General features: G+C 67.5%; 55 protein-coding genes (1 of these 55 running past the window's edge). 27 read left to right on the top strand and 28 right to left on the bottom strand.

The features are described from left to right. Positions 1 to 243: the beginning of a dienelactone hydrolase family protein gene (locus ACFVWG_RS14975; RefSeq protein WP_391543811.1), read on the bottom strand. Its footprint begins 342 nt before the window's first position; the window shows 243 of its 585 coding nt (coding positions 1-243); its start codon is at positions 241 to 243; its stop codon lies beyond the left edge, outside the window. A 57-nt stretch (positions 244 to 300) separates the two neighbouring features. On the opposite strand from ACFVWG_RS14975, the gene ACFVWG_RS14970 reads away from it, so the two are divergent. The 3 genes from ACFVWG_RS14970 to ACFVWG_RS14960 are packed head-to-tail and all read left to right on the top strand — an operon-like array spanning position 301 to position 2,343. After that, a complete protein-coding gene (locus tag ACFVWG_RS14970; protein ID WP_391543810.1) occupies positions 301 to 870 on the top strand; it encodes an ArsR/SmtB family transcription factor in 570 nt (189 codons plus the stop codon). Positions 871 to 880: 10 nt separating this feature from the next. Further along, positions 881 to 1,807: an aldo/keto reductase family oxidoreductase gene (locus ACFVWG_RS14965; RefSeq protein ID WP_391543809.1), complete on the top strand. Its 927-nt coding sequence runs from the start codon at positions 881 to 883 to the stop codon at positions 1,805 to 1,807. Positions 1,808 to 1,863: 56 nt separating this feature from the next. Then, the gene (locus tag ACFVWG_RS14960) at positions 1,864 to 2,343 is read left to right on the top strand and encodes a hypothetical protein (RefSeq protein ID WP_391543808.1); all 480 of its coding nucleotides are present in this window, start codon (positions 1,864 to 1,866) and stop codon (positions 2,341 to 2,343) included. Here the strand turns inward: ACFVWG_RS14960 and ACFVWG_RS14955 are convergent. The 3 genes from ACFVWG_RS14955 to ACFVWG_RS14945 form a co-directional block, all read right to left on the bottom strand. Beyond that, positions 2,300 to 2,908, bottom strand: coding sequence for a hypothetical protein (locus tag ACFVWG_RS14955; RefSeq protein ID WP_391543807.1), 609 nt, complete (start codon positions 2,906 to 2,908; stop codon positions 2,300 to 2,302). The two genes, ACFVWG_RS14960 and ACFVWG_RS14955, sit on opposite strands and share 44 nt — an antisense overlap. A 72-nt stretch (positions 2,909 to 2,980) precedes the next feature. Next, complete coding sequence (locus tag ACFVWG_RS14950; RefSeq protein WP_391543806.1) at positions 2,981 to 3,397, bottom strand: SRPBCC domain-containing protein; 417 nt, start codon at positions 3,395 to 3,397, stop codon at positions 2,981 to 2,983. Next, complete coding sequence (locus ACFVWG_RS14945; RefSeq protein ID WP_391543805.1) at positions 3,390 to 3,707, bottom strand: ArsR/SmtB family transcription factor; 318 nt, start codon at positions 3,705 to 3,707, stop codon at positions 3,390 to 3,392. The genes ACFVWG_RS14950 and ACFVWG_RS14945 overlap by 8 nt, the downstream gene beginning before the upstream one ends. A gap of 162 nt (positions 3,708 to 3,869) precedes the next feature. Here ACFVWG_RS14945 and ACFVWG_RS14940 point away from each other — a divergent pair, with 162 nt between their 5' ends. Continuing rightward, positions 3,870 to 4,247, top strand: coding sequence for an MmpS family transport accessory protein (locus ACFVWG_RS14940; protein WP_391543804.1), 378 nt, complete (start codon positions 3,870 to 3,872; stop codon positions 4,245 to 4,247). Positions 4,248 to 4,304: 57 nt separating this feature from the next. On the opposite strand, the gene ACFVWG_RS14935 is transcribed toward ACFVWG_RS14940, so the two are convergent. Then, entirely contained in the window at positions 4,305 to 4,766 is a 462-nt protein-coding gene (locus ACFVWG_RS14935; RefSeq protein WP_391543803.1) for a MarR family winged helix-turn-helix transcriptional regulator, read from the bottom strand. Between the two features lie 56 nt (positions 4,767 to 4,822). Between ACFVWG_RS14935 and ACFVWG_RS14930 the strand changes: the two genes are divergently transcribed. From ACFVWG_RS14930 to ACFVWG_RS14920, 3 genes are read left to right on the top strand one after another with little or no spacing between them, the layout of a single operon-like run. Further along, positions 4,823 to 5,746: a glutamate-cysteine ligase family protein gene (locus tag ACFVWG_RS14930; RefSeq protein WP_391543802.1), complete on the top strand. Its 924-nt coding sequence runs from the start codon at positions 4,823 to 4,825 to the stop codon at positions 5,744 to 5,746. After that, positions 5,743 to 6,693, top strand: a complete 951-nt coding sequence (locus tag ACFVWG_RS14925; protein ID WP_391543801.1) for a hypothetical protein — start codon at positions 5,743 to 5,745, stop codon at positions 6,691 to 6,693. Before ACFVWG_RS14930 ends, ACFVWG_RS14925 begins: the two co-directional genes overlap by 4 nt. Continuing rightward, entirely contained in the window at positions 6,690 to 7,082 is a 393-nt protein-coding gene (locus tag ACFVWG_RS14920) for an MAPEG family protein (protein WP_391543800.1), read from the top strand. Before ACFVWG_RS14925 ends, ACFVWG_RS14920 begins: the two co-directional genes overlap by 4 nt. Before the next feature lie 479 nt (positions 7,083 to 7,561). Here ACFVWG_RS14920 and ACFVWG_RS14915 read toward each other — a convergent pair whose 3' ends face one another. From ACFVWG_RS14915 to pcaH, 6 genes are read right to left on the bottom strand one after another with little or no spacing between them, the layout of a single operon-like run. After that, positions 7,562 to 8,755, bottom strand: a complete 1,194-nt coding sequence (locus ACFVWG_RS14915; protein WP_391543799.1) for a 4-hydroxybenzoate 3-monooxygenase — start codon at positions 8,753 to 8,755, stop codon at positions 7,562 to 7,564. Continuing rightward, positions 8,748 to 9,116, bottom strand: coding sequence for a 4-carboxymuconolactone decarboxylase (pcaC, locus tag ACFVWG_RS14910; protein WP_391543798.1), 369 nt, complete (start codon positions 9,114 to 9,116; stop codon positions 8,748 to 8,750). Before pcaC ends, ACFVWG_RS14915 begins: the two co-directional genes overlap by 8 nt. Next, on the bottom strand, positions 9,113 to 9,877 hold the full coding sequence (locus ACFVWG_RS14905) for an alpha/beta fold hydrolase (RefSeq protein WP_391543797.1): 765 nt from the start codon (positions 9,875 to 9,877) through the stop codon (positions 9,113 to 9,115). Before ACFVWG_RS14905 ends, pcaC begins: the two co-directional genes overlap by 4 nt. After that, entirely contained in the window at positions 9,870 to 11,036 is a 1,167-nt protein-coding gene (locus ACFVWG_RS14900; protein ID WP_391543796.1) for a lyase family protein, read from the bottom strand. Before ACFVWG_RS14900 ends, ACFVWG_RS14905 begins: the two co-directional genes overlap by 8 nt. Further along, positions 11,033 to 11,569 (bottom strand): protocatechuate 3,4-dioxygenase subunit alpha, encoded by a 537-nt coding sequence (gene pcaG, locus ACFVWG_RS14895; RefSeq protein WP_391543795.1) that lies wholly within the window; start codon positions 11,567 to 11,569, stop codon positions 11,033 to 11,035. The genes ACFVWG_RS14900 and pcaG overlap by 4 nt, the downstream gene beginning before the upstream one ends. Continuing rightward, on the bottom strand, positions 11,562 to 12,314 hold the full coding sequence (gene pcaH / locus ACFVWG_RS14890; RefSeq protein WP_391543794.1) for a protocatechuate 3,4-dioxygenase subunit beta: 753 nt from the start codon (positions 12,312 to 12,314) through the stop codon (positions 11,562 to 11,564). The genes pcaG and pcaH overlap by 8 nt, the downstream gene beginning before the upstream one ends. A gap of 69 nt (positions 12,315 to 12,383) precedes the next feature. Here pcaH and ACFVWG_RS14885 point away from each other — a divergent pair, with 69 nt between their 5' ends. Continuing rightward, a complete protein-coding gene (locus ACFVWG_RS14885) occupies positions 12,384 to 13,142 on the top strand; it encodes an IclR family transcriptional regulator (protein ID WP_391543793.1) in 759 nt (252 codons plus the stop codon). 68 nt (positions 13,143 to 13,210) lie between these two features. Here the strand turns inward: ACFVWG_RS14885 and ACFVWG_RS14880 are convergent, their stop codons facing one another. Beyond that, on the bottom strand, positions 13,211 to 14,674 hold the full coding sequence (locus ACFVWG_RS14880; RefSeq protein WP_391543792.1) for an aldehyde dehydrogenase family protein: 1,464 nt from the start codon (positions 14,672 to 14,674) through the stop codon (positions 13,211 to 13,213). A gap of 68 nt (positions 14,675 to 14,742) precedes the next feature. Further along, a complete protein-coding gene (locus tag ACFVWG_RS14875) occupies positions 14,743 to 15,651 on the bottom strand; it encodes a LysR family transcriptional regulator (protein ID WP_391543791.1) in 909 nt (302 codons plus the stop codon). Between the two features lie 54 nt (positions 15,652 to 15,705). On the opposite strand from ACFVWG_RS14875, the gene ACFVWG_RS14870 reads away from it, so the two are divergent. From ACFVWG_RS14870 to ACFVWG_RS14850, 5 genes are all read left to right on the top strand, one after another. Beyond that, positions 15,706 to 16,659, top strand: a complete 954-nt coding sequence (locus ACFVWG_RS14870; protein WP_391543790.1) for a DMT family transporter — start codon at positions 15,706 to 15,708, stop codon at positions 16,657 to 16,659. Continuing rightward, positions 16,656 to 17,750, top strand: a complete 1,095-nt coding sequence (locus ACFVWG_RS14865) for a hypothetical protein (RefSeq protein WP_391543789.1) — start codon at positions 16,656 to 16,658, stop codon at positions 17,748 to 17,750. Before ACFVWG_RS14870 ends, ACFVWG_RS14865 begins: the two co-directional genes overlap by 4 nt. A 363-nt stretch (positions 17,751 to 18,113) precedes the next feature. Then, entirely contained in the window at positions 18,114 to 18,593 is a 480-nt protein-coding gene (locus ACFVWG_RS14860) for a pyridoxamine 5'-phosphate oxidase (protein ID WP_391543788.1), read from the top strand. Further along, positions 18,590 to 19,237, top strand: a complete 648-nt coding sequence (locus ACFVWG_RS14855; protein ID WP_391543787.1) for a DsbA family protein — start codon at positions 18,590 to 18,592, stop codon at positions 19,235 to 19,237. Before ACFVWG_RS14860 ends, ACFVWG_RS14855 begins: the two co-directional genes overlap by 4 nt. Next, a complete protein-coding gene (locus tag ACFVWG_RS14850) occupies positions 19,234 to 19,938 on the top strand; it encodes an MBL fold metallo-hydrolase (protein WP_391543786.1) in 705 nt (234 codons plus the stop codon). Before ACFVWG_RS14855 ends, ACFVWG_RS14850 begins: the two co-directional genes overlap by 4 nt. Before the next feature lie 125 nt (positions 19,939 to 20,063). Here the strand turns inward: ACFVWG_RS14850 and ACFVWG_RS14845 are convergent, their stop codons facing one another. Together ACFVWG_RS14845 and ACFVWG_RS14840 are read right to left on the bottom strand one after the other, a co-directional pair. Continuing rightward, positions 20,064 to 20,360, bottom strand: coding sequence for a hypothetical protein (locus ACFVWG_RS14845; RefSeq protein WP_391543785.1), 297 nt, complete (start codon positions 20,358 to 20,360; stop codon positions 20,064 to 20,066). A 10-nt stretch (positions 20,361 to 20,370) separates the two neighbouring features. After that, the gene (locus tag ACFVWG_RS14840) at positions 20,371 to 26,664 is read right to left on the bottom strand and encodes an RHS repeat-associated core domain-containing protein (protein ID WP_391543784.1); all 6,294 of its coding nucleotides are present in this window, start codon (positions 26,662 to 26,664) and stop codon (positions 20,371 to 20,373) included. A 182-nt stretch (positions 26,665 to 26,846) separates the two neighbouring features. Between ACFVWG_RS14840 and ACFVWG_RS14835 the strand changes: the two genes are divergently transcribed. Further along, on the top strand, positions 26,847 to 30,893 hold the full coding sequence (locus tag ACFVWG_RS14835) for an RICIN domain-containing protein (protein WP_391543783.1): 4,047 nt from the start codon (positions 26,847 to 26,849) through the stop codon (positions 30,891 to 30,893). A gap of 61 nt (positions 30,894 to 30,954) precedes the next feature. On the opposite strand, the gene ACFVWG_RS14830 is transcribed toward ACFVWG_RS14835, so the two are convergent. Beyond that, positions 30,955 to 31,302: a MerR family transcriptional regulator gene (locus ACFVWG_RS14830; RefSeq protein WP_391543782.1), complete on the bottom strand. Its 348-nt coding sequence runs from the start codon at positions 31,300 to 31,302 to the stop codon at positions 30,955 to 30,957. 477 nt (positions 31,303 to 31,779) lie between these two features. After that, positions 31,780 to 32,388 carry a TetR/AcrR family transcriptional regulator gene (locus ACFVWG_RS14825; protein ID WP_391543781.1) on the bottom strand — a complete coding sequence of 203 codons (609 nt, stop codon included), beginning with the start codon at positions 32,386 to 32,388 and terminating at the stop codon, positions 31,780 to 31,782. 53 nt (positions 32,389 to 32,441) lie between these two features. On the opposite strand from ACFVWG_RS14825, the gene ACFVWG_RS14820 reads away from it, so the two are divergent. Beyond that, positions 32,442 to 33,890, top strand: a complete 1,449-nt coding sequence (locus tag ACFVWG_RS14820; RefSeq protein WP_391543780.1) for an MFS transporter — start codon at positions 32,442 to 32,444, stop codon at positions 33,888 to 33,890. A gap of 47 nt (positions 33,891 to 33,937) precedes the next feature. After that, the gene (locus tag ACFVWG_RS14815; protein WP_391543779.1) at positions 33,938 to 34,630 is read left to right on the top strand and encodes a Type 1 glutamine amidotransferase-like domain-containing protein; all 693 of its coding nucleotides are present in this window, start codon (positions 33,938 to 33,940) and stop codon (positions 34,628 to 34,630) included. A gap of 4 nt (positions 34,631 to 34,634) precedes the next feature. On the opposite strand, the gene ACFVWG_RS14810 is transcribed toward ACFVWG_RS14815, so the two are convergent. Beyond that, positions 34,635 to 35,480: a VC0807 family protein gene (locus tag ACFVWG_RS14810; protein ID WP_391543778.1), complete on the bottom strand. Its 846-nt coding sequence runs from the start codon at positions 35,478 to 35,480 to the stop codon at positions 34,635 to 34,637. After that, positions 35,473 to 36,516 (bottom strand): FAD-dependent oxidoreductase, encoded by a 1,044-nt coding sequence (locus ACFVWG_RS14805; RefSeq protein WP_391543777.1) that lies wholly within the window; start codon positions 36,514 to 36,516, stop codon positions 35,473 to 35,475. The genes ACFVWG_RS14810 and ACFVWG_RS14805 overlap by 8 nt, the downstream gene beginning before the upstream one ends. A 73-nt stretch (positions 36,517 to 36,589) precedes the next feature. On the opposite strand from ACFVWG_RS14805, the gene ACFVWG_RS14800 reads away from it, so the two are divergent. Both ACFVWG_RS14800 and ACFVWG_RS14795 read left to right on the top strand, forming a co-directional pair. Continuing rightward, entirely contained in the window at positions 36,590 to 37,075 is a 486-nt protein-coding gene (locus ACFVWG_RS14800) for a MarR family winged helix-turn-helix transcriptional regulator (RefSeq protein ID WP_391543776.1), read from the top strand. Between the two features lie 666 nt (positions 37,076 to 37,741). Next, a complete protein-coding gene (locus ACFVWG_RS14795) occupies positions 37,742 to 38,800 on the top strand; it encodes an ABC transporter substrate-binding protein (RefSeq protein WP_391543775.1) in 1,059 nt (352 codons plus the stop codon). Here ACFVWG_RS14795 and ACFVWG_RS14790 read toward each other — a convergent pair. Beyond that, on the bottom strand, positions 38,766 to 39,146 hold the full coding sequence (locus tag ACFVWG_RS14790; RefSeq protein WP_391543774.1) for a DUF2809 domain-containing protein: 381 nt from the start codon (positions 39,144 to 39,146) through the stop codon (positions 38,766 to 38,768). The genes ACFVWG_RS14795 and ACFVWG_RS14790 overlap by 35 nt on opposite strands. A gap of 38 nt (positions 39,147 to 39,184) precedes the next feature. On the opposite strand from ACFVWG_RS14790, the gene ACFVWG_RS14785 reads away from it, so the two are divergent. Genes ACFVWG_RS14785 through ACFVWG_RS14775 form a run of 3 tightly spaced genes read left to right on the top strand, consistent with a single transcriptional unit; the run spans position 39,185 to position 41,759 of the window. Beyond that, positions 39,185 to 40,303 carry a hypothetical protein gene (locus ACFVWG_RS14785; protein WP_391543773.1) on the top strand — a complete coding sequence of 373 codons (1,119 nt, stop codon included), beginning with the start codon at positions 39,185 to 39,187 and terminating at the stop codon, positions 40,301 to 40,303. Further along, positions 40,300 to 41,364 carry a hypothetical protein gene (locus ACFVWG_RS14780; protein ID WP_391543772.1) on the top strand — a complete coding sequence of 355 codons (1,065 nt, stop codon included), beginning with the start codon at positions 40,300 to 40,302 and terminating at the stop codon, positions 41,362 to 41,364. The genes ACFVWG_RS14785 and ACFVWG_RS14780 overlap by 4 nt, the downstream gene beginning before the upstream one ends. Before the next feature lie 41 nt (positions 41,365 to 41,405). Then, positions 41,406 to 41,759 carry a hypothetical protein gene (locus ACFVWG_RS14775; RefSeq protein WP_391543771.1) on the top strand — a complete coding sequence of 118 codons (354 nt, stop codon included), beginning with the start codon at positions 41,406 to 41,408 and terminating at the stop codon, positions 41,757 to 41,759. On the opposite strand, the gene ACFVWG_RS14770 is transcribed toward ACFVWG_RS14775, so the two are convergent. From ACFVWG_RS14770 to ACFVWG_RS14760, 3 genes are read right to left on the bottom strand one after another with little or no spacing between them, the layout of a single operon-like run. Continuing rightward, positions 41,756 to 42,631, bottom strand: a complete 876-nt coding sequence (locus ACFVWG_RS14770; protein WP_391543770.1) for an alpha/beta fold hydrolase — start codon at positions 42,629 to 42,631, stop codon at positions 41,756 to 41,758. The two genes, ACFVWG_RS14775 and ACFVWG_RS14770, sit on opposite strands and share 4 nt — an antisense overlap. 4 nt (positions 42,632 to 42,635) lie before the next feature. Further along, positions 42,636 to 43,022 carry a VOC family protein gene (locus ACFVWG_RS14765; protein ID WP_391543769.1) on the bottom strand — a complete coding sequence of 129 codons (387 nt, stop codon included), beginning with the start codon at positions 43,020 to 43,022 and terminating at the stop codon, positions 42,636 to 42,638. Beyond that, positions 43,019 to 44,299 carry a cytochrome P450 gene (locus tag ACFVWG_RS14760; RefSeq protein WP_391543768.1) on the bottom strand — a complete coding sequence of 427 codons (1,281 nt, stop codon included), beginning with the start codon at positions 44,297 to 44,299 and terminating at the stop codon, positions 43,019 to 43,021. Before ACFVWG_RS14760 ends, ACFVWG_RS14765 begins: the two co-directional genes overlap by 4 nt. 73 nt (positions 44,300 to 44,372) lie before the next feature. On the opposite strand from ACFVWG_RS14760, the gene ACFVWG_RS14755 reads away from it, so the two are divergent. Next, a complete protein-coding gene (locus ACFVWG_RS14755; RefSeq protein WP_391543767.1) occupies positions 44,373 to 45,329 on the top strand; it encodes a TIGR03557 family F420-dependent LLM class oxidoreductase in 957 nt (318 codons plus the stop codon). Positions 45,330 to 45,334: 5 nt separating this feature from the next. Here the strand turns inward: ACFVWG_RS14755 and ACFVWG_RS14750 are convergent, their stop codons facing one another. After that, positions 45,335 to 45,571 carry a hypothetical protein gene (locus ACFVWG_RS14750; protein ID WP_391543766.1) on the bottom strand — a complete coding sequence of 79 codons (237 nt, stop codon included), beginning with the start codon at positions 45,569 to 45,571 and terminating at the stop codon, positions 45,335 to 45,337. 83 nt (positions 45,572 to 45,654) lie between these two features. Between ACFVWG_RS14750 and ACFVWG_RS14745 the strand changes: the two genes are divergently transcribed. Further along, complete coding sequence (locus ACFVWG_RS14745; protein WP_391543765.1) at positions 45,655 to 46,044, top strand: hypothetical protein; 390 nt, start codon at positions 45,655 to 45,657, stop codon at positions 46,042 to 46,044. A gap of 6 nt (positions 46,045 to 46,050) precedes the next feature. On the opposite strand, the gene ACFVWG_RS14740 is transcribed toward ACFVWG_RS14745, so the two are convergent. Beyond that, the gene (locus ACFVWG_RS14740) at positions 46,051 to 46,422 is read right to left on the bottom strand and encodes a MerR family transcriptional regulator (protein ID WP_391543764.1); all 372 of its coding nucleotides are present in this window, start codon (positions 46,420 to 46,422) and stop codon (positions 46,051 to 46,053) included. Positions 46,423 to 46,511: 89 nt separating this feature from the next. On the opposite strand from ACFVWG_RS14740, the gene ACFVWG_RS14735 reads away from it, so the two are divergent. After that, on the top strand, positions 46,512 to 46,925 hold the full coding sequence (locus tag ACFVWG_RS14735; protein WP_391543763.1) for a hypothetical protein: 414 nt from the start codon (positions 46,512 to 46,514) through the stop codon (positions 46,923 to 46,925). Positions 46,926 to 47,106: 181 nt separating this feature from the next. Here ACFVWG_RS14735 and ACFVWG_RS14730 read toward each other — a convergent pair whose 3' ends face one another. Together ACFVWG_RS14730 and ACFVWG_RS14725 are read right to left on the bottom strand one after the other, a co-directional pair. Further along, on the bottom strand, positions 47,107 to 49,476 hold the full coding sequence (locus tag ACFVWG_RS14730) for an FtsX-like permease family protein (RefSeq protein WP_391543762.1): 2,370 nt from the start codon (positions 49,474 to 49,476) through the stop codon (positions 47,107 to 47,109). Then, complete coding sequence (locus tag ACFVWG_RS14725; protein ID WP_391543761.1) at positions 49,473 to 50,162, bottom strand: ABC transporter ATP-binding protein; 690 nt, start codon at positions 50,160 to 50,162, stop codon at positions 49,473 to 49,475. The genes ACFVWG_RS14730 and ACFVWG_RS14725 overlap by 4 nt, the downstream gene beginning before the upstream one ends. A gap of 204 nt (positions 50,163 to 50,366) precedes the next feature. On the opposite strand from ACFVWG_RS14725, the gene ACFVWG_RS14720 reads away from it, so the two are divergent. Together ACFVWG_RS14720 and ACFVWG_RS14715 are read left to right on the top strand one after the other, a co-directional pair. After that, positions 50,367 to 51,674 carry a sensor histidine kinase gene (locus ACFVWG_RS14720; RefSeq protein WP_391543760.1) on the top strand — a complete coding sequence of 436 codons (1,308 nt, stop codon included), beginning with the start codon at positions 50,367 to 50,369 and terminating at the stop codon, positions 51,672 to 51,674. Then, on the top strand, positions 51,671 to 52,354 hold the full coding sequence (locus tag ACFVWG_RS14715) for a response regulator (protein WP_391543759.1): 684 nt from the start codon (positions 51,671 to 51,673) through the stop codon (positions 52,352 to 52,354). Before ACFVWG_RS14720 ends, ACFVWG_RS14715 begins: the two co-directional genes overlap by 4 nt. A gap of 178 nt (positions 52,355 to 52,532) precedes the next feature. On the opposite strand, the gene ACFVWG_RS14710 is transcribed toward ACFVWG_RS14715, so the two are convergent. Beyond that, positions 52,533 to 53,696 (bottom strand): acyl-CoA dehydrogenase family protein, encoded by a 1,164-nt coding sequence (locus ACFVWG_RS14710; protein ID WP_391543758.1) that lies wholly within the window; start codon positions 53,694 to 53,696, stop codon positions 52,533 to 52,535. Between the two features lie 135 nt (positions 53,697 to 53,831). On the opposite strand from ACFVWG_RS14710, the gene ACFVWG_RS14705 reads away from it, so the two are divergent. Continuing rightward, positions 53,832 to 55,169: a UDP-glucose dehydrogenase family protein gene (locus ACFVWG_RS14705; protein ID WP_391543757.1), complete on the top strand. Its 1,338-nt coding sequence runs from the start codon at positions 53,832 to 53,834 to the stop codon at positions 55,167 to 55,169. The last annotated feature ends 153 nt before the right edge of the window (positions 55,170 to 55,322 follow it).

Raw genomic sequence — 55,322 nt, 5'->3', positions numbered from 1 at the left:
CGAGAAGCCTGCGTACACGACGTTTTCGGGCAGGTCCTGGGCGTAGGCGACGCCCGCCTCGAGCAGGTTGCCGAAGCCGACGCTCTTGCCGTACGCCATGCCGTCGTCGAGGTTGTCGAACGTGTTCCCGTCGTAGAGGTCGGGCAGGTGGACGGTGTGCCCGGCCTGGCGGAGTTCCTCGGCGAAGGCCTTCACCCCGTCGGTGAGCCCCTGCGCGTGGTGGTACAGGACAACCTCGGTCATGATCCGCTCCAATGATCCAAATATCTCGAACAATCGACGATGCTAGTATGTTCGATCGTGACAGGCAACAGTCAAGTGCCGGACTACGAGCTCGCGGAGACCATCGAGCTGACCACCGCGGAGCAGGTGCGCGCGATCGCCGACCCCCTCCGGACGACGATCCTCGGCCTCCTGCACGAGCGGGCCGCGACCGTCACCGAGCTGGCCACCGCGGTCAAACGTCCGAAGAGCACGGTTGCCCACCACGTGAAGGTGCTCACCGAAGCCGGCATCTTGCGCGTCGTCCGGACCCGCAAGGTGCGCGCGATCGAGGAGCGCTTCTACGGCCGCGCCGCGCGGGCGTTCTACGTCGGGCTCGGCCGACAGGGCCTACCGGAGGACTTCAACGACTTCGAGGTCGCCGCCGAGGAGTCCAGATCCGCGTACGACGAGGGCCGGCTCCGCTCGTTCATCCGGCACGCCCGGATTCCCGAGGAACGCGCCGCCGAGTTCTGGGCCGGCGTCCACGACCTCATCCTCGAGTTCGACAAACTCCCGCGCGCCGGCGACACGACGTACGGGTTCACCGTCGGTCTCTACCCGATCGTCGACTACCCGACGCTGCCGCCGACGCCGGATGAGGACTAGGGTCAAGTTTGTGACGACAATTGACTTGGGTGCTTCCGGAACCGCTGCGTCGCAGGTCGTGCTCGGACTGATGCGGATCAAGGACAAGACCGACGAGGAGATCCGCACGCTCGTCGGGACCGCGCGCGAGGCCGGCGTGACGATGTTCGACCATGCCGACATCTACGGCGGGCCGCACGGCTGCGAGCAGCGGTACGGCGAGGCGCAGCCGGTACCGGAGTCCGAGCGGGACCAGATCCTGCTGCAGTCGAAGGTCGGGATCCGGTCCGGCTTCTTCGACTCGTCCCGCGAGCACATCCTGTCGAGTGTCGAGCAGTCGCTGACCGCGTTGCGGACCGAGTACCTCGACGTACTGCTGATCCACCGTCCGGACGCGTTGGTCGAGCCGGACGAGGTCGCGGCCGCGTTCGACGAACTGCACAGCGCGGGCAAGGTGCGCGCGTTCGGCGTCTCGAACCACACGCCTGGTCAGATCGAGCTGCTGCGTAAGTCGGTGCAGCAGCCACTGGTCGCCAACCAGCTCCAGTTCAGCATCACGAACGCCGCGCTGGTCGCGCAGGGCCTGGCCGCGAACATCATGGGCCTTGAGCAGTCGGCCGATCGCGATCTCGGCATCCTCGACTACAGCCGGCTGCACGACATGACCATCCAGACCTGGGGCTCCGTGCAGTCACCCAAGAACGGTGGCGTGTTCATCGGCGACCGGGAGAACTACCCGGCGCTGAACGACGCCCTCGACGAACTCGCGAGCGCACACAACACGTCACCGGACGCGATCGCCATCGCCTGGCTGGCTCGGCACCCCGCCAACCTGCAGATCGTCATCGGCACCACGACACCGAGCCGAGTCCAGGACGCCGCCGCCGGCGCCGCGATCCGACTCACCCGCGAAGAGTGGTACCGCCTTTACACCTCCGCCGGCAACACGCTGCCCTGACGACCGGTTGCTGCCACACCTCGCCAGCTTCCCGGTGCGGGTGAGACCCTCAGCGAATGGATGTACGACGTACCGCCAAGCGGCTACTGATCGGCGGAGCCCTGGCAGCGGTGATCGGATTGGTCGGTGCGATGGTGACCGACTCGGCGACCAAGCTGAGCTATCAGATCATGGTCGCCGAACCCGGTGCGTCCGGCCGACTGCCGGCGTGCAAACCGACGGTGCTGTTCGTGGATCGCACGAGCGGCAAGGAGCTTCCCTGCTCCGGTACGCCGGAAGGCGGCTATACCAACGCCGAACGTCAGGAGATCCTGCAGCTCGCAGCGACCATGGCGGCCGACGGCACCGTCGACGCCGTGGACGGGTTCAAGCTCAGTGAACTCGGCACCGAAATCGGCCTGCGCCACCACGACGCCACGAACACCGCAACCACCTGGGCCTTCGGAACCGTCGGCATCCTGGGCGCTGCGGCGTTCGTGACCGGGATCGTCCTCAGGCTTGTCGCGAACGCGCGACGTAAAGTCCCAGGACGTTGAGCGCGACGCCCCAGATCGCCACCATCACGAGGAACGGCAACACGTCCGAACCACTGAACGTGCCCTTCCACCACAACTGAGCCGACCCGTACGGCGTCAGTCGCCGTACCCCGGGTCCAATCGCGGCCAGTACGGCGTACACGGCCAGCGGCGGCACGATCGTGAGGATCGACGCGATCACCCCACGCCCGATCAGCAACCCTAACCCGGTACCGAGCGACTGCGCGACAAGCTGCGTCACGAAGGAGCCGATGACGATCATCGGCGCATGCTGCCACAGGTCGTTCGAGGTCGACGGCACCAGCAGGGCAACAAGAATCGACGCGATCAGCCCGACCGCCGCCAGCCCCACGGCGTACCCGAAGGCCAGCTTGTACAACGACTTCTCCCGCCGAGCTCCCGCGACCGCACCGATGAACGGCACCCCGATCGAGATCAGGCTCTGCGCAACAGTCGAGGTCGTCGCGAACGTCCGGTCCGCACTCACCGTCGCGACCTGACTTCCCACCGCCCCGAGCACTCCGACAACCCCAGTAACACCGGCTATGACGCGATAAGTTCGCATCGAGCACCCCCAGCTCTAGTCGATGCCCGAATTGTCCCAGCCCGAAGGGTCAGGCGGTCGTTGCCGACAGCTTCAGGCCAGCTTCTCCGGTGTGAGCTCGGTCGCAACCTTGGCCAGCCTCGGCAGTACGTCGTCCCGCCAGCCCGGACCCATGCGCTCGAACGCATTGCGGTGCTGGGGTTTGTCGAGGTCGAAGCCTGAATGCTCGAGGAACAGCCGAGTCCCCTGGCCTTCCGGGCTGAGCCGCCAATCCAGCGTCCAGTCTCCGTTGAAGGTGTAGGTGAAGCGGGTCGGCGCGTCGACGTGCGTGACCTCGCAGGCGACCTCGCCCCACTTCGGCATCTGCAGGTGAAACTGATGGCCGACAACCGGCGCGACATCGCCCGGGGCCCACCACTGGCCCAGCAGCTCCGGCTCGGTCAGCACCCGCCACACCCGCTCCGGCGCCGCCGCCACGAATTGATCCACCACGATGGCCGTCTCACTCATCCGAACTCTCCAATTCTTCGGCAATCTCAGCCAACGCCCGCAGTCGCGGCCGCCAGTACTGCTCGAACGGATGCAGCCACTCATTGACCTCCGCCAGCGGCGCCCCATCCAGGGAGTAGTGCCGCTCGCGCCCCTCGGCCCGGTCCCGCACCAACTCCGCATCGCGCAGGATCTTGAGGTGCTCCGCCACTGCCGGCCGACTCAACTCGAACTGCGCCGCCAGATCCCCAGCGGTCCGTGGTCCATTCACCAGCAACTCGAGCAGCCGCCGCCGTACCGGGTGGGCGAGCGCTGCGAACGCATCCGTCATGCCTCGACAATACGTCGGAGATTTCCGACATGTCAACTATTCCCGACACGTTGGTTTAGACCACTGCACAACGGAGTGGTAACTCCGAGGATCGGCGGGATCCGTTGCCTGCAAGGGCCCGTCCGAGGTTTCGACAAGGTCCCCTGACCCGAAGGAACCAGCATGAAGCTCACCACCAAGCACCTGATCGTGGCGACCGCCGGAATTGTTGCCGTCGGCATCACCGGCTGCAGCGCGGCCGCGACGGGCGGCACCGAACACACGGTCGTCTACAAGATCAGCGGTACGTCGAAGAAGGCCGATCTGACCTACACGACAGACGGCTCGACGACCACCGAGCAGTCGACCGGCTCCGCCGTACCGTGGACGAAGACCCTGAAGATCAAGACGGACTTCCCCGTCTACCAGGTGTCGGCGCAGAACAGCATCGGCCAGAAGGGCACGCTGACCTGCGTGATCGAGGTCGACGGCAAGCAGGTCAAGACCGCCACCGCCAAGGGCGAGGCAGCGATCGCGGCCTGCGACTACAGCAAGAGCTGAAACCCGCACCATCCGAGGGGGCTGTCGGCAGCGGACGCGTTGCCGGCAGTCGAATCTTCACTCGTCGGCCCAGCGATCCAGTACGTCGGCCACGCGGGCGAGCACGTCGCGAGCGACGGCATATTCCTCCGGACCGAACTCTTCGGCGAAGCGGTCCTCCAGTTCCCGGAGGCGCAGAAACCCGTCGGCCACCACCTTCTGACCGAGCTCGCTGTAGGTGACCAGCTTGGCCCGGCCGTCCTGCGGATCCGGGCGCATCTCAAGGATGCCCAGGGCAACCATCTCGCGGACCAGCTCACCCATCGACTGCCGGGTCATCCCGGCCCGGGTCGCCATGTCCGCCGAGCGCGAGCCCTCCCACCGCAGGGTGGCGAAGACCGCGTTGTGCGCCTGTTTCGCCTTCGGGAAGCCACGCCGGCTCATCTCGCGCACCATGTCCACCTGGAGCGCCCGGTTCGCACGGTCGACCAGGGCGATGAACGGCTTGCGGTCGGGTCGGGGCAGTTCAGGGCTTGACACTCGTAAGGATTCCTTCCATTATTTCGACAGGAATCCTTACAGTATCAGGAGCGACCATGAATCCGAAGGATCTGCACCCGCTGGTGGCGGAGCTGTTTGCGCGCGGCCGGCGCCGGAGTGTCCGGGTCGCCGTCGAGCAGGAGTTCCTGGTCGCCGACGCCACCACGGGCGCCGCCGTACCGATCGATCGGGTACGACGTGCCGCGGCCGGCGCGATCGCGGCGCCGTACCTGGGATTCGAGCCGGGTGGGCAGCTCGAGCTGAGCCTGCCGTGCACCCTCGACCCGGTCGGCCAGGTCCGCACGATGGTCGACGACCTCACCACTCACCTCACCGCGGCCCACCTCACCATCTACGCGCTCCCGGTCGACCCACGGCCGGAGCACGAGGTCCCGCTGCAGCTCACCAGCCCGCGGTACGTCGCGATGCACCGTCACTTCGACTCGATCGGCCCTGCCGGTCGCCGGATGATGCGCCGTACCGCATCCACGCAGGTCTGCCTCGACTGGTGGCCGGGGCGGGCCGGGCTCGAACAGTGGCGAGTCCTCAACCTCGCCGGGCCGTATCTCGCCGCTCGGTTCGCCCGGAGCTCGGGCTCGCACGGCCGGCTCAGCACCTGGCTGGATGCCGACCCGGCGCGCACCGGCTTCGACGATCGGCTGCTCGTGGGCGACGACCCGGTCGCCGCCTACACCGCCTTCGCCGCGGGTGCTGCGGTCTTCACGACCGGCGGCCCGGGTGAGCACCTCACCACGATGTTCCCGCCGGTGCGGCCGCGATCGACGTACCTGGAAGTCCGCTTCCTCGACGCGCAGGAACCCTTCGCCATCGGCCGCGTCATCAACGCCCTGACAAGCCTGATGTACGACGACGCTCACCGCCGCAGCGTGTTGCGGGCGCTCGAACCGGGTCGGGGCGAGCTCGCCTCCCAATGGCGGGCCGCCGCAGCCGGCGAACTCGACCTGGAGCTGGTCGCATGAACGGCATCCTCTTCATCACCGACCCGCTCGTCGGGCTGCAGGCCGACATCGACGCGACCATCGGCCTGATGGCCGCCTCACAGGACCTCGGCCATGACGTCTGGTGCTGCCAGCCGGAAGAGCTCGCCGTCATCGACGGCCGCCTGCAGGTCCGCGCGCACCGGATCCGTCTGCGCCCACGCCGGCCTGGGCACGATCACCGGTGGATCGTCGACCCCACCTGGTACGACGAACTGGAGGTCGGCCTGGTCGACGTCGCCGACTTCATGGTGGCGCATCTACGCATCGATCCGCCGGTCGACGATCGGTACCTGCACACGACGTACCTGCTGGATCTGGCGGGCACTCGGGTGATCAACCGGCCGGACGGGATCCGCGCGGTCCACGAGAAGCTGATCGCACTACGGTTCCCTTCGCTGTGCCCGTCCACCTATGTCGGAACGTCCGTCGCCGCGCTGCGCGCCTTCGTCGCTCGCGTCGGTACCGCGATCGTCAAGCCGGTCGACGGATTCGCCGGTCTGGATGTTTGGCTGGTGCACGACGATCACTCCGCGGTGTCGTTGCTGGAATCCGCGACTCGTGGTGGGCGGCGGCAGGTGATCGCTCAGGAGTATCTGCCTGCTGTTGCGCACGGCAACAAACGACTGTTCCTGCTCGACGGGGAGATCGTCGGCGCGGTCCTGCGCCGGCCGGATGCCAGCGACTTCCGGATCGGTCCGCCGGTCGCCATCGCGCCGATCGACGCCGCTGACGAGGCGATCGCCGCTGCGCTCCGGCCGATCCTCGTCCAGCACGGCCTGACCATCGCCGGCGCCGACGTGATCGGCGGCCGCCTGATCGAGGTCAACGTCACCTGCCCCGGCGGCATGCACAAAACCGACGCCCTCCTCGGTACCACCCTCAGCCAGTCCATCGTCCAGCACCTCACCACAGGAGTCTTCGCATGACCACCATCACGATCGTCTGCATGGGCCTGCTCGGCGTCCTACTGTTCCTGCTCGGTGCCAACGTCACCCGCCAACGAGCCCTGCGCGGCGGCGGCAACCAGGCCCCATCAGACCCTGCAGATCCGCTACTGATCGCCGTACGGGCTCATGGCAACGCTGCCGAGTACATCCCCACGATGCTCGTCCTGCTGCTGGTCTGCTCGATGCTGTCCGACAGCTGGCTCGTAGACGCCCTGGCCGTCGCCGCCCTGGTAGTCCGAACCACCCACGCCATCGGCATGCTCACGTCGAAGACCCTTGCCAGCCACGGTCCCCTCCGCGACATAGGCGCCCTAGGCACCTACGCAGTAGGCCTAGCCATCAGCATCACCGCCATCGCAACCCTCTAACGTCCGAAGCCCCGGAGAGCCCGCCTCCGATCTTTCGGACGTTACGGCAGGAGGGTCGTTAACGTCCGAAGGACCGGAGAGCCCGCCTCCGACCTTTCGGACGTTACGGCAGGAGGGTGGCTAACGTCCGAAGGACCGGAGAGCCCGCCTCCGACCTTTCGGACGTTACGGCAGGAGGGTCGTTAACGTCCGAAGGACCGGAGAGGGGCCCTCCGATCGTTCGGACGTTAGCGGGGGCCGGGTGGGGCGTCGCGGAGCGGACTGGGGAGCACCTCTTGGGGCGCCATGTGGTGGGTTCACCCATGAGGTTGTGGGTTCTGCACTCTCATGCGGGTGCAGAACCCACAACGGGATGGGTTAACCCATCAGATGGTCCAGCTCATCCGGTACGACGCCCGCTCACCACCGCGTGGGTTAACCCATCAGATGGTGGAGCTCATCCGGTACGACGCCCGCTCACCACCGCGTGGGTTGACCCATCAGATGGTGGAGGGGTGGGTGGGCCAGCCGGTGTAGGACGCGGCTAGGTAGGTGGAGCCGGCGGTGGAGGTGGTGACGGCGTCGAGTTCGCCTAGTTGGCGGCGGAGGTCGAAGGCGTTGGCGCCGGGGATGGTGTGGAGCATGCTGGTCATCCAGTAGGAGAAGTGCTGGGCTTTCCAGACGCGGGCCAGGGCGCGGGGGCCGTATTCGTCCAGGGCATCGTCGTCGCCGTCGAAGGTTCGAGCGAGGAGTTCGGCGAGGATCCGGACGTCGGCCAGGGCGAGGTTGAGGCCTTTGGCTCCGGTGGGTGGGACGGTGTGGGCGGCGTCGCCGGCGAGCAGGAGGCGTCCGTACCGCATGGGTTCGGCGACGAAACTGCGGAAGCGGAGGACCGTCTTGCTGGTGATCGCACCCTCGTGCAGGGTCAGACCGTCGGGGCCGGCCACGCGGGCCTGGAGTTCGGACCAGATCCGGTCGTCGGACCAGGAGTCGGCGTCTTCTTCGGGATCGCACTGGAAGTACATCCGCTGCAAGCTGTCCGTGCGCTGACTGATCAGCGCGAACCCGCGCGGCGAGTGCGTGTAGATCAGCTCCGGCGCGCTCTTCGGCGCTTCGGCCAGAATCCCGAACCAGGCAAAGGGATACTCGCGCACATAGTGCTGCCGCAGCGTCTCCGGAACCTCCAGCCGGCACATCGAATGCGACCCGTCCGCCCCGACGAGATACTCACATCGAACCTCGTGCTCGACCCCGTCGGCGGTGAACAGAATCCCGGGCCGATCCGAGGTGACATCGACAACGCGAGTGTCCGCAACGCCGAACCGCACATCACCGCCGTCCCGGGCCCGGGCGTTCGCGAGATCGATGAACACATCGGTCTGCGGATACAACCACGACGCCGCCCCGACCAGTCCCTTGAAGTCGATCCGGTGACTCGCGCCGCCGTACCGGAGCACGATGCCGTCGTGCGCGATCCCTTCGCGATGGACCCGATCGGATACCCCGGTCTCGACGAGCAGCCGGACACTGTCGTCCTCGAGAATCCCGGCGCGGACCGTGTTCTCGATCTCCAAGCGGGTACGACGATCAACCACGACCGAATCGATCCCAGCTAACGCGAGCAGGTGCGAGAGCATCAGCCCCGCCGGCCCACCGCCCACGATCCCGACCTGCGTGCGCGTCAGTTCAGTCATTCAGCACCTCCTGCGCGATCGCGAAGGCGTGGTTGGCGGCGGGCACCCCGCAGTACACGGCCGACTGCAACAGCACCTCAGTGATCTCCTCGACGCTCAGCCCGTTCCGGCGCGCGGCCCGCAGATGCATCGGCAGCTCGGTCCAGTGCCCGTGCGCGATCAGCGCGGTGATGGTGATCGCGCTCCGCATCCGGCGGTCCAGCCCGGGCCGCGTCCAGATGGAACCCCAGGCATACTTCGTGATCAGCTCCTGAAAGTCCTTGGTCAGCTCGGTCTTCTGCGACTCGGCGCGGTCGACGTGCTCGTCGCCCAGCACCTCGCGGCGCACCTGCATCCCGGCGTCGTACGTCGGATCGCTCATCGCCCACCTCGCTGGAAGTACTCGGTCAGGACGTAGGCCACCGCGGCCGGCTCCTCGGCCGGCGGCAGGTGCGCACTACCTTCGAACACGTAGGACGTTGCCGCGGGCAACCGTTCTGCCGACTCCCGAGCCAGCTCGGGCGGTACGACGCGATCGTGGCGACCGGCCGTCACCAGGACCGGCACCGTCGCGGCACCCAGCCGATCCCGTACGTCGAACCGGGCGAGCGCCTCACAAGTCGCGGCATACGACCGGGCATCCGCATCGGTGAGGCTGTCGAGCAATCGCCCGGCGGTCCGCGGATCGCGATCGGTGAACCCGGGACCGAACCAGCGCTCGACCGAACCCGCGATCACCGCGGACGTCGACGCCGCCCGGACCAGATCGGCGCGCTCATACCAAGGACCCGGCTCGCCGATCTTCCCCGCGGCCGCCAGGGTCGCGATCGCGGTGAACGGCCCAGGGTCGACAGCGAGTGCGAATCCGACCGCGCCGGCCACGGATACCCCGGCGTACCGGGCGTTGCCAGTAGTGAGCTCAGCCCCGACCTTGCGGACGCTGTCGGCGAGGTCCGCGAGATCGAACCCGGTCGCCGGTGCACTGCGACCGTGTCCGGGAAGGTCCCAGCCGACGACGCGGAAGGACTTCGTCAGCCCCGAGACACACGCGCTCCACAGGGCTTCGACCGAGGTCCCCAACGACGGGCCGACGATCAGCAGGTCGCCGGATCCGCCGAAATCGGTGCAGGTCAGCTCAACCACGGTCCCACCTCGCCAGCACCTGATCGACGAAGGAGGTCGCCGACCCGAGGTAGTCCGCAGGTTCGCCCCCTCCGCCACGCTCGGCGAGGAGCTCAGCGGCCGCCTGCTGCGCCCGTGCAGTCATCGCCGCCGCGTCGATCTCCAGTCCCCCGACCAGATCCGCTGTCTGGGACAGCGCGGTGACGGTGAGCGTCAGAACCCTAGTAAAAGAAGGCCATTCCGCATGCCAGGCCCCATCCGGCCGCTCATCGGTCGCCAACGCGCTGCAGCTGTGCAGGTGGCCGACCAGCGGGGGCACCTGCAACGCAGCACTGCGGATCAACACGCTGAGCACTGGGTTCGCCTTCTGCGGCATCGTGGACGACGTTCCCTTCCCGGCGGACCGCCCTTCCCGAACCTCTCCGACCTCCGGACGCCCCAGAAACAAGACGTTCCCCGCGATGACGCCAGCTGCCGCACAAGCTTCAGCCAGTACGTCGGCCACCCGCGTGATGGGTGTACGACGGGTGTGCCACGGCAGAGCGTTGAGCAGCCCAAGCTCCGTCGCGAACGCGTCGACAACGGCATCCGGTGAGTCGGTCAGCTCACCCAGGAGCGACCTGGTCCCGGCTGCTCCCCCGACCTGCACAGGAAGCTGAGCACCACGGATCGCGTCGCGCGCATCCAGTACGCCGACCAGCCACTGCGCCGCCTTCAGCCCGAAAGTCACGGGTACGGCGTATTGCGTGAGCGTCCGCCCGGCCATCACCGTCTCCCGGTGATTTCGGGCGAGCTCGGCCAGCGAAGCAGCTGTCAGGGTGAGATAGGTGTCGGCCCGGCCGAGCGCATCCTTGGCCAGCAACATCAACGCAGTGTCGAGGACATCCTGGCTGGTGAGCCCGCGGTGGACGTGTTGGGCGGTGCCTTCGTCGACTGCCGAACGGAGGATCCGGACGAACTCGACAACCGGGCTTCCCGCGTTCTCGATGGTCTCCGGGGCTGGGCGAGGGAGGTCAGTGGCGATCGCCGCACTGAGGGTGCGCAGGTGGAGATCGGTGGCCTTGCCGTGAGCAACCAAGGCGGCGAGCCAGGCGCGCTCGACCTCGAGCATCGCGCGCCAGAGCCCGTCGTCACCGAGCCCGACGGCGCGGTGACGGCCTGGTTCCAGCAGTTCGCTCACTCGTGCCCCGGGTAGGTCAGGAAGACCGATTGGTTGTCACCTTGGAGATGCAGGTCGAGGCGCAATGAACCGTCCGGCTCGCGGGTCGCAATCATGCGGGCCTGCTCCTCGGGATCAAGGCTGGCCAGGAGCCGGTCTTCGCCGGAGGGGTCGGGCAGGTAGATCCGGGTGAACAGCCGGTCGAGCAGACCGCGGGCGAACACGGTCACCGCGAAGAACGGCGTACCGCCGTCGACCGGGCCGGGCTCGACGGTGGAGAACCAGTACTCGCCGCCCAGGTCGGTGCTGCAGCGACCCCAGCCGGTGAAAACGCCGTTACGTATCAACGATCCAGAAACGGCCGGGACCACACCGGCGGCGTCTGCCTGGCGGATCTCGATCAGCGCGTCTGGAACGGGTTGCCCGGCGCCGTCGTACACGATGCCGTGCAAGCGGATGCCCGTTCCCAACGGCATCAGCTCGCGATCGCCGTCGTACGGGAGGGCGTAGTGGAAGAACGGACCGACGGTCTGGCCGGGGGTGCGGTCAGGCATGGTTCTCGTCCTCCAGCGGGGTGGCGTGCGATCCCGTCAGGACGATGTCCCACCGGTAGCCCAGCAGCCATTCGTGCTGGGACAAGTCGTGTTCGTACGTCGCGACCAGGCGTTCGCGCGCGGCGGGGTCGGTGATCGATTGGTAGATCGGGTCGAGCCCGAAGAGCGGATCGCCCGGGAAGTACATCTGGGTGACGAGGCGCTGGGTGAAGTCGGTGCCGAACAACGAGAAGTGGATGTGGGCCGGCCGCCAGGCGTTGCGATGGTTCCGCCACGGGTACGGGCCGGGCTTGATGGTGGTGAACGAATAGTTGCCGTCGGCATCGGTCAGGCAGCGGCCGACGCCGGTGAAGTTCGGGTCGATCGGAGCCGGGTGCTGGTCGCGCTGGTGGATGTACCGGCCGGACGCGTTCGCCTGCCAGATCTCGACCAACTGGTGCCGGACCGGACGCCCGTCGCCGTCGAGCACGCGCCCGGTGAGCAGCATCCGCTCGCCGATCGGCTCGCCGCCGGCCTGGATGGTCAGGTCGGCCTCGAGCGGGTCGATGTCGTGCTCGCCGAAGACGGGCGCGAGCAGCTCGGCGCCTTCTGGGTCCGCTTGCCGCAGGTCCTTGGTCGGGAACCGCAGCAACGAACTCCGGTACGGCGCGAAGCCGAGCACCGGATCGGATCGACCGGACGGGGCGGCGGCGATCTCGGCGGAGATCTGCGCCTGGGTCGGCAGGGACGCAGCAGGCTCGTTCACCCGTTCATCGTCGCCAGCGCGCGCTCCATCTGCCACGATGGACTTCCGCTGAGTGGAAGGATTACCGAGATGGCGGGCAGAGTCTCCACCCCGGGCGCGACCGTGGTCTCCCGCGCGCTCAGTCTCCTGTTCGCCTTCGACGACCAGCACCGCCGCCTCACCCTCACCGAACTGGCCGACCGCGCCAACCTCCCCCTCCCCACCACCCACCGCCTGATCGGCGAGCTGGTCACCGGCGGCGCCCTCACCCGCCAGGCCGACGGCCAGTACGTCGTCACCCGCAAACTGTGGGGCGTCGGCCTGCTCGCTCCCCTACCGAGCGGCCTGCGCGAGACGGCCGGCCCGTTCCTGAACGACATCCACGCGGCGACCCGGGCGACTGTCCACCTGGCGATCCGCGAGGGTATCCGGACGCTCTACCTGGAACGGATGACCGGTCGCGCCTCGGTCCCCGTGGTCAGCACGGTCGGTTCTTATCTGCCGCTGCACTCAACTGGCGTCGGCAAGGTCCTGCTCGCGCACGCGCCAGACGACGTACAGGAAGAAGCTCTGAAGCAGCTCACCCGCTTCACGCCCCACACGATCACCCATGCAGGACGCCTAGCCCGACAGTTGGTCGAGATCCGCGAACGCGGCTACGCCACCACCACCGAGGAGATGACCCTCGGCGCCTGTTCAGTCGCCGTCCCCATCCGCCCCGTCGGCCCCGACGGCCCGGTCGTCGCCGCCGTCGGCCTCGTCGTACCCAACCTCCGCTCCCACCGAGCCGCCCTCCTGGCCGCCCTCCAAGTAGCAGCCCAAGGCATCGGCCGCAGCATCACCATCTGAACCGCTTGCACATCCCGCAACGTCCGAAGAACCGCAGTACGTGGTCAGCGTGTTTTCGGACGCTGTGATCAGAGGGGGTAGGTGGGGGGTGTGCCGCGGAGGGTGATCCAGCGGGTTTCGGTGAAGGCTTCGATGTTGGCGGCGGCGCCGCCGAAGCGGGAGCCGGTGCCGGAGGCGCGGACTCCGCCGAAGGGGGCGTTGGCCTCGTCGCTCACGGTTTGATCGTTGATATGGACGATGCCGGTCGGGATCTGCTCGGCGATGGCGAGGCCGCGCATCACGTCCTTGGTGACGATGCCGAGTGACAACCCGTACTCGCTGGCGCCGGCCAGGCTGATGGCGTCCTCGACCGACTTCACCTTGGTGACCGGGGCGACGGGGCCGAAGACCTCTTCGGTGAAGGCTGCGGCGTCGATCGGTACGTCGGCCAGTACGGTCGGCCGGTAGAACAGGTTGGTATAGGTGCCGCCAGCAACGAGTTTGGCGCCCGTGGTGGTCGAGGCGCCAACCAGGCCGTGGATCTTGTCGCGCTGACCGGCATCGATGACCGGGCCGAGGGCAACTTCCTCGGTGGCCGGGTTGCCGACAGTCAGTGACGCGGCCTTCTCGGCAAGGGCTTCCACGAAATCGTCATAGACGCCGGCGGCAACGAGATGGCGACCGGTCGTCATACAGATCTGGCCTTGATGGAAGAACGAACCCCAGGTGGCCAGGTTGACGGCTGCTTCGACGTCGGCGTCGTCGAGGACAAGGAGCGCAGAGTTGCCGCCGAGTTCGAGGTGAGCTCGTTTGAGGTGCTCGCCGGCCAGCGCACCGATCCGGCGGCCGACGCCGGTGGAGCCGGTGAACGAGATGACGCGGACGTTCGGATCGGTCACCAGTGCCTGTCCGACCTCCGCACCGCCAGGCAGCATCTGCAGTACGCCGGGAGGCAGCCCCGCCTCCTCGAAGATGCGCGCCATCAACACTCCGCCGGTGACCGCCGTTCGAGGATCCGGTTTGAGGATCACGGCGTTGCCGAGGGCAAGGGCCGGGGCGACCGAGCGAATGCCGAGAATGATCGGCACGTTGAACGGCGAGATCACCGTGACGACTCCGGCCGGCATCCGGCGCGCCATCGAGAGCCGGGGTTCCTCCGACGACAGCACCTCACCGAGCGGATGCCCGGGCAAGGCCGCCGCCTGGTAGCACGCCTCGGCGGCGATATGCAGGGAGAAGCCGACGATCCCGCCGGTCGCACCCACCTCCCGGGTGTTCCAGCCGGCAATCTCCTCGGCGTGCTCCTGCCACAGGTCGCCGGCCCGGCGTAGGACAGCGGCGCGCGCGGGGTGCGGCAGCGCAGCCCATGCCCGCTGGGCCTCAGCCGCAGCCTGTCCGGCCTCGGCGACATCCTCAACGCCAGCCAGCCCCATCCGGCCGAGCTCCGCACCGGTCGCAGGCTCGATGACGGCGTACTGGCCGCCTTGTCCAGCTTGCCAACTCCCCGCCTTGAAGACGTTCCCCGACCAGTCGGCGGAATCCAGAAGCGTCATGTCGCTGCCCTCTCTTAGGTGGCGTCACCGTAGGAGCCGCGGCAGAGCGCTTCAATCTCAACTTCCACTCAGTGAGAGTCCTTCCGGGCGGCTTCGCCGAGCGCCTCGGCCACAGCGTCGACCGGTGGGGTGCGGGCGCGGCGCGTGAGCAGGTAGACAGCTCTGCCAACGTCCGCTTCAGCAGGTCGCCGTACGACGACGCCCGGGGTGCCGTGACGGAGGACCAGATCGGGGAGCAGCGCCGCCGCACCGGTGGTGCGGACCAGCTCGAGCAGGATGAGGAAGTCGTCGGAGCTATAGCGCAGGTCTGGCTCGAAGCCACCGTACTCGCGGCACACGCGGACTTGCATCTCGCGGTGACCAGTACCGGGCTGGCAGGCGGCCCACGCGATGTCAGCGAGCCGGGAGATCTTCACTCGGTCCGCAGCTGCGTCTGGATGGTCCTCCGGGAGCACTACGCGGATGTGCTCACGCAGTAGGGGCTCTCGCTGCAGGTCCGCGTGGACGGGTCGCGGCTGACCGTCGTACTCGTCTCCGACCACCAGGTCGAGCTGTTGCAACCGAAGCGCCGGTACGGCCTGCTCGACCTCACCTTCGGTCGCCTCGACCCGGATGTTCGGGTGCGTGACAGCCAGAGCCTGTACGGCGGGTGCCACGATCCGCAGGAACGCCGACTGGAACGACGCGATCCGTACGACGCCGGCTACCCGACCCGCCGCGACAGCTGCGAGCTCGGCCTCGGCCGCCTCGACGCCCTCCAACAGAGTGGCCGCATGGCGGACCAGCACGTGACCGGCCGGGGTCAGGCGGACATTACGGCCGATCCGCTCGAGCAACGGCGTACCGGCTTCGCGCTCCAAGACAGACAGCTGCTGGGAGACGGCGCTGGGCGTGTAGCCGAGTGCGCGGGCAGCGCCGTGCACGGTGCCGCGGTCGTGAACCTCGCGGAGCAGGCGGAGTCGATGCAGGTCGAGCATCTGTTCAGGATAGCTACACGATCCTATCCAGGAAGCCGTGATAGACGTGAACAGTTGAGAGCCCGGATCATCGTTCTCGTGGGCGCCCTCTTCTGTCTCCTCTCCGCTGCCGCTTTCGGCGCGATGGCCGTGTTCGGCAAACTCTCGTACGACGAAGGTGTGTCGGTCGACGCACTTCTCCTGGTCCGGTTCGGGCTGGCCGGTCTGGTCCTGCTGACCATCGCGCTGGCCCGTGGAGCCTTCCGCGGTATCCCCCGGCGCTCTGTGCTGACCAGCCTCGGCATGGGCGTCTTCGGGTACGCCGCCCAGGCCGGTCTGTACTTCTCCGCGCTGACCCGGATCGACGCGTCACTGGTCGCGTTACTGCTGTACCTCTACCCGATCCTGGTGATGGTCGGAGCGATCGTCCTCGGCCGCGAACGCGCGTCCCGGCGGCGCATGTGGGCGCTCGGGATGGCGCTGGCCGGGATTGGCTTGGTCCTGAGTGGCGCGTCTTCCGGTCGCTTCAACCTGACGGGTGCGCTGCTCGCGATGAGTGCAGCCGTGGTCTACACGTGTTACATCCTTGTCGGCGATCGGACGACGGCCGCCGTACCGCCGCTCGCTCTTGCGTCATTGGTCTGCATCGGTGCCTTTGGCACCTTCCTGATCGCCGCGGTCGTGCGCGGGAGCGATGGGCCGCTGGCGGAGCTCGGCAGCATCCAACCAACCGGTTGGTTATGGCTCGCCACGCTGTCGCTGGTCAGCACGGTTGCCGCGATCTTGCTGTTCTTCGCAGGGATGGCTCGGGTTGGGCCGTCGGTCGCGTCGATCCTGTCGATCCTCGAGCCGGTCGTCACGGTTGCTGCCGCTGCGCTCGTTTTCCATGAGCACTTGAGTCCGCTGCAGGGTGTTGGTGGCGCGGTCGTGTTGGCCGCCGTACTGATCGTCCAGTGGCCGACGCGGACTGCACCTGTGAGCGAAACCCAGGTGCAGCCAATGGCGAAGTCGGAGATGCTGCTCACGTGACCCACCCGACGGACCTCGACTTCTTCGCCGGCCTGGCGATCACCGGCACGGTGCTGGGAGTCGATGCGACCAGTGATCTGGCCACGGTCCAAGAGGTGCTGGGCGACGAGCACTTCTACGAGCAGCCCCGGGTGAACAAGTCTGACTGGGAGTACGCGACCTCCGACTACGGTCTGGTCGAGATCGGGTGGAGTCGCGAGCGCGGCAGCGCCGAGTGGATCTGTGGCTACGCCGGTACCCAGAACCACCGATTGTCCAGGGGCAGCCGGCGGACAAGACGCCGTACCGCGGGATTGAGGCTGCGCCAGCGGTACGGCCAGTTCCGGCCGCTGCTGAACATCGAGGATCTCCGGGCCGCGGTGGAAGACCACGGATTCACCATGGACAGTACGCCGCAGTGGGTGGGGGCGGACTTCTCGCTGTACTGGGTTCCGGGGGTCTCGACCACCATGAACGTAGCGGTCTCCGACCCGGACTGGGGACCGCCCGGGACGGTGGCGAAGATGCTCGGCGGCGGAGCCTCCGAGCAACACCTCAACCACAAGGCGCGGGTGGCGTTCGACGGCGAGAAGAAGCAGTTCGATGCCTACGGCAAGGAATTGCGAAAGCTGAGCGACGAGCAGCGTGCGGAGTGGCTGGACGAACACCAGCCCGAAGCCGGCGCGGACCGCACCCTGTGGTGGTCGTTCCTGCGGAGTCCCCACTCCTATCGCGAGAACGAGCAGCCACCCTGGACCGAACTCATGTACGCGCTCGACCGCGACGCCGCCGTACGAGGTATCGACACCCCCGACCGCGCTGCGCTCACACAGCTCCACTGGGCCGGAAACGCCGACCTGGTTGAGCGCCCCACGCTGGACGAAGCGATCACGCAGTGGCTGGCGACGACCCCCACGCTCGACGAGGGACGCCGGCTAGCCGCAGCGACCACGCTGACCCCCGACGAGATCCGACTGTCCCGCCGCCTGCGCGACCAGTCCCACGAACTGCGCGCACACCTGCAATCAATCACCGACTCCACAGTCGCCGACCACCTACTCAACTGGATCAACCTCGGCCCGCAACTCCTCCGCCACCCCTACTTCGGCTAGCCCCACCGCACCTTGAGCACCCACCGACCGCGCGACACCCGCCAAAACGGTTGAACCGTGCTCAAGGTCGAACGCCCCGTCCACCTTGAGCACCCACCAACCACATTCGCGCCAGGGAAATGGCTGAACCGTGCACAACGTCGTACCGGCTCACACCGAACTCGCAACGTCCGAAGAACCGGAGGCCGTGTCTCCGAACGTTCGGACGTTAGTGGCGGTGCCGTGCTTAACGTCCGAAGAACTGGAGGCGATGTCTCCGGTCGTTCGGACGTTAGCCGGTGCGGGTGCGGGGGCATCACGGTGGCGTCGGGAGTGCGGGTGGTGGGGTTGAGGAAGCGGACTGTGGTCCGTTATGGTTTGGGCATGGACATTGGGGCAGGGTTGGAGCGGGTTCGGGCGCTGGGGAGTAAGGACTTTTGGCTTGCGGTGCTGGTGACTCAGCGGCGTTCGGGGGAACCGGCGGCGTCGGTGGTTAATGCGGGGGTGCTGAACCATCCGCTCACGGGGGAGCCGGTGGTCGCGCTGGTGGCGCGAGGGGCGAGTGCGAAGCTCAAGCATCTGCGGCGGAAACCGCAGGCCACGTTGGTGTTTCGGGCCGGGTGGGACTGGATCGGCGTCACTGGGCCGGTCGAGTTGGCCGGGCCGGATGACGAGCTGCCGGGTCTGGATGCGGAGGCGGTGCGGCAACTGCTGCGCGACATTTACCACGCGGCCGGCGGCGAGCACCCGGATCTGGAGGAGTACGACCGGGCGATGGCAGAAGATCGCCGTACGGCGGTATTGATCCGGCCTGAGAGTTTCAGCAGCAACCCGAGCGGGGCTGACCACGTGGACAGCGAGTGAGCACCATCCAGGTGTGGTCGGATCTGTTGTGCCCGTTCGCGCATGTGGCGATCTACCGGCTTCGGGTGGCGCGGGAGCAGCTTGGCGTGGACGTCACGCTGGACCATCACACGTTCGCGCTTGAGCTGTTCAACGGACCGCATCCAAGGCCCGGTACGGACAGCGAGGCGGTCGGGCTCGGGCAGTTGGAGCCGGAGCTCGGGTTCCGGTTGTGGACGCAGCCGGACTGGGCTTATCCGTCCACGGTGCTGCTCGCGGCCGAGGCTGTCCATGCGGCCAAGGAGCAGGGACTGCGGGAGTCCGAGGAGCTGGATCATGCGCTGCGCAAGGCGTTCTGGCTCGAGTCGCGGTCGATCGCGCATCGACAGGTGATCCTCGACGTCGCCACCGAGATCGCGATCGACACGACCGCGCTGGCCGCCGCGCTCGATGACGGTCGCGCCCGGGCGACGATGATGGCTGATCATGCGATCGCGACCACTGACGCCGTACAGGGGAGTCCGCGGTTCGTCTTGCCTGACGGTTCGTCGGTCCACAACCCCGGCATCACCGTGAGGTGGGAGGGACCGTTTGCCGAGGGGTATCCGATCGCGCAGAACACCGACCCGGGCTGGGCCGAGCGGTTGCTCAAGCAGGCCGCATGATCAGCCTCGAACGGCTGGTCGTCGGCTATCTCGACACCAACTGCTGGATCATCGCGCCGGACCTTCCCGGCCGGCAACCCGCGCTGATCATCGACCCCGGTGACGATCCGGACTACCTGGCTGCGGCCGCGGCGTCGTACGACGTCATCGGGCTACTGATCACGCACGCCCACGCGGATCACGTGCTGGCGTTGGCAGCGCTGGCCGAATCCCTCAGCGCCCCGATCATCGGTCACCCGGCCGAATGCAAGGTCTGGGCCGCCGAACTCGACCACCTGCAGGTACACGGCTATCTCGACGCCGGAACCGCCACCGCGGATTTGGTTGCCAATGGCAACGCGCCGCGCCCGAACCCCGACGTACCCCTCTGGGACGGCCACCTCGACCAGGAGATCGACACCCCGACCACCCTCGCGCTGGGACCACTACCAGTCGAGGTAATCCCGACCCCGGGGCACTCCCCCGGCAGCCTGTCAGTGCGCGTTGGAGCTCACCTCTTCACCGGCGACACCCTGTTCCCGGGCGGCCCGGGCCTCACCAGCCCGGACTATCCGCTGACGGACTTCGACGCCATCATGACGTCGGTCCGCCACCTCCTGACCTACCCACCCACCACCGTCATCCACCCCGGCCACGGCGCCGACACCACAGTCGGCACCGAACTCCCGTACGTCGAATCCTGGCAAGCCCGAGGCTGGTGAACGCTACCGCTCCGGCCGCTAGTGGTGGCAGGAGACAGGATGTGGCGGCCGGAGACCCCGCACCACAGGTCTCCGGCCGCAACTGCCGCTCCCCTGCCACTAGTGGTGGCCGGGGAGCGACGGTGTCAGCCGAGCATCCAGTCGAAGACGCCGGCACCGCCGAGGCGGGAGACGGCCGCCTCGGCGGTGGCGCGGGAGAGTTCGGCGACGATGATGACGTTGGCCTCGTAGAACAGGCCGTCGTTGTCCGTCTCGCCCAACGCGTCCTGGGCGATCCGGACCGGGTCGTAGACGATCACCGGGAAGGTGCGGTCACCGTAGGCCAGGTGACCGCCCATCAGCAGGCCGCGGTCCTCCACCTCGGACCAATCGAGGTCGTCGAAACCGTCCGGGGCGACGAGCCGCCAGCCTGCCTGGGTCATCTGTTCTCCTTCAGCCGAGGAACTTGAGCTTGTCGAGAAGCCCGAGGAAGTCTGCCTCGGTCAGGTCTCCGGCAACTCTGGGCATGATCTCGAAGTGGGTGTCGCTCTTACCAGTCTGCCGGATCATGAGCCTCGGATCGATCGACGAGCGGTCGATCAGCTTGGGGTTCCAGTTACCGCCTTCCAGCTTCGCGAAGTTGCTGTCGACCGACATCCCGGCGGTCGGCTTGACCATCCCGTTCTCGTCGACCTTGTAGTGGTTCTTCTCCAGCGCTTTCGGATTAGTATCCGGTTTCGAGCCGCGGTAGATGGGCTCGTCCGGCCGCGGCTCCCGGCCGAGGACCCGTTCCTGCTGCGCCGGCCCCTTCGGCTTGCGCGGCTGCTGCTGCCGCGGCGGTTGCTGCCGCGGCGGCTGTTTGCCCGGGTTGCCTTCCTGGGCCTTGCCCTTGCCGTTGTTACCCCGGTTCTGATTACCCCGGCTGTTGCTCTTGCCGTCGTTGCGTTGGGCCTTCTGGTTGTTGCGTGGCTTCTTCTTGTCCGCAATGTGTTTGATGATCGTGTGGTAGATCACCACCGTCTTCGCGACGACCTTCATCACGACGACCCAGATCAGCCTCCAGAGCGTGACGATCACGGTCGTGACCACCTTGACGAGCTTGACCACGGTGTGCCAGGCAAATTTCAGGACGTCCCAGATGTTCTGGACCTTCTCCTCCCAGTTGATCGTCGTGACCTCCTGCTGGTACGGCTCCATCATCGCCTGGAGTAGCAGGACGATGATCAGCACGACGATCAGCACCGGGACCACGATCGCCAGCAGGAGATTCCCGTCGGAGTCGCTGTAGCTGATCGGGTTGTGGTTCGCGTAGGTGTACCCGTTCATCTGCCGCGGATCGGACAGATCGATGAGCGAGTCGACCGAGATGAACCGCCCGATGCTCTTGTCGTACTGCCGAGCACCCAACTGGACGAGCCCGGTGTCCGGATCGTTGGTCCCGCCGTGGAAATCGCGCTGCCCCGGCCAGTCCGTCGGCGCCGCGCCGCGAGTCTCGCCGTACGGCGTCACCCGGCGCTTCTGTACGGCCTGCGTCACCGAGTCGATCGCTGTCAGCGGCGTCCCTTGCAGGTCGCCGAGTAGCCAGCTCAGCTTGCTATCAGTCCGTACGGCGACCACTCGGTCCCCGAACCCGTAGTACCGGGTACCGGTCACGGTCTGACCGGCCTTGTCGAGGTGCAGCTCCGTCTCGCCGATGTACAGCGTCGTACCGGAGGCGTCCCGGCGAATCAGCCGGCCGCCTTCCGCGTCGTAGACCGCACTGGTCGAGGCGGCGCCCTTCGTCGTACCGGTGAGCTGGTTCGACGCGTCCCATTCGAGGACCTCATCCACCCCATTAGCAGTCCGCCGGGTGGTGTTGCCGACCTCGTCGTACCCGAAGGTCTTCGTCTTCGTCCCGGCCGGGCCGGTGCTGGTGACGCTGGTCAGCGCGTGCGGTTTGGCGCTCCCGTATTCGTAGGTGCTCGTCGTGGTCCCGGCAGGTGTGGTCGTCTTCTCCGACTTGCGGTTGCCCGCCTTGTCGAATGTCCACTCCTGTGCGTACGGCGCCGGTCCGCCGAGGTCCTGTGCACCCGCGCAGTCGCCGGCGCTGTTGTCCGCAGCCGGCTTCGGGGTCCAGGCCTTGCTCAGCCGGCTCAGGTAGTCGTAGTCGAAGCACTGGGTGTCAGTGGCCTCGCCCGACTCCGCCGGAGCGATGTCGGTGATCTTCTTGATGTTGCCGCCGGGGTCGTAGTCGTACCGGGTGTCGGAGACCCGCTTGGGCGACAACTCCTTGTCCACAACGACTCTGCTCACCCGACGGGTGATCTGGTCGTACTCGAACTTCTGCTGCACGAACGGACCCGACGCCGTACCAAGAGTCAGTACGTCGGCGTCCTCGAACGGCGTGTACGACAGCTGCCGCACGTACGTGTCCTGGCCGGCCAATGAGGTCGGCAGCCCCTGGTTGTTGTAGCCCAGGTTCAGGGTCTCCGCCCCGAGACCACCGGCGGCCGGAAGCGACCGGGTGGCCACGTTGCCGTCGTCGGTGTAAGTCTGGCCGACGGTGTAGGTACCGGCCAGCTTCCCTTCGGAGGCAGGCAGGGTGAGCGTGGTCCCGGTCGCCCGGCCGGAGCCGTCGTACCCGGTGATCGCGGTCGTGTAGGCCTCGGTCTTACCGTCCTTGGTGACGTACCGGGTCGAGGACGTCGCCCGCCCGGCCGCGAGGGAGTCGTACTTCCACTCGGTCTGCAGCGGACCATCCGGAGCGTTCAGCCGCGTTGCGATCTTCCGGCCACTGTTGTCATAGCTGTTGTACAGCTTGACCCCACGAGAGTCCGTGGTCGACACCAGTTGATCGGCAGCATCGTACTCGTACTTGCTGATCCCCTTGTCCGGGTCATTCTCCTCGATCTTGCGGCCCTGGACGTCGTACTTGTAGCTCCAGACACTGCCGGCCGGGTCGGTGACACTCTTGAGGCTGCCGCTCGGCCAGTAGGTGTACTTGGTGCTGTCATAGTCACCGGTCGCGCTGTCGCCGCGATACTGGCGCAGCTCGGTGAGGTTGCCATCGGCATCCATGATCCGGGTGGTCGGTGTCTGGCCGGTGGGCGGATCGATGGTCTGCTTGTTGGTGCTGATGGTGTGCTCGATCGACCACTTCTGCACGCCCATCGACCGGAACGTCTGGCTCTTCGGCCGCTCGGCCGCGTCCCAGACGGTCACCTCCTGCTTAGGCAGCGTGGCCTCGTCGACGACCTTCAGCTCACCCTCGGCCAGGGTCGCCGTGTAGTACGGACCGTTGACCTTGGTCTCGAGACCGCGCGAGTCGTACCGGTTGTCCGTCACCAGCCAGCCACCACGCGGCGACTGCTCGTGCGTCTGCCGGATCCGCCCCAGACCGTCGTACAGGTCGTAGGAGATGTCGAAGACGCCGTCCTTGACCCGGCGCTTGGTGGTCACCATCGACGGGCCGTCGTCGCGCAGCTTGTAGTCGAACTCCAGGTCGGCCGGACCGCTGGTCGCGTGCCCGGAGTCCCAGGTCTTGCTGACCCGGCCGATCGCGTCGAGCTGGCGGACACCGCGCCGGCCGTCCGGCATCTGCAGTGCGGTCTCGGTGCCGAACGCCGGTTCGAGCTCCTTGATGATCTGCTGACCGTTCGGTGCGATCTCGGTGATCTTCGTGATCGGCCCGTACGTCGGGTCGTACGTCTTGCGGGTGAGTCGGTTCAGCGCGTCCACGGACTCGGTCTGGCGGCCCTGGGCGTCGTACTTGGCCGTGTAGACCAGCTCGTACTTCGGCTGACCGGCGGCGTCGAAGCCGCCCAGCCGCTCGGCGCGGGTGATCTGGCCCTTGACCGGAACCGCGGTCGGCGAGGTCGCGTCGTCGTAGAACAGCCGCTCATCGGACAGTACGTCGGTGTTCGTGAACGGCTGGTCGCACCGCTTCGCGACCTGCTGCAATCGGGCAGGTAGCTCGCGCAGGTTCTTCGTCGGGTTCTCGACGTAGGTGTAGCGCGTGCAACTGTCGTCCGTGGCGTCGGCGAGGTCGCCGGCCTCGTCCTTGCTGATCAGCCGGCCACCCGCGTCGTAGCTGTTCTGGGTGTCGATCTTCAGCGTGCCGGTGTCGGTCGGCTGGTACTGCGTGAGTTGCTTCTGACCGGAGTAGCGCGAGGTCAGCGTTCCCCATGGCCGCGTCATGGTCGCGGTCGGTGCGGAGATGTAGTAGTCGGCGATGCTCTTGTTGACCACAGTGGCGCCGTTGTAGACCAGCTGCTCGCGCGCCTGACCGGCGTACTCGTTGACGTCGTCCACTGCGGTACCGGTGGAGTCGGTGATCTTGACGTCCTTGGCACCTCCGGCGGCGGTCCGGTCACCGTCGAGGCCTCGGAAGTACAAGGTCTCGCTGATCGACTGTGTCTCGTCCGCACGACCCTTGATCACCTTCACGCGACCGAAACCTCGCCACTGCGACCAGGTGGACTCCTTCAGGTCGGTCCCGGCGTCCTGCTCCTCGAAACGCCAGGCCGGCTTGTCGAGGTACTGCACGCTGGTCACGACCGGCACCGGCGCCTGCCACGGGTCGTCGGCCGCAACAGTCCGGTCGGTCTCCTGGACGGACGTGACGACGTACTTGTGGAACCAGTCCGTGCGGTCGGGTGAGGTGTCCAGCAACGACCACTTCTGCGGGCGGCAGCGCCGGTCGTTGTTGTCCGGTGCCGGCAGACCCGTTGGCAGACAGTCGATCCCGCTGTAGTTCACCGCGACGTCGCCACCGGTCCCACCGTGTACGGCGTTGATCCGGAACCACTCGAGTGGCGGAACGGTGTCGCTGCCGGTGTCGACCCGGTTGGCCAAGGGGATACCGTCGAAGCTCGTCGCGGGCATCTGGACCGGCGTACCGACCAGACCGGTCGGGGTGATTTCCTTCAGCCACAGGGATGGACTGCTGTTGTCACCGCGCAGATACTCCTGCCGCAGCGACCACGACTGCACGTCCTCGAGCTTGCTGGTCGCAGCACGCCAGACCTGCGTGGTCACCTTGTCCAGCCGGAGCTGGGTCCAGAACGTCGCCGTGTAGTGGTTGTCGCAGTTCGTGGTGCTCGCGCAGGTCAGGTCCCACGGAGTGTCCGGGTACAACGTCTTCTGGGTCGGTCCACACGGCAGCGGCGTACAGCGTTCGGCCGTCGTGAACAGGACCTGGGCCACCGGCTTCTGGGCGAACACCTGTCCGTCGGTCTGGCCGTACTCGATCCGCTTGATGTTGCCGGCCCGGACATAGGTGCTGACCGAGGCCTTGGTGAGGTTCCGGGCGTAGCGGTCGATCTCGGTGTTGTAGAACAGGCTCATCGTGTTGCCGTTGGGGTCGACCACGTAGTCAAGGTTCCACTCGTAGGCCTGCTGGCACCACGAGTCGGCGAACGCGGTCTTGTTGCACTGCTCACCGCTGTTGTTGCCGTAGACGGGCACGGTGAAGGCCGATTTGGTCTCCTCCTTGCCGGTCGCCCAGCCCGGCAGGCGGTTCAGGCCGAAGTAGTACTTCGTCCCGTTGGACGAGGTCATCCGCCAGTACTCGCCCTTGTCGGCGGCAGCGACACCGTCGTCGCCGTTGGTCGCGCCGCTGAGCCGCTCGATGATCGCGCCGTCATCACCGCGCATCCGCCAGACCTCGCCACTGGCGTCCTTCTTGGCCAGGACCAGGTCACCGGACTTGCCGTTGACGGAGATGTTCATGCTGTCGCCGGCGAAGCAGAGGTCACCGGTCTTGCGGGTGCCGTTGTTGCCGTTGAGGTCCTTCCCGCAGCTCTTGTACGTGCGCTCGATCGAGCCGCCGCCGGTCGTCGTGAACCCCTGACCGATCTGCGAGGTCTGGTTGTTGGTCGCGGACGACAACCCGTCCAGTGCGCCGGACGAGTAGTTCAGGCCGACCGTCGGCTCCGGACCACCGGTCGCCGGTGGCGTGTCCAACGGCATCTGCCACTCGAAGTCACCGGACGAACCGCCGACGCTCCAGGTCGAGGAGCCATCGCCGGAGTCGGGCTTCTTGTAGTCACCCGCACCGCTCGACTCACCGGCCGCGACCATGAAGGTCTGCGCCTGCGCACCGACCGGTACGTCGGCGATCACGTCGCCGTTGCCGTTGTTCCGAGTCGGCAGTACGACGGTCTTGCCGTCCTGCTCGGTCGTGAAGCGCAACCGGGTCGCCCAGTCGCCGCCGTACGTGTCGCGGAACTCGCGGTAGTCGACGCCGACCGTCACCTGGCCGGACTTCGCCGTACCGTCGGCCCGGCTGACCTTCAGCTCGAGCGCGTCACCGCGCCGGCCGACCAGATCGACCTTGACCTTGGCGGGTGCGCTGGTCGCGCCCTTCGCGAGGACCTCCCGCGCGGCCGCGTCGGTCGGTGCGACCCAGACCGGCAACTGACCGGCCTTCGCACGCTGGTTGACGCGACCGCCGTTGAGTGCGAGCTGCCAGGTGCCGTTCGCAGCCGGCGCCGGTACGGCGACCTCGGCGGAACCGGCGCTTGGCCAGTTGGTAGCGGGCGTGCCGTGGAACTCACGATCGGCGGTCTTGGCCGCGGGCCGGGGATCGGCCTTCGCGGTGTGACCGTCGATGGACTTGTACTCGGTGGAGTGGAACGCCGGATCGGGCCGGGTGGCCGCGGCGGCGGTCAGGCCTTGCTGCTGAGTGGACAGGATCAGCGTGACTGCCAGTCCGGCGGTGATGGCCGTTCTGGCGACGAGGTTCGATCGGAACCTTCGAGAGGGCATGGGCGGGCCTCCTGGGTAGACGCCCACACCTTGCCGCCTGCCCACGCACCGTCACCAGGTAAGAAGTGGACAACTTCCGGAACTGGACAGTACTTAACGCGCCGGATCCGTCGCGCGTCAATCAGGAACATGACAGGGTTTCCCCGTCCGGCGGAGAACTCTGGTGTGAGGGTGGTGGGGGAATGCGTCGGCGACGCCTGTCCTTAAGCGCAGTCATGGTCACGTTGGCCGCAGTACTGGTGTCTGGTCCTACGGAACCGGCCCCGGCTGTTGCAGCGCCGGCCGCGCAGATGATGGATCCGGAGCTGGCCTCACCGGAGGCGCGGGCGATGGCCACCGCACTGCGGACCGGGGAGCGCGTCGAGCTGACCGACCAGCGCACCGAGACCGGGCAGGTGTTCGCGAACCCGGACGGCACCAAGACGATGGAGCAGCACAGCCAGCCGGTCCGCGTCCACAAGGGCCGCGACTGGGTCGACCCCGACCCGACGCTGCGGCTCGAAGCCGACGGCCGGATCCGGCCGGTCGCCACGGTCTCGCCGCTCGTCCTGTCCGGCGGTGGCGATCAGAACCTGGTGTCGATCGGCGCGCCCGGACAGCAGATCCGGCTCGGTTGGCCGACGTCGCTCCCGAAGCCCGTGCTGAGTGGGAACATCGCGACGTACCCGTCCGTCTTCCCTGGCGTCGACCTGCAGATCACCGCCGAGGTGGATCGCTTCTCGCAGCTGCTCGTGGTGCACAACCGCGAGGCCGCGGCGAACCCGGCCCTTGCCACGTTGGACTTTCCGATCAGTGCGGACGGGCTGACCCTGAAGGTCAATCCGGACGGCTCCACGTCGGGCACGGACAAGTCCGGCAAGCTCGCCTACACGGCCGACCGGCCGACGATGTGGGACGCGTCGAGCGTCGAGAAGCCCCGGGTGGCCAAGCTGGCCATCAAGCACGAGCCCGGCCGCTTCGTGATCACGCCGGACCGCAAGCTCCTCACCGACCCGGCCGCGAAGTACCCGCTCTCGATCGACCCGTCGATCTCCGGTACGTCGATCAACTGGCTGCACGTGAACAAGCAGTCCAGCCAGGCCGACGGCTGGACGTACGACCGGAACAACGGTGGTGCCAAGGTCGGACCGCGCTACGACGACCCGACCAACGTGTACCGGTCGATGTTCTTGATGCGGACCGTCAGCGGTGCGCAAGCGATCGCGGGCAGCACGATCCTGAGCGCCCAGTTCCGGATCACGCTGGACTGGAGTTCTTCGGGGACGGCCAAGCCGGTTGACCTCTGGCAGGTGTCCGATCTCGACACCGCGAACAAGAACCTCAACTGGGGTACGACGACCCCGACGTACTGGAAGACCCTGCTGGACACGCGCAGCGGGGCAGCATGGCCGGAGGAGAAGACGCTGCCGATGGAGTTCGGCAACCCCAATGTGGCCTCGCCGTTGCGCACCGCCGTCCAGGCCGTGGCGAACTCACGGAAGCCGACGATCTCGTTCGGGCTCCGCTCGCCGAAAGAGGGCACCAGCACGGAAGACCAGTACCACTGGAAAAAATTCATCCCCAGTTCGGCCGCGCTGGCCGTCACCTACAACACCGCGCCGAAGATGCCGAAGGGTCTGAACCTGACCCGGCCGCGGCAATGCGGTACGGCGACGGCGCCGATCCCGATCCTGACCGCGCAGCCGCAATGGGCCTCGGTCGCGGACGACCCGGACCTCGGCGACAACGTCACAACCACCTTGCAGATCAAGGATCCGAGCGGCACTGTCGTCCATGAGAGTGCGGTCGGGCCGACGGTCAGCGGTGCTGCGTTTGCCTGGCCGGAGACACCGGTGGGCAAGCTGAGCAACGGGGTTGTGTACAGCTACACGGCCTTCACCAAGGACGCTGCGAACGCGACCAGCCCGAGTACGCCGGCCTGTTACTTCACGATCGATACGTCGGCACCCGCCGTACCGAAGATCGAGTCGACCGACTTCCCGGATGCCGCCGACCCGGTGATCGAGGCGCGCAAGCCCGGGAAGGTGACCTTCAAGCCTGGTGCCGGCGAGACCGATATCGACGAGTACGTGTACGGGTTCCAGGCCGACACTCTGATCAGCCGGGTCAAGGCCGGACCGGATGGATCCGTGACGATTCCGATCACGGTGCACCCCGACCCAGTCACCGGCGTACCGAGTCTCCGGTTGTATGTGCGGGCCGTCGACCGTGCTGGGAACAGCAGCACCATCCGCCAGGCTTGGGAGTTGTCGGCGAAGTCGCCGACCGGTCCCGCTCCGACAGTGCGTGGGGACAGCAACGGCGATGGGAAGGCCGACGTGACGGCAGTCCTGGATCACGGCTTCGGCCGGACCGGGATCTGGAACGTCGTGTCCGCGGGATCGACGTTCTACAACGGCACGATGGCGTGGGACACCGGTGAGGGCACGGGCTTCTCGCTGGCGAAGGTCAAGCCTGTGCAGGGCGACTTCGACGGTGACGGCCGAACCGACATGGCCGTGTTCCGTTCCGGTGCCGGTGGCCGGATGTGGTTGTACCAGCTGCCGTCGGACGGGAACGAGTACCAGAACCCACCGGCTGTCTGGACGACCGAGACCGCCGCGTGGCAACTCAGCACCGCGCGAGTGGTCGCGGGTGATGTGGATGGCGACGGCAAGGACGACATCGTCGTACAGAACGCTGGTACGGGCGACAACTGGCAGGCGCAGGTGTTCCGCGCGGCCGACAACTTCGCCGTACCGGTCAACTGGGTCGCTGCGGCGGCCGGGAACACCTGGTCGCGGAGTGCGCCGTTGATCGTCGACATCGACAAGGACGGCAAGGCCGACCTGCTCAGTGTGCGCAACCTGACCGACTGCCGGACGGCGATCGACCTCTACCGCTCGACCGGTACGGCGTTCGCAGCGGCGACCACGATCTACGACTCCGGCGCGAACGGGTTCTGCTGGGACAAGAGCCGCTTCACCGTGGCCGACCCGGACGGCAACGGCCGGGACGACGTGGTCGCGCTGACCGAGAACTCCCCCACCGACGGCACTGTGGTCGTGTTCAACTCGAACGGGTCGCAGCTGACCAAGTCGGACTGGCGGCAGGTCACCGGGCTGGAGCTCGCGAAGATCACCATGGTCAGCGGTGACTACGACGGCGACCGGCTCGAGGACATCGGCCTGCTGTACGCCGCGGCCGACGGTGATCGCGAGGTCTACACGCTGCACTCCACCGGGACGACGTTCAACGACAAGGTGAAGACCTGGTCGGGTGCGGTCAAGGCAGTGACCGGTCCGAAGTTCGACATCGAGCACCGGCAGTACGAACTGGTCAACAAGAACAGTGGCAAGTGCCTGAACGTCAACGGCAGCAGCGTTGCCGACAACGCCCAGTTCATCCAGTACACCTGCATCGGGACCGCACTGAACGAACGGTTCCGGTTGATGCCGATCGCCGGCACCGACCAATACAGCATCCGGCCGGTACACACCGCGGTCGACGCCGGACCGGTCAAGTGCCTCAGCGCTACCGGTGGCAGCTCACAGGACGACGCGAACGCCGTACAGTCCACCTGTGGCGGCGGTCTCGGTGAACCACGTGCCTGGGAGCAGGTGACGTTTGACTATGTCGACGGCAGCGCCTACGAGACAGTCGTCCACCTGCGATTCGCACACAGCAACAAGTGCGTCGGGACCGCGGAAGCCTCCTTGGACGACGGCGCGCTGATCCAGCAACAGGAGTGCGGTCAGTCCACCAGCGAGCAGTGGATCCTGCGACCGGCCTTCAACGCCACTCAACTCGGCGGCACCGGCAGCACGAAGTACCGCGTCGATGCGGCCAGCAGTACGACGACCGTCCTCGAACCGCCGAAGTGCGTGACCGCCCCGAGCACCCAGATCAAGATGGGCACCTGGTCGACGACCAGCGTCTGTCAGCGCTGGAACCTGAAGAGCCTCGGCGACGACATGTACAAGATCGTCGACGCCAACTCCAAGCTCCCACTGGACATCCAAGGCTGCTCAAAGTTGCCCCGGGCAACCACCATCATCTTCCCGGACAACACCTCCGAGTGCCAGAAGTGGCGGATCGAGCCGACCCCCGGCGGCACCTACAGCGTGATCGCCGTCAGCTCGGGCCTGTCCCTCGACGTCGCCGGCGGCAGCTCCACCACCGGCGCCGAAGTGATCAGCTGGTTCTACCACGGCGGCAAGGGCCAACGCTGGTCCTTCAAACCCCAATAAAACGCTTGTAGCGTCCGAACACCCGTCGTACCTGGTCGGCGTGTTTTCGGACGCTACGGGGTTAGGACTGGTCGTCGCGCTCCTGGTTGATGCGGAGGGCCTCTGCCAGTTGGTCTTCGAGAATGATGATCCGGCAGGCGGCCTCGAGGGCGGTGCCCTGATCGACCAGCTCGCGGGCGCGGGCGGCGAGGCGGAGCTGGTAGCGCGAGTAGCGGCGGTGGCCGCCGTCGGAGCGTTGCGGGGTGATCAGCTTGGCTTCGTCGAGACTGCGCAGGAAACCGGGCGTGGTGCCGAGCATCTCGGCGGCCCGGCCCATGGTGAAGGCGGGGTAGTCGTCATCGTCGAAATGGGCCGCGCCGGCCGTCGGGCTTGAACTCAACAAAGTCTCCGTCTGTGTGTCTGGGGTCATCGAACCTCCGTGCCGAAGGGCCCCGGTGCCGAAGCACCGGGGCCCAAAAGGGGTTTTTGGACTGTCACCATCTACCGGCGGTGAAGCCGGTCCTAGCTGAATGCGTAACCGAAGACCACCTTCTTCCGATGGAACTACGGCACCCGCCCGGCGACGTACTGGCACTGGCGGGAGATCCGACGGTGTAATCCCTTCCCTTCTCTCTCGATCAACTTCCTGCTGATACTTCAACCACAACTGCTTACTGCCTAACTACTTACTACGCTGCGTCAAGCCCGGAACCCCGATCGACCACCGGCTCCACAGACTCTGACCTTGGCGTGAAACCCGAGCCCTTCCACTGATCGGCCCGGCGGAATCCGCCGTCGTACGGTCCAGCACAAACTCTCGGACAGGTCAGTAGCTGTCCACTTCAGCTTCGCTGTTCTTCTCTGTCAACACGAGGGACCTTACCCACGCTACCGCCGAATGTCTACCTTAGCGAGGATAGATTTTCTCCAGCGCGTCGCAGAGGCCGTTCAGGCGGGCTCGATGCGCCTCGGCGACGGCCTCCAGGGGCTCGCCAGCTAGTTGCCGGCGGGCGGTATCCACCAGTACGGCGGTATAGCCGGCGATGAAGAATGCGGCGAGCAGCGGGATGTCGCCGGGGTAGGCCGGTTCGCGCTCGAGTTCGTCGGTGAGGGCCTGCTGGAGACCGGCCGCGATCTCCCGGGCCCGGTTCGCCAGGCTTGGCGAGGCCGCGACGGTCTGGAAGAACGACAGGGCTCCATCAGCCAGACCCGACAGCGGGTGGCGATCATCGGCGAGCTTGAGCGTCAGATCGCGGAGCAGTACCAGTACGTCGTCGCCCGGACCCCGGTCGCGCACGGCCGTGAGCAACAGCTCCTCCGCTTCGGCCTGGCGGTCGAGGAAGAGGTCCTCCTTGCGCGGGAAATGCTTGAAGACCGTCACGCTGGAGACGCCGGCCGCCTTGGCGACGTCGGCGACCGTCACCGCGTCGAATCCACGCTCGACGAACAGCCCGGACGCGACCTCCGCGATCTTCGCCCGCGTCTGCGGTCCGCCACGACTTCCGGTTCTCGGCATACGTCAGCACTCCTAGGTTGTGTCACTAAGCTTATTGAGTTAACTTAGTAACCATGATCATCACACAGTCTCCCGGATCGCTGCGCCAGGCGTGGGTCGCCTTGGCCGGGCTCTCCGCCGTCTTCCTGGTCGAGATGCTCGACAACTCGATCCTCAACGTCGCGCTCCCCACGATCGGTCGCGAGCTGCACGCGTCGACGACCCAGCTGCAATGGGTCACCGGCGCGTACGGCGTCGTGTTCGGCGGCCTGATGCTGGTGTTCGGGGCGCTCGCCGACCGCTCGGGACGTCGGCGCATGATGCTGATCGGGCTGGTCCTGCTCGCCGTCGCAAGCCTGGCGACCGCCTTCGTCACCACCACGTCGCAGCTCATCGCAGTCCGCGTTGCGATGGGCATCGCCGCCGCCATGACCACACCTGGCTCGATGGCGTTGGCCTTCCGGCTGTTCAACGTCGACGCACTCCGCGTCCGCGCCTTCAATCTGATCTCGACCGTTGGCCTGATCGGCCTCGCGGTCGGCCCGACCGCTGGCGGGTTCGTACTGTCCTTCGCTCCCTGGCAGGTCCTGCTGCTGATCAACGTGCCGATCGCGATCCTCGCCTTCATCGGCATCCGGACCGGCATCGCCGCCGACGACGCGGCTGAGCTGCACCGCGATCCGGTCGACATCGCCGGCGCCGTACTGGGCACGGCCACGATCGTGCTCGCCCTGGTCGCACCGACGTTTTTCGTCGAGAAGGGTGCCGGAGCCTGGCAGTCCTGGGTCACCACCGCGGCCGTCGTACTGGCTGCTGTGCTCTTCGTCGTGCGGGAGCGCTCGGCGCGGCATCCGCTGCTCGACCTCAAGCTCGTCGCTCGCCCGCTGGTCGCCAGCGGCCTTGCCTACAAGGCCGCGTCCGGACTCGCCGTCGCGGGCCTCGGCTACATGGTGACGCTCCAACTCCAGCTCGACTGGGGCTGGTCCCCCGCGCTCACCGCGATCGGCCTGCTGCCGCAGGTCGCCGTACTGGTGGCTGGTGGCGCTCTCGTCAGCCCGTTCGTGAAGCGGGTCGGCCTCGAGAACGCCGCCTGGATGAGCTCGGCCATGGTCGTCCTCGGCCTCGCCGTCTACGCGACGCTGGGCCGCCTCGGCTATGTCTGGGTCGCGCTGGCCCTCGTCCTGGTCGCCGCCGGAATGCGCGTGGTCGGCGTCGTCGCCGGTACGAACGTCCTCCGCGGACTGCCCGAGAACCGCTCCACGATCGGCGCCGCCCTGGTCGACACGGCCTCGCAGGTCACCACTGGCATCGGTATCGCGGCCACCGGCACCATCCTCGCCGCGATGTTCACCGGCAGCATCGCCACCGCCAACTGGACGACCCACCAGACCTCACAGTTCGAAGCCGCCATCACCCTCGCCGGCGCCACCCTCACCGTCGTAGCCGGCGCCCTCGTCACCTGGGCCTACTTCCGCACCCGCCACGCCGCCGCGACTACTCAGCCAGCAGCGGTGCCGGCCTAAAGGGCAACTCGCTTCGGCTTAGGATCGAACCGGCTACTGTGCGCGGCATGGAGATCTTTCTGGTGGGTGGTGGGCGCGAGGCCAAGGCGGCGCATGAGCCGTTCGTCCGGGCCTGCGGGGGTGGGCCGATCGTGGCGTATGCGCTCGACGACGCTGACCTCGATGTCGCCCGATGGGAGTCGACGCTGAAGGACGCAGGCGCGACGGACGTGACCGTCGTACCGGTGTCACCTGCACGGCCACCGCAAGCCGCCGATCTGCAGGGCGCGGCGGGCGTGTACGTCGCCGGTGGGCTGACTCCGGCCTACCACGAGACGATGGTTGCCGGGGGCACCGAGTGGCTGGACGCGGCCCGCACGGCGGGTCTGGTGTACGGCGGGTTCTCAGCCGGGTCCGCGATCGCCGCGGAGCAGGCCATCGTCGGCGGCTGGCGCACCGAGTTCCAGCAGCGGACCGTGGACGTCATCGACTCCGACCTGGCCGAGGATCTCGAAACCCTGACGATCCTTCCTGGACTGGGCCTGGTGCCGTTCCTGGTCGATGTCCACGCTGCCCAATGGGGCACGCTTTACCGGCTGACACACGCCGTACTGGCGACCGGGATCGAGGGCTGGGCGATCGACGAAGGCACCGTACTCATCATCAGCAGCGACGGAACCCCAACCGTGCAAGGGATTGGCGCCGCCACCCACGTCCGACGGACCGGCCCGGCCTCGACCGCGGTCACCGTTGTCAGCTGACCAGCTATCTCGGTACGGCGGCCTCGGCGTCGAGGAGGCGTTCGGCCCTCGGTACGGCGAGAGCGCGGGAGGCGGCGAACCAGACCAGCAGGAGCACGATCAGCGGCGCCTGGGAGGTCAGCGAGGTCTGCGTGATGTCGTCGGCCGGTTGGCTGTAGATGATCACGACCCGCAGCACGGCGTCCGCCAGGAACACGACTCCGAGCCCGAACGTCATCGCCCGGTAGAGCCCGCGGAACTCGCGTGATCGCGTCCAGACCCGCTCGAAGGCCTCGGCCCGCTCCGGATCTCCCTTGGCCGCAACGGGTTTCAGGACCGAGCGCATCATCGGCCGATCCGTCCAGGTGGTCGCCAGCGCGAAGATCCCGCCGACGGCGAGGTACAGCGACGTCCTGGCCAGCACGAAGCGGGCGTCTCCGCTGATCGACGTCACCACGATGCTGACGAGCACCTCGATCAGCACCAGGACCGCGAACGCGTCGATGCGTCGCCCTTCAGCTCGCATCCGGTTCCGCGCCAGGTCGGCGATGACGATCACGCCGGCGACCACAGCACCCGCCACCATGCTGGCCGTCGTACCGGCTCCGGCGAGATGGCAGCCGACGATCGCCGCTGCCGGCACCAGCCCGGCGAGGAGGGCGAACCGCCAGCGGAACTCACCGGACTCGATCCGGCCACCGATCGCCTTGCCGCTCAGGAGTGCGCCGCCGATGGACAGCCGGAGCGCGGCCGGCAGTCCGGTCGGCGCGAGCGCGACCAGGATCAGCGTGGGCAGGAGCAGGTCGACCGCAAGGTTCGCGATCGTCGCCGAGATCCAGATGATCTTCTGACGCTTGGTCGGTTCAGGCATGGGGTGCCGCCTTCGGGCCGTAGTTCGCGGATCGTTGCAGGGCCTCGCCGGCCCTGGCCCGCATCTGTTCGTGGTACTGCGCAACGGCTTGACCGATCGGCTCGCCAGACCGCACCGCGCGGACCAGGTCGGCCGCGTCGGCGAAGGCCGTGTTCGCACCTTCACCGCCGGCCGGCGACATCGCATGGATCGCGTCACCGAGAAAGGCCACCGGTACGCCGTTCAGCGTGGGAAGCGGCGGGACCTCCGGCATCGCCCGGAGCGGCGTGGCGAAACAGTCGCCGGTCTCACGCAGTACGGCGGTCGCACGCGGATCCCAGCCGGCGGTCCGGTTCCGGGCGAAGTCCAGCAGGTCGGCACGCGCGGTGGGCAGGTCGCTGGTGGGGCCGATCAACACCCACATCACGTACGGCGCGGGCGCGTGCGGAGCGTCGTACGCACAGAGAGCCAAGGTGGTGTCGGTCTCGACGACTCCGCAGAACCGGCTCCGGAGGACCACCGGCGCCAGCCAGCCGCGGTTCGCCTCGGTGATCGCAGTCCGTCCGAAGATCGCCGACGACCAGAGCGGTTGCGGGTCGTGGCCCGGGATCAGCTCCCGACGCAGCGCCGAGCCGACGCCGTCGGCGGCAACGATCAGGTCGGCGGGACCGACCTGATCGATCGAGTCGATCCGCCGATCGAAGGTGATCCGATCCGCCACCCCATCCGCCAGCAAGCGGCGCATCCTGGTCCGGTCGATCGCACCCGGCGGATTCGGTGTCTCGTAGCGCGCGAGCAGATCGAGCGTCGAGGAGTAGAGGTAGACCGCCGCATCCGGCTGGCGATGCAAGAGCCCCTCGTACGCCGCGAACTGCTCGTCGTTCAGGCAGGCCCGCAGAGCCTCCTGCCCACTCGGGTTGATGTTGATCCGATAGCCCTGCTGCTCGTCCCGGATCCGGTCCTGCGCCTCCAGCACCTCGACGTCGCAGCCCGCGGCGTGCAGTGCGTTGGCTGCGCACAACCCACCCAGACCCGCGCCGACCACGACGACTCGCATCACACTCACCATTCTCTTAGTTTGTGGATCTCTTATCTTCTAAGATACCCAGACTCTAAGATAGAATGCGCTCATGGCGCAAGCAGATCCGCCCACCGACCCACCCAGCCCGACGCCCAGCACCCTGCTGGGCCGCGAGTTCGCCACGGCGATCGTGGTGTTCCACGAGACCGTCGGGCGCTTGCTCGGGCTCAGCTCCGTCGAGCGCAAGTGCCTCGACGTCCTCGACCGCCTCGGGCCGGTCACCGCCGGAGCGATCGCCGAGCACACCGGCCTCACCACCGGCGCGGTCACCGGTCTCGCCGACCGCCTCGAGAAGGCCGGCTACGCCCGCCGCACCAGAGACCCCCACGACCGGCGCAAAGTCCTGATCGAACTGGTCCCCAACGAGCGCCGCGCCCAGTTGACGGCCGCAGCCTTCGGCCCCTTCGGCGCCGACATGGCCGAGGCCGCCGCCAAGTACACCCCGGCCGAACTGGCGGTCATCTCCGACTGGGTCGCGACCACCACCGACATCCTCGTCAACAACACCCGCCGAATTACGGCTCTTGTGACGTAGGTGTGGGTGGTTCGCGCGTTGCCCGACCGGCGGATTGCCGTCCGATCGCAGGGTCGCCGGCGATGCGATCGGCGAGCGTGGGAAGGATGTCGTCGACTGAACGCATTGTGCTGCCGGACATCGATTTCTGGCGGCAATCTCCTTCCACTCGACGTCGACCCGCTGTTTCTGCACGCCGACTGAACCCACCGTGCTCGCCCGGGGGCAGAGGATGCGGCGGGAGGGCGTGGAGCGGCGGGGCGGACCGCCAGCACCGTCTAACTCTGCGCGGCTCGGACAGTCCACGCTCAGCATCACCTGCACGAGTAGCCGCACGAGCGGTTAGACGGTGACCCAGGTCCGGCATCCCGGGGGCGCGCCGGACACAACCCGGGGGCGCGCACCCCCAACGGGGACCTTGAACAAGCTATGCCTTGTTCACAGTCCCCGTTTCCTGTCCACACCCCCAGCAACTGCCAGCAGGTCACCTACTGCCAACGATGGAACAGCGCCCAGCCAGCACGCCGGTCAACCGACCCACCACACCGGGGAAGAGACCGGTACGCCGCACCCACCCACGAATGGGTCAGAAGAGCCCGAATTGCCCAGCTGAAGACGTGACCACGTGGCCTGGTGGGCTGAGAGCATTCCGGGGTCGTCCGACTCCGATCTGTCGCGAGGTTTCCTGTGCTCACCCGTACTGTCCGCCTAACCCTTCCACTGGTGGCGGTCGCGCTCTGTCTGCTGACGGGATGCTCCCGAACGGGCGCCGACGCCAATCCGCCGTACACCACCGACCTTGGTACGGCGACGGAGCTGCGGCTCGGGTACTCGGCGGGCGTCGATCAGGCTCCGGTCCTGGCCGGGCTCACGAAGAGCGTGTTCAGCAACAAGCTTGGTAGCACCAAGCTCACACCGGTTGCGTCGGGCAACGGACCGGAGGCTGTGACTGCCTTGCTGGGCGGCTCGCTGGATGCGGCCTTCGTCGACGTCGGGGCCGCGATCGATGCCTACGCGAAGTCTCCCGACAAGGTCCGGCTGATCTCAGGTGTCACGTCGAACGGCGTCGAACTGGTGGTCCGGCCGACCGTGACCAAGCCCGCGGACCTGGCCGGCAAGACCGTCGCCACCTTGCGAGCAGGGAGCGCTCCGGATGTTGCCCTGCGCAAATGGCTGGCCGCGAACGAGTTGACCAGCAAGGTCAAGGTCGCCACCATGGACGATTCGCTGATCGTCAGCGCCTTCCAGAAGGGGCTGGTCGATGCGGCCTGGGTCTCCGAACCCACCGCCTCCACGCTCGCGATCACAGCCCGGGCGAACGTGCTGATCGACGAGGCAGCACTCTGGCCGCGGCATGTGTTCCCGACTGTGGTGCTGGTCGCACGCAGCCAGTACGTCAGCGAGCACCCGGCCACCGTCACCGGTCTGCTCGAAGGCTTGATCGCGTCGATCGAGCTCGTGGACCCCGTCTCTCCAGACGCCCGTCAAGCGGTACAGGCAACGGTGAACGACAAGCTCGGGAAGAAGCTGTCACCGCCGGTCCTTCATCGCGCTATCCAGTACCTGAGGTTCGATGTCGACCCGTACCCGCCGCTGATCCTGCAACTCGCCCAGGACCGGGTGGCCGCCGGCACCCAACCCCAGGCACCCGCGCTCGCCGGATTCGCCGACTTCCAGCCACTCGACAAGGCACTGGCTGGCAGCCATCGGTCTACGGTCGCTCCCGCAGGTCTCGGCCCCAAATAGGTCGTCCCCCGCGCGCCTGGACGATGACCACGCCGAGGGCGGCGCCGACGACGTACCAGACGAGGTCTGGGGCGTTGAAGGTGGAGCCGAGGACCAGGTGGGCGAGGGTGCTGCGGGCGGAGAGGTCGGCCGGGATGCCGGTGAGCTGGAAGAACTCGATCGCCCAACTGAAGCCAGTTGCGACCAGGGCCGCTGGGAGTGGGCGTAGCCAGAAGGCGACCAGGGCGTAGATGAGGGTCGCGTAGAGGGCGACTCCGGCGTACTTGGCGAAGTCGCCTCCGGTGAACGCCCGGACGCCGAGGCCGCAGGCCAGTACGACGGGGACCGCGAGCCAAGGTCTGAGCACGACACCGATGATCTCGCACGCCTGGGTAGGCTGTCCCGGTGAGACCTGGCAATGGACGGTTGGCGATCGGTCTGACCGCCATCGCGGTCCTGGCCGTGGCCGGTGGTGCTGCCTTCGCGGCTGATCGCGGTCCGACGACGTCCCCGTCCACCGCTGCGTTGCCGCTGGCCCCTACTCCGTCAGGAGACGCCGTACCGACGGTCTCGGTGAACCTCGCTGAACTGCCGACCGGGCGGTCTCCGCAGGTGGCCTACCTGAGCGGGCGGGTGGTCAAGGGCGGCCTCGGTGGCGACATCACCGTGCCCGGCAAGCAGGCGATCATGGGCGCAGTCCGGTACGACGGCGAGGCGATGGTGATCCTTGAGGTCGGTGTCGGCGGCTCGGAGCTGGTGCAGGTCAGCGAGAGCACGGGCATCGAGCCGGGTACCCGCATCCCGGACGTCGCGAGCCTGGTGACCTCGGTCGACGAGGACATGATCGCGTTCGGGACGGCCCGACGGAACGCCGACAACACGTCCGCACGGGGCAACACCGTCTATCTGCGCAGCAGCTTTGTCGACGAAGAGCTGCGCCGGCCCAACGACTGGGCGTCAACCGTGCTGGCGGTGGTTGGCGACACGGTGTACTTCGCAGCGCAGACCGATCGCGACGGCCAGACCTCGACGCTCAACGCCTGGCACTGGAAGACCGGCAAGGTCGACCTCCTGAGCTCCTTCAAGTCGCCGGCGGACGTGGACTTTCAGGGTGCACGTGGGGTGGACCAGCTGTCCGGGGCCGCTCAGACGTTCTGCTCGGCGATCCGGCAGCTTGCCGACGGCAAGCAACTGTGGCGGACGTGCGAATACTCACTCAACGGCTTCACGCCGGGTGGCGGCACCGTGTTCGCGACTCCAGACTTCCGTGGCGAGGGCGGCGATCCGTCCACGACCGCGATCGACAGCCGGACTGGCGAGGTACTGCGGCGGTGGACCGGCGTGCAGTTCCTCGGCACGGTCGCGGAGGACGACGATCATCTGCTGATGGCGGTCGACACCGGGGAGAACACCGCCGGCGCGATCATCCGGTGCAGCATCGGCTCGGGTAGCTGTGAGTTGGCGACCAGTGTCGCGAAGACGGCCCGACGAGATGACCTTCGGCTGCTGGGAAGCCGGACATGAAGGGACTTGTCGCAGCCGTCGCCGCAGTCACCGTCGGCGCCGTCGTCCTGGGCGCCACGATCGCCGCTCGTCGAGGTCCGGAAGATCAAAGCCTGTCCGCGCCACCGGCGCCGCTCTCCCCCGGGCCGACCAAAATCACACTGTCGGTGCCGGGGCTCGCGCAGGGTGATACGCCGCGGATCCCTTACCTGGTTGGGCGCGAGGTCCGCGGCGGTGGTGATCCGGTCCCGGTTCCCGGGGTTGAGGACATTCTCGAGTTCACTCGCGTGGGCGGCGCCGTACTGGCTGTCACGACAACCGACGTGGACGGGTCGCGAGTTCAACGGCTCAATGCCGGCGGGGCCGCCGTCGTACAGGGTGCTGATCACCTGGTCGCCAACGAGGACCACAGCGCCGCTGCGTACGCCGCGTATCAGGGCGGCACTTCGCCGACCGAGGGCGGCATCGTTTTCGCCGACACCGGTACGGCGTTGCAGTCGCTCAAGCTCTCGAAGGGCTGGAACTTTCGGGTGCTGGCGTATGCCGGCGGCAAGGTCTACTACCAGTCCTCCGACGTGCTCGGCTCGGGTGCGACCTGGTCGACGTATGCCTGGACTCCGGGTCAACCGTCGGCGGTCTTGGCTCCGACGATCCCTTCACTGACTGCTCTGACCGCGGACGGGAAGACGGCAGCCTCGACCTTGGTGACCAACGACGCGGGCTCGTGTTCGGCGATCAGCTCGGTCGATACCGGGCAGCGCGCGTGGAAGACGTGCGGCTACGGGCTGACGGCGTTCACGCCCAACGGCAGCACGGTTTTCGGCGCTCCTACCAACGACCAGAGCTCATGCATCTCCGCCACGGCGGCACTCGACGCAAGCACCGGCAAGTTGCGGCACGAGTGGCGCGGGTGCGTCCTGGGCGCGGCGCCGGAAGACGACGACCACCTGCTGATGGTCGCCGCCGTCTCTGCCGCCGACACCACCCGCCCGACCGCCGCCATCGTCCGCTGCACCATCATCACCGGCGCCTGCGAACTAGCCGCGCCCACGACCAAGGACCACCTCTTGCTCAGCAGGTAGGAGGCCTGTTTGTCGGATGATCGCGCGGGCACCCGGTGCTCATGACTGTGAAGCTCAACAAGACCGCGTTCGATCATGCCAAGGAGCTGGTGCGGAAGGGGCAGACCGTCAAGGACGAGCGGGACGACTGGAGCGAGCACGCGCCGTCCGCCGACGACGAGAACGCCTACCTCGACAAGCACGGCTTCACCGAGTACGGCCAGTGGTACCTCGGCATCGACACCGAGATGAACGATGACACCAAGGGCCACTACAAGTTCCCGTACGGCGACTTCCGCCGGGTGCACCGCTGTGGCGTGATCAGCGCCGAGTCCCGCGCCGCCCAGAACGACTACGACGACATCACCCAGGCCGTCGCCAACCTCCACGAACTCCTGGACGGCGACCACGCCTAACGACGGAGAAAGGTGATCAGGCTCTCGGCCAGTACGGCGGGAGCCTGCTCGGCGACGTGATGGGTGGAGTCGATGCCGTGGCCGGTGATCTGCGGACACCATGACCGCCAGATCGCGAGCGGATCGCCGTACAGCTCCTCCATGTCGTCACGCGTCGACCACAACATCATCGCCGGGCAAGTGATCCGGCGACCGGCCGCACGGTCCTCCTCGTCGTGACGGCGGTCGATGCCGACGCCCGCGCGGTAATCCTCCAGCATCGCGTGCACGGTGGCGGGATCCCGGATCGCGGCCAGGAAGTCGGCGTGGTTCTCGGGTCCGAGCTGGTCGGGTCCGTTGCTGGACCACGCGTTGTACCAGGTCTCCGGGTCCGCGCAGATCACCCGCTCGGCAGGCTTCGCGGTCTGCGCGAAGAACCACCAATGCCACCAGGCCTCCGCGAACTTCGCGTCACATCGCTCCAACGCCTCCACGGTCGGAATCCCGTCGATCACCACCAGCCGCGTCACCCGCTGCGGATGATCCAGCGCGGTCCGGTAGGCGACGCGCATCCCGCGATCGTGGCCCACGACGGCAAACGTCTGGTGCCCGAGCAACTCCATCAGGTTGACCATGTCACCGGCCATCGCCCGCGCCGAGTACGGCGTGTGCTCCGCATCCGTCGGCGGTTTCTCGGAACCGCCGTACCCACGCAGATCCGGGCACACCACCGTGAACCCGGCAGCGACGAGACGCGGCGCCACGTCGTACCAGGTGGTATGCGTGCGTGGGTGTCCGTGCAGTAAGACGACGGGCGGACCCGAACCGCCGTACCGGACCCGGATCCGCACCCCGCCGACGTCCACCTGCTCAAGTGCAAAGCCCTCGAACACGGCGTCAGTCCTTCGCGATGACGCAGAACTCGTTGCCTTCGGGATCGCGCAGTACGACGAACTCGTGCTCGTCGGGGTACGACCACCGGTCAGGTTTGGTCGCACCGAGCGCCAGCAGGCGGTCGATGTGATGGTCGCGGTCGCTGGTGTAGAGGTCCAGGTGCACCGGTGTCGGCTGATCGGGGATCGCGTCCGCGCGCTGGATCAACACCGAGGGCCCGGTGCCGGCCGGGTCCTTCAGATGCGCGAACTGGTCGTGGTCGCCGATCCGCTCCGGCCGCTGGTAGCCGAGGGCGGCCGCCCAGAAGTCGGCGGCGCGATCCATGTCGGTCGCGTTCACACAGACGGTCGCGAGCCGGAGATCACCGATCTCGGCCGGGCGTGCGGTCATGACTTCCTCCAGAAGGCGATCCGGGGACGGGTGTGGTCGAAGGTCTTGGGCATGGGGCCGGCGAGCAGGCTGCGCGTCCGCGGATCGAGGTCCAGGGTGTTGTGGTCGAGTAGGTAGCTGATCGCGCTGCTGGTGGTCAGCAGTACGACGTTCTCGCCCGGGCAGCGCGCCGGTCCGGCACTGAACGGGATGATCGGCCAGGCGCGCTCGGTCCGGCGGTCCAGCCAGATGTCCGGCTCGAAGCGATCGGCGAACTCGAGCGCCTCGTCGTCGCGATGGAACACCGAGCTGACGATCGCGAACTGCGTCCCGGCCGGCAGCGTCTGACCGCGCCACACGGTGTCGGTGCGTGATTCCCGCAGTACGACGAGCGTGGTGGGCCAGAGCCGGAGCGACTCCTGCACCGCACCACCGGCCAGGGCGAGCAACGGCGACGACTCCGGATGCTGAGCCTCGGTCGCGATCCGGTCGGCCAACTCGGGCTGGGTCGCCACCACAGCAAGGGCTCGCCAGATCGCGATCCCGGCCGCATCGAAGGCGAACAGCCAATGCGGGACCTGCCCGGTGGGGTCCACGTCGCCCTTGTCAGGCGGGAGCATCGAGACCAGGCTGCCCGGTTCAGCCGCCTCGACGTACCGGTCGATCGCTTCCGCGAAGTTCCGCCGTACGGCGTTCTGTCGCGGCGCGAACTCGGCCCAGTTGGCGGCGGCGCGGAGCTTGTCCAGCTCGTCGGTCAGCTCGGTGCCGTCGCGGGCCGCATCCCCGAGGACGATCCGGCGCACGATCCGCGACCAGACGTCACGGAACTCCAACCAGCCAACGGTTTCGGTGAGTTCGGCCAGCTCCTCGTGGATGAGCTTCCGCATCTGGTGCGCATGCTCGTGGACGGGCTGATGCGTCTGGAGGACCTGCTCGTTGAGGTCGCGCCGCGGCCGGCGCAGAGGTGGATCGGTGATGAGCACCGCATGCGGCTGGAAGTGCCGGAGTGCGCCGATCTTCTCGGTCGTCGCTGCGGAGAACGGCATCGGCGTCATCTCCAGCACCCGATGGACATCCTCGGGCGTGGTCACGAGAGCGATCGTGCGCCCGGCAATCCGGATCGGGACCGGGCGACCGTCGTACCGGGTGCGCAATCGCCGTACCTGCCGCAAGGCCCGCTCGTCGACCTGCAGACGCTCGGCGAGCCGCATGGCCCGCTGCCGGCGCAGGATCGCGCCCCGAGCCACGACGGGCAGCAGGACGTCGCGGATCGCGCGGCCGGAATCCAGGAGTGACATGCTCGGCCGGTTCCCGGTGCGGCGTTGGCGAAACGGCGGTTTAGGGCGGCCGGGGGCGGTAACCGGCGGGGGTATGAAACTCGGGTTCAAACTCATCGCCGAGGCCTACGGCCCGCTGGAGATCGTCGAGCAGGCGGTCCGCGCCGAGGCGGCCGGATTCGACTTCGTCGAGGTCAGCGACCACTTCCATCCCTGGGTCAGCGAGCACGAGCACTCGGGGTTCGCGTTCTCGATGCTGGCGGCGACGGCCGCGAAGACGTCGACGATCGGGCTGGCGACCGGCGTGACCTGCCCGTTCATCCGGTACCACCCGGCCGTGATCGCGCAGGCTGCCGCGACGACGGCAATCCTGTCCGGCGGCCGCTTCACGCTCGGTGTCGGCGCGGGCGAACGCCTCAACGAGCATGTGGTCGGCGCCGGTTGGCCGGCGGTCGCGGCCCGGCATGAGATGTTGCGTGAGGCACTGGAGATCATCCGGCTGCTGTGGAGCGGCGGCTATCAGTCGTACGACGGGAAGCATCTGCGGCTCGAGGACGCCCGGGTCTTCGACCTGCCGGACGTCCTGCCGCAGATCGCCGTCGCCGCCGGCGGTCCGTTCGCCGCGCGGATCGCGGGCGAACTCGGCGACGCATTGTTCGCCACCGAACCCAAGGGCGAGCTGGTCACGGCGTACGAGAAGGCCGGCGGTAGCGGGCCCAAGTACGCCGAGATCCCGCTCGCCTGGGCTGAATCAGCTGACGAGGGGGCCGAGTCGGCCCGTCGACTGTTCCGCTTCGGCGTCACCGGCTGGAAGGTGCAGTCCGAACTCCCCAACCCGGTGAACTTCGACGCCGCCACCACCCTGGTCACCGCCGACCACATGAAGGATCAGTTCGCGTGTGGGCCTGACGTCGCCCGTCATCTGGAGGTGGCCAAGCAGTTCACTGAAGCCGGCTACGACCACCTCGCGTTGATCAACGCAGGCCCGGACATGGACGGCTTCTTCGACTTCTTCGCCAATGAGCTCGGCCCGGCCCTGCGCAACGGATAGCGGTCTTACTTCGCCTGGTCCAGTTGCTCCAAGGCCCAGACGGCCCAAGCGCGGACGGCGGGGAGCACGTAGAAGGCTCGCTCGGCGGCCAACCGGCCGACGGCGAGCGGGTCTGCCAGGTGCTCCTCGCCGACTCGGTCCATCTGTGCGCGGATGCGGGCGAGGTTGGTGTCGGCGTTGTCGATGTAGCGCTGCAGGGCGCCGGCCCGGACTACACCGTCGTACAGATCGGTCGCACCCATGCCCTGATCCGCCCGGACGGCTACATCGCCGCGTTGAGTACGATCCCCACGATCAACACCCCTGTGTGAGGAGGCACAACTTCATGAAGCGCACCACGACCCGCCTCGTCGCCCTGGCGGCGGCGACCGCCACCGCCATGGTCCTGGCCACCGCCCCGTCGTTCGCCTACCCCACCACCGCCACCGCGACGACAGGTGCGGGCTACGGCTACTTCAACGGCGAGACCCAGGTCATCGCCGTTCACGATTCGCACAAGGACGGCCAAGGCGTGGCGATCCTCTACTACCGCTACGACCTCGCCAAGACCGGCCCGTACTACGCCTGGAACCAGGAAGGCAACGGCACCACCACGTACCTCTACCTGAACATGCCTTCCAACACCACCATCAAGATGTACGCGTGCCCGGAGAAGGAAGGCATTGTCATCAACAGCGAGTGCGGTTCCGGAGTCTTCGCGACCGTCCCGATCTGACGGTCATCACGCCGCGCCCTCCTTGGTTGCCCGATGCAACGGACACCCGGTGCCGGCCCGAGCGGCCAGGTCGGCGCGGAGCGCGGACAGCTCGGCCAGCCGGTTGTCCAGGATCTGGATCTTTTCACCGAAGAGGGCCGACAGCGCCACGGCGGTATCTGGCGCGTCGCGAAGCTCCTCGCCGTGGCGCGCGATCTCGGCCAACGTGAACCCCAGCGTCTGCGCCGTACGGACGTAGTGGAGCCATTCCACGACCTCTGGCGCGAAGTCGCGGTACCCGTTGCCCAGCCGATCCCCGGCGACCAGTCCGACTTTCTCGTAGAACCTGATCGTGTCCTTGCTCATCCCCGTGCGGGCCGCCAGCTCCCCGATACGCATAACCCCTCCACGAATTTCTGGCTTGACCTTGGACTGCACTCCACTGTTTACGGTCGTGGGCGTCAGTAGTGCAACTCAAGGAGCCTTCCATGACTTATCTACGCATCGTCCGCGCCAGCGCCTGGTACGACGTGATCGTGACGGCCGGATTCGCGACGCCGTGGACCTACACGATGCTGCACGGCCTTTTGACGTCGGCAGGCGAGTCGCTGGGGCTCGGCGGGTTGCCTCCACTCGACCCGTTCCAGGTGCTCTACGCCAACCTGATGGGATCGGTAGTGGTCGTCTGGGCGCTCCTGCGGCTGATCAAACCGCTGGAGCTGCACGGCTTGCTCGACGGTATCGCCCGAGTCCTGTTCGCGTCGTGGCAGACCTATGCCCTCGCCCATGGCGCCACCCGGATCCTGTGGCTCTTCCTCGTGTTCGAGGCAGGGTTCGGCCTCGTCCAACTCATCCCCTGGCTCCGAAGGTCCCGCGCTTCCTCGGCAATCCCTTCCTGGTAAGGCGTCTTAGGCGAGGCCCTTGAGGAGTTGGCGGGCCATGACGATGCGCTGGACCTGGTTGGTGCCTTCGGCGATCTGGGTAATCTTGGCGGTTCAGACAGAGCAGCTGGGCCGCTGCCCCTTCTGCGTCGTGACTTGGCTTGGGATGAACGTTCGCACCACGGCTGGTCGGAAGAATCGGCTATTCGGTGCGTAGGGCGGTGGCGGTGCGGGTTCTGGCTGCCCAGCCGGCGGGGAGCATTGCGCCCACCGTGGCGATCACGAGTCCGCCCAGCAGCAGCGGGACGAGGACCGGCAGGTGATAGATCGCGATGTCGTCGTTAGGGATGGTGGTGCCGGCGGCCTGGCCCATGACCGGCACTACCGCGTTGTGCAGGACGATGCCGATCGGGACTCCGATCGCGCCTGCGAGCAGGCCGATGCCTGCGACCGACGTGATGACCATGGCGATGGTCTGCTTCGGCGACATGCCCAGGGCCTTGAACACGCCGAAGTCGTGGACGCGTTCTCTGGTGTCGAGCACGACGCTGTTGAGGACGCCGAGTCCGGCCACCGCGACCAGCATCAGGGTGAGCATCGCGGCCAGCGTGTCCATGGAGATGAGCGTGCTGCTCACCTGTGCGGAGTTGGGCTGGGCGGTGATGCCGTAGGGCAGCAGGGCAGCGTCGAGCGAGCCCAGGTAGCTCTGCCGGCTGGTTCCCTGTGCGAGGTCGATGTTGAACTGGACTGACTGCGGCAAGATGTAGGCACCGAGGCCGGCGAGGGAGGCGTCGTCGGTCAGCAGGACCTGCTGCATGGCGAATACCTCGCCGACGATACGCACCTGCGTGCTGTGGCCGTTGTTGGTCAGGTCGATGGTGTCGCCGATGTGGGTCCCGGTGGTGGTCAGGAAGCCGGACGGAACGACCGCCTCGCCGGCTTTGTAGAACCAGGACCCGGCAAGCAAGCGGTACGAGCCCCACGACGAGTCGCCCTGATAGGCGATCACGTTCGTCTCGCCGGCCACCCCAGCCACACCCACCCTGGTCCGGCCCGTGCTGAAGTACCTCCGGGTGCCCGGTTGAGCCCGGATCAGCGCCGCGATCTCGGCGGCATCGGCTTTCCTCGCCGGCCGGCTGCTCTCTTCCGGGACTGGAGGCGCTGGCGGCCCGGCCACCTGGACCACGACCGCGCCGGGCGACCTGCGGTTCAGATCGTCCTGGATGGCGCTCAACGAGATGGCCAGGCCGACGCCGAAGGTCACGCCGATCGTCCCGAGCACCACGGCGGCCGCCATCGTCGCCGACCGCGACGGCCGGCTGAACGGATTGGCCAGGCCCAGACTCACCGCGCGGGGCAGCGGCAGCCGCCCGAGCAGGTGCCTGATCAACCGTCCGCGCCCGGCCCGCGGAGTGTGCCCCACGGCGATGGCCTCGATAGTCCGTAACCGCCCGGCGCGCAAGGCGGGCGCCGTTGCCGTCGCCACCACCGCACAGAGGGCGACCGCGGGAACTGCGAGATCGATCCACGGGGCAACCGTCGCGGTACCAGTGCCCAGAGCGCCGCCCGCATCGCGTAGTTCCGGGATCGCCAGTAGGTTGCCGAACACGACACCCAGGCTGGTGCCGATCGACGCCGGGACAAGTGCCTGCCCGACGTAGGCGCGCACCACCTGCTCGGGGGAGAAGCCCAGGGATTTCAGGATGCCGATGCGCCGAGTCGCGGCGCCCACCGCGCCGCTGACCACGATGCCGATGATGAGAACCGACATGCACAGGCCGAGCACGCCGAAGGAGACCACGAACGGGACGAACGTCGCTGAGGTCTTGTCCGCGGACATCTTGATCGTCAGATAGGACGCCGCCTGCGTCATCGAGCCTGGTGGCGCGGCAGCGGAGATCGCGGCGCGGTGGTCAGTGACCTCCGCGTTCGTGGCCGCGCTGCTGAAGCGATACAGCATCTGGTAGCCAGGCGTCGTGCCCGGCACGGTCAGTGCCGCGAGCTGGGCCGGCGACACCCACGCCTCCGAGCTGTTGCCCGCCGATCTGGCCAGTCCGACGACGGTCAGTGCCGGCTTGCCCGGAAGGTCAGGGAAGGCCATCACGTCGCCTACGCCGAACGGCGCGTTGGTGGCGCTCAGCACGACCTCGCCGATCCGGACGGCCCATCGGCCGTCAGTGATCCGGAGCTCGTCGACCGGTCCGCCCGTGGTGGTGCGGCCGACGAGTTTCATGGGCGGCAACCGGTCGCCGACAGGCATGTCGCTGTGGTTCGCGCCGACGTGCGCCTGCAGGGACAAGACCGGGTACGGACCGGCGTCAGCGGTGACGCCGGGGACCTGCGCGGTGGCCGCGACCTGGGCGGTGGTCGCCTTGGTCCCGTCGAACTGCGCTGTCAGGTGGGCGCCGCGCTGTCCGTCGAAGCTCTCGTCGAATGACGCCTTCGCAGTCACGAGCAGTCCGGCTGCGAGCACGGACGCGGTGACCGCCATCATCGTGGTCAGCATCATCACCGCGGTCTGGATCCGTCGCCGTCCGATACCGGCGCGCACGACCTTGCTCAGGGCGCTCATCGGACCGCCCTTCGCTCATCGCGGAAGACCTTGCCGTCGACCAGTTCGAGCGTTCTGGTCGCGCAGGACCGGGCGAGTGCGACATCGTGGGTGACGAGCAGGATGGTCTGGCCGTCGGCGTTGAGTTCGATCAGAAGGGCTCTGACATCGGCCGCGGCGACGCTGTCCAGCGCACCGGTCGGCTCGTCGGCCAGCAGCAGTGCCGGCCGGTTCATCAGGGCCCTGGCGACTGCGACGCGCTGGCGCTCGCCGCCGGAAAGCCGGCCGGGAAAGGCGCGGGTATGCCGGGCGATACCGAGGCGGTCCAGCAACTCGGCGGCGCGGAGCTGGGCCTTGCCTCGCGGTATCCCGGACAGTTGCGCCGGTAGCAGCACATTGTCTTCGACGGTCAGGTCGTCCAGCAGGTTGAAGAACTGGAAGACCATGCCGATCCGCGCTCGCCGGTACTCCGCCGAGGCCGTCTCGGTCAGCTCGTCGACGCGAAGGCCGGCCACTGTGACGCTGCCCCGGCTTGGCTTGTCCAGCCCGGCAATCAGGTTGAGCAGAGTCGACTTGCCGCTGCCGGACGGACCGAGGACGGCCAGCGCGTCACCTTCCTGCACGTCAAGGTTCAGGTCGGCCAGCGCTGGCCGCCCCACGTCGTACGCCTTGCTCACGTCGCGGATCTCGATGATCGGCGCGGTCACGGTTCCTCCGGGGGCTAGGGGAATGGAAGTGAGCCCGACGCTAGGTACACAGCTCTGTCCGGCGCGTCGGCCACAGCGACGAATTCCGCTCCCCCACGGGGATGACGAGCACAAGGGTCATCCCTGCGGAGGATGCCGAAGTGTGGAGCGTCTTTCAGCGCCGGGACGGATGCGGCGAGGTCCGCTGCTAGCCACAATGGCCCGGTGAACACATCTGAGATCATGGACCGGTGGAACGCCGGCGTCACCGCGCTGCGGCGGCTCGCGCTCCCATCGCCGCGCCCGTCCCCCTGGGCTTGGGCAGCCGACGCGGTCCTGGCTCTCGCTCTGATCATCGGCGCGCTGGACGGTGCCCTGGGCAGGGACAGCAGCACCGAGTCCTGGACACCACCGACGCTGCCGGCGACGCCGCCCGGCGTGCCGATCCCACCGGCTCCCCCTACCGGGGTGATGACCCATCACTACGGCGCGGCCCATCCCTGGCAACTGCTCTTTGCCATCCTGGCCACCATGCCGCTGGCCGCACGGAGGAGGTATCCCCTCGCCGTGTTCTGGGCGGTGATCGGGGCGAGCGAGCTGTACCACCTCAGCCCGGGCTTCGACCCCACCTTTACCTTCGCCGCCTGCGTGATCGCGGCGTACAGCGCGGCAATGTACAGCCCCTACCAGGTAGCCGCGATCGCGAGCGTCTTCGCGGGCGTCGCGCTACTGGTCGCGACCCACAAGGAGAACGTGCCCTCGATCGGAACAGCCCCGGGCACGTTCCTCTTCCTCATCCTGATTCCGGTCGCACTCGTGACCAACACGATCTACACCTGGAAGCAGCGGGTGCGGACTGTGGAACTTGAGCAGGAGGCCACGACCCGGCAGGCAGTCGACCGGGAGCGCTCGCGGATCGCGCGAGAACTGCACGACGTTGTCACCCACAATGTCAGCGTGATGGTGGTGCAGGCCGGCGCGGCACGCAAGGTGATGCGGATGGCGCCCGAGAAAGCTCACGACGCGCTGCTGGCCGTCGAGTCCGGCGGGCGTGCCGCGATGACCGAGCTGCGACACACCATGGGCCTGCTCACTATGAACAGCGACGACCCGAACCTGTCGGCCGAGGCCGATCTCGCCCCGCCGCCGGGCCTTGGCCAGGTGGCCGAGTTGGCCGCCCGGATCCGCGATACCGGCGTACCTGTCGCACTGACCGTCACCGGACGGCCGGTCCCGCTGTCGGTTGGTCGGGACCTGGCGGCGTACCGCGTGGTCCAGGAAGCATTGACCAACACGCTGAAGCACGCGGTCGGCTCGCGAGTGAGCATCGCCATCGACCACGGTCCCCGTGGGGTGCTGGTGGAGGTGACCGACACAGGCGGGTCACCCGCGCCGTCGGCCCGCATCGGCAACGGCCGCGGTCTGATCGGCCTGCACGAACGGATCGCCATCTACGGAGGCACCCTGGAAACCGGCAAGCTGCCCGACGGGGGTTATCGGGTGCGCGCAGTCATCCCGGCGGAGGAGTCGTGACCGAACCGCTGCGTGTGGTGGTCGCCGACGATCAGGACCTGCTCCGGACCGGCTTTGCGATGATCCTCACCGCCGACGGGATCGAGGTCGTCGGACAGGCCGCAGACGGCGCGCGAGCTGTCGACGTAGTGCACAAAACCCGCCCGGACGTGGTGCTGATGGACATCCGCATGCCCGGCGTCGACGGCTTGGAAGCCACCCGGCAGATCGTGGCCGCTGACGTCGACCCACCTCGCATCATCATCCTGACCACGTTCGATCTCGACCAGTACGTGTACGCCGCGCTGGGCGCAGGTGCCAGCGGCTTTCTCCTTAAGGACGTCACACCGGAGCAGTTGGTCGCCGCCGTGCGCCTGGTGCGTGCCGGCGACGCACTGCTCGCCCCGAGCATCACTCGCCGCCTCATCGAGCGCTTCGCACCCCACGACGAAGTGGCCGCGACACTTCATCGCGATCTTTCCGCCCTCACCTCGCGCGAACTCGACGTGCTGCGACTCCTGGCCAAGGGACTGAGCAACGCCGAACTCGCCGCGAGACTCCAGCTGGGCGAGACAACGGTGAAAACCCACGTCGGCCGGATCCTGTTCAAGCTCAACCTGCGCGATCGCGCGCAGGCCATCGTCGTCGCCTACGAATCCGGACTGATCACACCAGGAGCAGCCGACGGGACCAGCCCGTGAGGACGCGGTTCGGCTTGTACACCAGCGGTGCCTCGCCGTGGATGATCGTGCCCAGACCGATGCCTTCGCCCAGCGGCTTCCACGCAGCTGCCGTTAGGGAAATCGAGGATTCGCAGAGCACCGACGTGCCGAACGGCGCGCACCACCTTCCTCCGGCCTCTGCCCTGGGGAAACAGGGTCAGGCGAGGCCCTTGAGGAGTTGGCGGGCCATGACGATGCGTTGGACCTGGTTGGTGCCTTCGTAGATCTGGGTGATCTTGGCGTCGCGCATCATGCGCTCGACGGGGTAGTCGTGGGTGTAGCCGTAGCCGCCGAGGAGTTGGACAGCGTCGGTGGTGACGGCCATGGCGACGTCGGAGGCGAAGCACTTGGCGGCGGCGCCGAAGTAGGTGAGGTTGGCGTCACCGCGCTCGGACTTGGCGGCGGCCGCGTAGGTGAGCTGGCGGGCGGCTTCGATCTTCATGCCCATGTCGGCGAGCATGAACTGCAGGCCCTGGAACTCGGCGATCGCCTTGCCGAACTGCTTGCGCTCCTTGACATAACCGAGGGCGTAGTCGAGCGCGCCCTGGGCAATACCGAGGGCCTGGGCGGCGATCGTGACCCGAGTGTGGTCCAGCGTGGCCATCGCCGTACTGAAGCCGGTGCCGGGGTCGCCGATCAGGCGGGCGGCCGGGATGCGGACGTTGTCGAGGTAGACCTCGCGGGTCGGCGAACCCTTGATGCCGAGCTTCTTCTCCGGGGCGCCGAAGGAGACGCCGTCGTCGGACTTCTCGACGACGAACGCCGAGATGCCCTTCGACCGGGCGTCCGGGTCGGTGACGGCGAAGACGGTGTAGTACTCACTGACGCCCGCGTTGGTGATCCAGCGCTTCACGCCGTTCAGCACGTAGTGATCGCCGTCGAGCACCGCGCGGGTCTTCATCGACACGGCGTCCGATCCGGCGTCGGGCTCCGACAGGCAGTACGAGAACATCGCGTCGCCGGCGGCCACCGGCGGCAGGTAGCGCTGCTTGACCTCGTCCGAGCCGGACAGCAGCAGCGGCAGCGAGCCGAGCTTGTTGACGGCCGGGACCAGCGAGGTCGCGGCGCAGGCCCGGGCGACCTCCTCGATCACGATCACCGTCGCGAGCGCATCCGCCCCGGCGCCGCCGTACTGCTCGGGGATGTGCGGGGCGTGGAAGTCCGAGGCCTTGAGCGCGTCGTACGACGCCTTCGGGAACTCGGCCAGCTCGTCCACATCGCCGGCGTTCGGGGCGACCTTGGCGTCGCAGACGTCGCGGACCGCCGCCCGGATCGCGTCGTGCTCCTCGGACAGCGCGTACAGGTCGAATGAGTTACTCACGAGTCACATGGTACGACGGATGCCGCCGTACGGGGAGTTGCCGGATGCACGAAGTGACGAACTCCGCACAGCGCGGAACCCCGTTGGCCATGAGCCGGTCACCGGGCGATAACCGCGATGGGTAGAGTCCCCGGCATGAGTGAAGCGACCTCCCGCCCGCTGCGGATCGCCGTGATCGGCACCAACTACCTCGGCGCGAACACCGCGGCCGGGATGGCCGAGTTCGGCTTCGACGTCGTCGGGGTCGAGATCGACGAACACCGGCTGAAGCTGCTGAACGACGGCAAGGCCCCGCTGTACGAGCCCGGCCTGGACCCGCTGCTGAAGAAGCACGTCGACTCCGGCCGGCTGCGGTTCACCAAGGACTACGCCGAGGTCGGCGACTGGGCCGATGTGTACTTCATCTGCGTCGGCACGCCGCAACTGGAAGGCAGCGAGGCCGCTGACCTGTCCCAGGTGCACTCGGTCGTCTCGATGCTCGCGCCGCTGCTGACGAAGCCGACGCTGGTGGTCGGCCGCTCGACGGTCCCGGTCGGTACGTCGAAGGTCGTCGAGGCGCGGTTCCACGCCGAGGCCCCGGCCGGGGTCGGTGTCGAGATCGCCTGGCAGCCGGAGTTCCTCCGTGAGGCGCACGGCGTCGACGACACACTGCACCCCGATCGGCTGGTCTTCGGCGTACAAACCTCAGCGGCAGAAGAGCGGCTGCGCGAGGTCTTCGCGACGCCGATCGGCGAGGGTACGCCGGTAGTCGTGTGCAACCTGCCGACCGCCGAACTGGTCAAGGGCGGCGCGAACGCCTTCCTGGCCACGAAGATCTCGTTCATCAACGCGCTGGCCGAGATGGCCGACGCGACCGGCGCCGACGTCACCCAGCTCGCCGACGCACTCGGCTACGACAAGCGGATCGGCCGCGGCATGCTGAACGCCGGCCCCGGGTACGGCGGCGGTTGCCTGCCGAAGGACCTGCGCGCGTTCATGCACCGCGCCGGTGAGCTCGGTGTCGAAGAGGTCATCACGCTGCTCCGCGAGGTCGACGACATCAACCAGCGGCGCCGCGCCAGCCTGGTCGACCTCGTCCACGAGGTCCTCGGCGGCGTCTGGATCGGCAAGAACGTGACCGTCCTCGGAGCCGCCTTCAAGGCCGGTACGGACGACGTCCGCGACTCACCCGCCCTCGACGTGGCCGGCCGGATCTCGCTGCACGGCGCCACCGTGACCGTCTACGACCCCGAAGCGATGGAGAACGCCCGCAAGGTGCGCCCGACGCTCCAGTACGCCGCCACCGCCGCCGAGGCTTGCGTCGGCGCCCACGCCGTACTGCACCTCACCGAGTGGCCCGAGTTCCGCGAACTCGACCCTGCTGCTCTCCGTGGCGCCGTCGAGAACCCCGTCATCGTCGACGCCCGCCTCCTCCTCGACGCCGCCAAGTGGCGCGCCGCCGGCTGGACCTACCGAGCCCCCGGCAAGCCCTAACCCCACTCCCCTCCCACCCATTTGATGGGCCCGCCCTCCACCCTGGCCGCGTCCCACCCCCATTTGATGGGTCAGCCCACCAGGTGGTGGGAGGGCCAACCGCATGCGACTAGCTCACCCACAACCAGATGGGTCAGCCCACCAAATGGGGCG

Origin of the sequence: Kribbella sp. NPDC058245 (assembly GCF_042882005.1) — a bacterium.
GTDB lineage: Bacteria > Actinomycetota > Actinomycetes > Propionibacteriales > Kribbellaceae > Kribbella.
The sequence above is the reverse complement of the archived record's forward strand: the minus strand, read 5'-3'. Positions and strand labels throughout refer to the sequence as shown.

Excerpts from the sequence above, each read along its gene's own strand:
- ACFVWG_RS14960 (WP_391543808.1), top strand. The coding sequence starts at position 1,864 with ATGGATGTACGACGTACCGCCAAGCGGCTACTGATCGGCGGAGCCCTG.
- ACFVWG_RS14955 (WP_391543807.1), bottom strand. The coding sequence starts at position 2,908 with ATGCGAACTTATCGCGTCATAGCCGGTGTTACTGGGGTTGTCGGAGTG.
- ACFVWG_RS14950 (WP_391543806.1), bottom strand. The coding sequence starts at position 3,397 with ATGAGTGAGACGGCCATCGTGGTGGATCAATTCGTGGCGGCGGCGCCG.
- ACFVWG_RS14945 (WP_391543805.1), bottom strand. The coding sequence starts at position 3,707 with ATGACGGATGCGTTCGCAGCGCTCGCCCACCCGGTACGGCGGCGGCTG.
- ACFVWG_RS14940 (WP_391543804.1), top strand. The coding sequence starts at position 3,870 with ATGAAGCTCACCACCAAGCACCTGATCGTGGCGACCGCCGGAATTGTT.
- ACFVWG_RS14930 (WP_391543802.1), top strand. The coding sequence starts at position 4,823 with ATGAATCCGAAGGATCTGCACCCGCTGGTGGCGGAGCTGTTTGCGCGC.
- ACFVWG_RS14925 (WP_391543801.1), top strand. The coding sequence starts at position 5,743 with ATGAACGGCATCCTCTTCATCACCGACCCGCTCGTCGGGCTGCAGGCC.
- ACFVWG_RS14920 (WP_391543800.1), top strand. The coding sequence starts at position 6,690 with ATGACCACCATCACGATCGTCTGCATGGGCCTGCTCGGCGTCCTACTG.
- ACFVWG_RS14915 (WP_391543799.1), bottom strand. The coding sequence starts at position 8,755 with ATGACTGAACTGACGCGCACGCAGGTCGGGATCGTGGGCGGTGGGCCG.
- pcaC (WP_391543798.1), bottom strand. The coding sequence starts at position 9,116 with ATGAGCGATCCGACGTACGACGCCGGGATGCAGGTGCGCCGCGAGGTG.
- pcaG (WP_391543795.1), bottom strand. The coding sequence starts at position 11,569 with ATGCCTGACCGCACCCCCGGCCAGACCGTCGGTCCGTTCTTCCACTAC.
- ACFVWG_RS14885 (WP_391543793.1), top strand. The coding sequence starts at position 12,384 with ATGGCGGGCAGAGTCTCCACCCCGGGCGCGACCGTGGTCTCCCGCGCG.
- ACFVWG_RS14880 (WP_391543792.1), bottom strand. The coding sequence starts at position 14,674 with ATGACGCTTCTGGATTCCGCCGACTGGTCGGGGAACGTCTTCAAGGCG.
- ACFVWG_RS14875 (WP_391543791.1), bottom strand. The coding sequence starts at position 15,651 with ATGCTCGACCTGCATCGACTCCGCCTGCTCCGCGAGGTTCACGACCGC.
- ACFVWG_RS14860 (WP_391543788.1), top strand. The coding sequence starts at position 18,114 with ATGGACATTGGGGCAGGGTTGGAGCGGGTTCGGGCGCTGGGGAGTAAG.
- ACFVWG_RS14850 (WP_391543786.1), top strand. The coding sequence starts at position 19,234 with ATGATCAGCCTCGAACGGCTGGTCGTCGGCTATCTCGACACCAACTGC.
- ACFVWG_RS14845 (WP_391543785.1), bottom strand. The coding sequence starts at position 20,360 with ATGACCCAGGCAGGCTGGCGGCTCGTCGCCCCGGACGGTTTCGACGAC.
- ACFVWG_RS14840 (WP_391543784.1), bottom strand. The coding sequence starts at position 26,664 with ATGCCCTCTCGAAGGTTCCGATCGAACCTCGTCGCCAGAACGGCCATC.
- ACFVWG_RS14835 (WP_391543783.1), top strand. The coding sequence starts at position 26,847 with ATGCGTCGGCGACGCCTGTCCTTAAGCGCAGTCATGGTCACGTTGGCC.
- ACFVWG_RS14830 (WP_391543782.1), bottom strand. The coding sequence starts at position 31,302 with ATGACCCCAGACACACAGACGGAGACTTTGTTGAGTTCAAGCCCGACG.
- ACFVWG_RS14825 (WP_391543781.1), bottom strand. The coding sequence starts at position 32,388 with ATGCCGAGAACCGGAAGTCGTGGCGGACCGCAGACGCGGGCGAAGATC.
- ACFVWG_RS14820 (WP_391543780.1), top strand. The coding sequence starts at position 32,442 with ATGATCATCACACAGTCTCCCGGATCGCTGCGCCAGGCGTGGGTCGCC.
- ACFVWG_RS14815 (WP_391543779.1), top strand. The coding sequence starts at position 33,938 with ATGGAGATCTTTCTGGTGGGTGGTGGGCGCGAGGCCAAGGCGGCGCAT.
- ACFVWG_RS14810 (WP_391543778.1), bottom strand. The coding sequence starts at position 35,480 with ATGCCTGAACCGACCAAGCGTCAGAAGATCATCTGGATCTCGGCGACG.
- ACFVWG_RS14805 (WP_391543777.1), bottom strand. The coding sequence starts at position 36,516 with ATGCGAGTCGTCGTGGTCGGCGCGGGTCTGGGTGGGTTGTGCGCAGCC.
- ACFVWG_RS14800 (WP_391543776.1), top strand. The coding sequence starts at position 36,590 with ATGGCGCAAGCAGATCCGCCCACCGACCCACCCAGCCCGACGCCCAGC.
- ACFVWG_RS14780 (WP_391543772.1), top strand. The coding sequence starts at position 40,300 with ATGAAGGGACTTGTCGCAGCCGTCGCCGCAGTCACCGTCGGCGCCGTC.
- ACFVWG_RS14775 (WP_391543771.1), top strand. The coding sequence starts at position 41,406 with ATGACTGTGAAGCTCAACAAGACCGCGTTCGATCATGCCAAGGAGCTG.
- ACFVWG_RS14765 (WP_391543769.1), bottom strand. The coding sequence starts at position 43,022 with ATGACCGCACGCCCGGCCGAGATCGGTGATCTCCGGCTCGCGACCGTC.
- ACFVWG_RS14760 (WP_391543768.1), bottom strand. The coding sequence starts at position 44,299 with ATGTCACTCCTGGATTCCGGCCGCGCGATCCGCGACGTCCTGCTGCCC.
- ACFVWG_RS14755 (WP_391543767.1), top strand. The coding sequence starts at position 44,373 with ATGAAACTCGGGTTCAAACTCATCGCCGAGGCCTACGGCCCGCTGGAG.
- ACFVWG_RS14750 (WP_391543766.1), bottom strand. The coding sequence starts at position 45,571 with ATGGGTGCGACCGATCTGTACGACGGTGTAGTCCGGGCCGGCGCCCTG.
- ACFVWG_RS14745 (WP_391543765.1), top strand. The coding sequence starts at position 45,655 with ATGAAGCGCACCACGACCCGCCTCGTCGCCCTGGCGGCGGCGACCGCC.
- ACFVWG_RS14740 (WP_391543764.1), bottom strand. The coding sequence starts at position 46,422 with ATGCGTATCGGGGAGCTGGCGGCCCGCACGGGGATGAGCAAGGACACG.
- ACFVWG_RS14735 (WP_391543763.1), top strand. The coding sequence starts at position 46,512 with ATGACTTATCTACGCATCGTCCGCGCCAGCGCCTGGTACGACGTGATC.
- ACFVWG_RS14730 (WP_391543762.1), bottom strand. The coding sequence starts at position 49,476 with ATGAGCGCCCTGAGCAAGGTCGTGCGCGCCGGTATCGGACGGCGACGG.
- ACFVWG_RS14705 (WP_391543757.1), top strand. The coding sequence starts at position 53,832 with ATGAGTGAAGCGACCTCCCGCCCGCTGCGGATCGCCGTGATCGGCACC.